The following is a 55,585-nucleotide window of genomic DNA, read 5'->3' as shown; positions in this document are numbered from 1 at the left end:
GACAGCACAATGCCGGTGCAGCCGATATCGATGGCGCGCTTGGCATCCTCGACGGTCATGATGCCCTTGAGGCAGAACTGGCCGCCCAGGTCTCTACCATCTCGGCGCCATCGTCCCAGTTCATGGCAGGATCGAGCATCTCGGTGAAATAGCGGCTGATCGACATGGTGCCACTGCCCATGTCGACATGGCTGTCGAGTTGCGGCAGCTTGAATTTCTCATGCGTGAAGAAGTTGAGCGCCCAGCCCGGCTTGACGGCGAATTGCGCGACGCCGGCGAGATTGAGCCGCAACGGGATTGAGAAACCGGTGCGCTTGTCGCGCTCGCGGTTGCCGCCGGTGATGCTGTCGACCGTCAGCATCATCACCTGCACGCCGGCTTCCTTGGCGCGCGCCATCATCTCGCGGTTGAGGCCGCGGTCCTTGTGGAAGTAGAACTGGTAGACCTGCGGCGCGCCGCTGATCCGCCGCGCTTCCTCGAGGCTGACGGTACCGAGCGAGGAGACGCCGAACATCGTGCCGTACTTGCCCGCCGCCCGCGCCACTGCGCGCTCGCCCTCGTGATGAAAGAGACGCTGCAGTGCCGTTGGCGAGCAATAGACCGGCATCGCCAGCCGCTGGCCCATGACCGTAACCGACATGTCGACATTGCTGACGCCACGCAGAACGCTCGGCAGCAGATCACAGCTTTCGAACGAGGACGTGTTGCGCCGGTAGGTCACCTCGTCATCCGCCGCGCCATCGATATAATTGAAGATCGGGCCGGGCAGGCGGCGCTTCGCGAGGCGGCGGAAGTCGTGGAAGTTATGGCAGTCCGTAAGGCGCATGTTCGGGACCAACATTTCGACTTAACAGGCGTCTACTGCGTAAGTCATATTCGCGGAAATTAGAGCGTTCAGGCGCTCCAACCTGCAGTAACCTTAAAGTTTGATTTGCTCATCGGAACGATGTGCTCAAGCGATTTTACGTTGAGAGCGTAGACCAGGCCGTAAAAGGAGGCCCGGACATCCTCGTGGACAATGCCGCAGTCAGCGAAAAAGGGAAGCAACCGATTAAGTTCGACTTCGGCCGATTGGGCGTCGTAGCTCTCCAGTAACACAGCACCAGTCAACGGCGGTAGAACGTCATCCCCTCCGATGGTAAACGGCACTGGGGGAATATCAGGGCTTTCCACAATGAGATGTGTGGCCACAAAAGGTCCCGCGTCTTTCACAACATGCTCAATCAGGGCCTCGCATTGTTTGGCGGAGCCTTCAAAATCGCGACCAAGAGGCAGAGTTACGAGGGTACTTCCCATACCGCCGCCAAAGCTAACGATACGGTTACAGCATTTTCTGAGAAACCCACGAAACGATGGTCTCATCGAGCTTGACCATTCAGTGGGGTTTTCGAGAAGTTTCAGATAGGGTTGGCTCTCAAGGACAGATAGGTTATCGACTTCGTAGAGCGTCAAATATTCAGGTAATTCACCAGAAGTTCGAACGTAGCGCCGCGCGCTTCGCATCCCGGGTACGCTCAGCCTTTCAGGCACATGTTCACGGCTGTGCCACATATTGTATTCCTCACTGCGGCTCGCATCCGCACCATTCCAGAGCGCAAGAATGCCCTCACCCTCGAAGTCCATTGGGGTTCTCCTGATTGGGATATTGTTTTCGCCGCGGCACTACTGAATTCCGCGAGTAGATGCGGTCTACCGATCTGTACGGCGATCCAGGGCATCGCGCATGGCATCACCGAGCAAGTTGAAAGCCATGACCGTTAAAAAGATTGCCAAGCCGGGGAAAAAGCTCATCCACCAGGAGTGCCAATTCTGCATGCCTATCGATACCATTCCGCCCCAACTCGGTGTGGGCGGTTGAACGCCAAGACCGAGGAAGCTGAGTGAAGCTTCGGTCATCAGTGCCAAGGAAGCTGCGATAGACATGTAAACAAGCACAGGACCGGTGGCATTGGGCAATACGTGTCGCAGGATAATTTTCGTTGTGGAAAGACCAAGTACCTCGACCGCGCGCACGTAGTCCATATCCCGGATAGTGAGTACTTCACCGCGCACAAGACGCGCAAAGTGAGGTACCTTTGCGATCCCAATGGCAATGATCGCGTTTGTCAGACTTGGTCCCAGTATGGCTATGATTGCAAGAGCCATCACAATGAGAGGAAAGGCAAGCAGGGCATCCATCGAACGCATGATGATCTTTTCAGTCACTCCTCCGATCCATCCTGCGAACAGCCCTATGATGGAACCGATGGACGCCGAGATGAAAGTGGCGACAATGACTACAACGAGAGAGGTTTGTGCGCCGACCATAACCCTGCTCAGTATGTCGCGCCCAATCTCATCAGTTCCAAACGGGTGGTCCCAACTCGGTGGCGTCATAATTGTCATATAGTCGACGGCTGTCGGGGAATAGGGAGTTATCCACTGCGCAAGCGCGGCGATCACAATGAGGATCCCGACAAGCCCGCCGCCGACCTTGCCCGGCCAGGAAGATAATACCTTGCCAAGGATGCCCGGGGCGGTGGTGGCTTGCTCCTGCACTTGATTTGTATCAGCTAATGCTGCCATCATTTGATCCTCGGATTGACAAGCCGGTAGCAAATATCGGTTACAAAATTCGTCGCAACGACGGCGACGACGATGACAACGAGCACTCCCTGAACGACAGGGAAATCGCGCTGAAAAATGCCTTCTACAATCGTCCGCCCGAGGCCAGGCAGGCCGAAAACAGACTCGGTTACAATGGCACCCCCAACCAATGTTCCCATTTGCAGGCCGACCACAGTGATGATTGGAATAAGAGCGTTTCTCAGTGCATGATGGAGAATGATCCGCAAGGGCGACGTGCCTTTCGACTTTGCCGTGCGGATATAGTCAGCTGTAAGAACCTCCAGCATTGACGCACGTGTTTGTCGCATCAATGTCGCTGCGAAAGCCACGGCGATCGTGAGCGATGGAAGGGCCATAAGGCGGAGATTTTCGAGCGGATTTTCGAGAAACGGCACATAGCCCGATGGAGGCACCCATTGCAGATTGAGCGAAAACATCATGATCAAGAGCAATCCGAGCCAGAAGAAGGGTATAGCCATGCCGCTCAAGGCAAGAATGTTAGTAATCCCGTCGATCAGGCCATTACGATAGACAGCCGCCAATATTCCAGCAGGTATGCCGAACAGCATGGCCAAGGTCGTTCCCAGTACCGCTAGTTCTACGGTTACCGGTATACGGCGCATAAGGATATTGGTTACAGGCTCTCCGCTTCGCAAAGAAGTGCCCAAATCTCCCGCCAGAGCGCTGCCTAGCCACTTGACGTAGCGGATAGGCACGGGGTCGTTTAGTCCCATGGTTTCACGGACAGCTGCCAGTTGTTCGGGGGTCGCATCCAGCCCCAGACGAGAGACAGCCGCGTCGCCGGGCAGCAGACTGGTCAAGAGAAAGGCGACAACACTCACGATCAATACGACCGGCAATGTCTGAATCAAAAGGTCCGCAATTTTACGCATCGGTATGACCCTCCGCCTTCATTCGGGATGCATAGATTTCTTGGCGCAGGCAGGCGGAGGCATGGCCATGTCCTGCATTCACTTCCGTCAACACAGGCTGCTTTTCGAGACACTGGGTTGTGACATGTGGACAGCGCGGTGCGAAAACGCAGCCCTGGGTCGGCTGTGTCTTCTCTGAGGACTGCACTTCATACAGCTCCTCTTCTTCATCTAGGGGATGATCTAGCGACGGAATGGCCGAAAGCAACGCCTCCGTGTAGGGATGGCGTGGCTGCGTGAAAATGTCTTGGGTCTTGCCAATTTCGACCAGTCGACCCAGATACAGTACAGCTACTCTGTCGGCTACATAACGCACGACCCCTAGATCATGCGAAATGAATAGCATCGTCAGCCCGAGCTTTTCCCGCAAACCTTGCAGCAAGGTGATGATTTGCGCCTGAATGGAAACGTCGAGTGCTGAAACGGCCTCGTCGGCCACCACGATTTCGGGTTCCATGGCAAGCGCTCTCGCGATGCCGATACGCTGTTTCTGTCCCCCCGACATTTGATGGGGGTAACGGTCCACGAATTCCGGACGCAAACCGATAAGATTCATCATCTCGAAAAGTCGCGCCTCTATAGCGGCTCGATTGTCATGGCGATGACGAAGAAATAGCGCTTCGCGCAGCGCATCGCCCACCGTCATCCGGGGGTTGAGAGATGAGCTTGGGTCCTGGAAAATCATCTGTACTGCGTTGCGCGTGGGACGCAGCTGTCGTCGCGACAATTGCGCAATATCGCGCTTCTCAAGACATATCTGGCCATGGTCAGGTCGAACGAGTCGGACGATGCTGTCAACGGCGGAGTAAAAACCGGCCATGCGGCGGCGCAAAAGTCGGCCACTATGGTGCGCGCATGAGACCGCCGGGAGGGCGTAGCCCGAGCGGGGGTCTCATGCGCGCGTTGCTATTTTTCGAGGGGTATTAGCCGGCCTTTCGGGCGCGGCTTTGGGCGAGACGATAGCTGTCGCCATTCATCTCAAGGATGCTGACGTGGTGGGTGATACGGTCCAGCAGCGCGCCGGTGAGGCGCTCGGAGCCTAAGGTTTCCGTCCATTCGTCAAAGGGAAGATTGCTGGTGATCAGGGTCGCGCCGCGTTCGTAGCGTTGCGAGATCAGCTCGAACAGCAATTCCGCGCCGGTCTTGGAGAGCGGCACGAAGCCCAGCTCGTCGATGATGAGAAGCTGGTAGGCAGCCATCTGCTTCTGGAAGCGCAGCAGCCTTCGCTCGTCACGTGCCTCCATCATCTCGCTGACCAAGGCGGCCGCTGTCGTGAAGCCGACAGACAGGCCCTTCTGGCATGCGGCCAGACCGAGACCGAGAGCCACGTGGGTTTTGCCCGTGCCGCTGGGCCCAAGCGCGATCACGTTCTCACGACGCTCGATCCATTCACATCGTGCCAGTTCCAGCACCTGCATCTTGTTGAGTTTGGGGATGGCGGCGAAGTCGAAACTGTCGAGGCTTTTGACGACCGGGAACCGTGCCGCCTTGATACGGCGCTCGACCTTGCGGCGATCACGTTCGATCATCTCCCGTTCGGAAAGCCGGGTGAGGTATCCGACATGATCGACACCCTCGGTGGCACATAGCCGGGCCAGCTTCTGATACTCGCGCTGGAAACTCGGCAGCTTCAGGGTCTTGAGATAGTGTGCAAGCAGGATCCCAGGGGGCGTATCTGGTGATTCGGTGCTCATGCCGCTTCTCCGGCATCCGATGACAAGAGGCGCATGTACGCTTTCGCCGATGTCGTCTCGACCGTCGCTCTTGGCAGGTATGGATAGATGGACAGGTCCAGTCGCGGCGGCCGGCGCTCCACCCGGCACAAGATCAGATGCTTGACGGCGTCAAAGCCGATCGCGCCGAGCTGGAGAGCCTGCGTCACTGCCGCATGCAGGTCCGCAAGGTCAAAGCGCTCCAGTAAGCGCAGGACCTGCACATATTCCCGCCGGCCATGTTTGGCCATACGGCCCTCCATCAGGCGGCGCAGCGTGGCGAACTCTTGCGGCAGATCCCAGCCCTGGAGAGGGGCCGCCTGATCCAGAGAATTGATCTTTTGCTCGATCAGCGGCAGGTAATGCACAGGATCGAAGATGACGTCTTCCCGTTCCCAGCACCGAGAATGGCGGGCGATGATCGCGCCACGGCAGCCGATCACCACCTCATCGACATAGCCGCGTACCCAGACATCCTGATGCCCATAGGCAACCGGCACGGAATAGTCGTTGGTCTTGTAGCGAACGAGCGACTGGGCCGTGACTCTGGCACTCGTCTGGTCGCAGGCATCGAATGGCGACGCGGGCAATCGGCGCATGGCAGCAAGATCGCGCTGCAGCCGTTCTCCGATCGTTTCACTCTCACCCCGCAGCCTGTCGCGCTGGCGCTTGCGGCATTGCTCTTCCAGCCAGACGTTGAATGCTTCCCAGGTCGCAAACTGCGGGATCGGAACCATGAAGTTGCGCCGGGCATAGCCAACGAGACCCTCGACATTGCCCTTGTCATTGCCTTTCCCCGGTCGGCCATAGCGATCCCGGATCAGGTAGTGGGACAGGAAACCGCTGAACAGCGTTGCCCGCTTGCGCGTACCATCGGGTAGGATCTTGGCGACGAGGCAGCGATCATTGTCGTAGACAATCGACTGCGGTACGGCCCCGAAGAAGGAAAACGCATGGACGTGGCCATCGACCCAGGCCTCGGCCACCGCCGCCGGATAGGCCCTGACGTAGCAGCCGTCGCTGTGCGGTAGATCGAGCACGAAGAAATGCGCCTTCTGCTCCACGCCGCCGATCACCACCATGGCCTCGCCGAAATCAGCCTGCCCATGGCCCGGCGGATGCGACAGAGGCACGAACACCTCCTGGCGACGCTGATCCCGCTCGCGCATATAATCCTTGATGATCGTATAGCCGCCGGTGAACCCGCGCTCGTCTCGAAGCCGGTCAAACACCCGCTTGGCCGTATGGCGCTGCTTGAGCGGCACCTTAACGTCCTCTTCAAGCCAGTGATCGATCGTCGAAACGAACGCATCCAGCTTCGGCCGCCGGATCGGTGATTGCCGCTGATAGCCGGGCGGTGTCGAATACGACAGCATCTTGGAAACGCTGTCGCGCGATATGTTGAAATGCTTTGCAGCCTGACGCCGGCTCATGCCTTCCGAGCAAGCCAGACGGACCTTCAGATATAGTTCCACGGTATAGATCCCCAGCCCTCCTGCAATCGTCGCAGAAGGTAAATAGGTGGCCGACTTTTACGCCGCCCGCGGCTGGAGTATTCCGCCGCTACCGTGGTCTAATTTTGCACCGCCGCTCTCAGCGGTGAGATAGCAATCGGTTGCGCAGTGGATGGAGCAAAAGTATCTAATCGAATAAGCTGATCTGAAAACCTGGTTTCCTCACAACCATCATCACAACCATCAAACTGTGCAGCGATGACAAATCGATTTCCGTGACGAAGTAAATAACTGGGTCGTCGGTTCGTATCCGCTGAACTGCAAGATTATGTAGTGGCGGAGCTGGCGGCTCGCATCCCTTTCAAGGTGACCAAGCTTGATCCCTTGCGGTGCGGTTAGGAACCCTATATATAGAGATCAAATGGATTGGGGTTCGTTCCCGGTCGGCGTCGTGGCCTCGGTTTACCGGGGCCTTTCGCTTTCAAGGAAAGACTTTCAGGCCATACCACGAGCTTTGATCCTGAGGGCCTCTCCAGATCTTCGGCTGGATGATGTCGAATGCCCGGTTCGGCTGTTGCGGGCGCAAAATTCGCAGGCCTATTGGGCGTGCGATCAAATCTGCCAATTGAAGGCCAGCGCTGTTCGCTTGTTTAGAGACGAAGTTGATCTCGAAATCAGGCATGGATGCTCCGGCCGCCTGTAAATAGTGCTGACCGGTGGTAATCCTCCGAAACTCAAGTTCAAGTTCCAAATCTTCCTTTCCGCGTCCGGGTTTCTCGCGCGGACTGCGAGACTCGCAGACAATGTGGCACTCGCCTTCATCGTTTCGTGAGCGTAGAAACTCGTTCGCCTTCTCTAGGCAGAAGAGGAGCGCAAGCTGGTATGGGTTCTCGGGATTCGCGTATCGCCGCCTCAACGCATCCTTCCTAATAACAGCGGAAATCACCGTCATTGGAGCCGCCTCGAGGACGCTCGAAAGATCTTCCATAAAAGCATTTCGAATATCGTCATATTGCAAGAAGCTGAACGGAAATCGCCGTTTCACGATGTCGCTTTCATGCAGTACGTAGCTGTCGTGGCCGAACCATCTGAACTTGAAATCATGAAGATCCCGACTGGCAAGAGCGGAATACCGAGATTTCTCGAAGATGCAGAATGACAGGACAAAAATAGGATAGTTGACGTCGATGGAGGTCAGGCTGTGGTCGCCGCTCTCATCGACGTAGATGATAAAATCAGAGTAGCTCATCGCTTCGATTTAGCAGAGTCGCAACGTGGAGCACATAGACGAGACGAAAAGCAAAAGCCTGAAACCGATTTGGGCATCAAACGAGTACATGTGGTTGCGATGACTAAATCGATGACTACGCGAGTGGCAAGGCCAGCTGAGAGGCGACCGTGTCAGTTATCTGCTCCAGCGAAGACAGGGTGACCCCGAGCAGCCGGATGCCTCTTCTCGCCGGAAAGATCGGCTGAAGAACGAAACGGACAATCTCCTCCAGGTCCGAGATCGAAGACAGCGGTGCCGGCACCGTCTTGCTGCGGGTGATCTGCTGGAAATCCGAATACTTGACCTTCAAGGTGACCGTCTTGGCGCTGATACCATTCGTCTCGCAATAACCCCAGACCTTCTCGATCAATGGCTGGATACCCTCGCGTGCCGGATCGTAGGCATGAACATCTTCGGCAAAGGTGTCCTCGGCACCGACGGATTTGCGGATCCGATCCGGCTTGACCTCGCGATTGTCGATGCCCCTGGCAATGCCATAGAAATAAGGTCCAGACTTGCCGAAGTGCTCGATCAGGAAATCGAGGTCCTTGCCGAATAGATCGGCGCCGGTTTCGATTCCGAGACGGTGCATTGCCGTGGCCGGACCCACCCCATGAAACTTCTTCACCGGCAGACCCTGCACAAAGGCGGGACCATTCTTCGGCGTGATCACCGCCTGGCCGTTCGGCTTGTTGAGGTCGCTCGCCATCTTGGCCAGGAATTTATTGTAGCTGATGCCCGCCGAGGCATTCAGACCGGTGGCGGCCTTGATCTTCGCCCGGATTTCCGTGGCGATCTCGGTCGCGATCTCCATGCCCTTGAGATTTTCCGTTACGTCGAGATAGGCTTCGTCGAGCGACAGCGGTTCGATCATCGGCGTGTATTCCGCGAAGATCTCGCGGATCTGCATGGAGACGGCACGGTAGACGTCGAAACGCGGCCGGACGAAGATCAGGTCGGGGCATTTGCGCTTGGCGGTGACCGACGGCATGGCCGAGTGGACGCCGAACTTGCGTGCCTCGTAACTGGCCGCAGCCACGACGCCGCGAGCGACCGAGCCGCCGACGGCGACCGGCTTTCCCCGGAGTTCCGGATTGTCGCGCTGCTCGACCGACGCGTAGAAAGCATCCATGTCCACATGGATGACCTTGCGCGGCCGATGTGCGTTCGTTCTGGTCCATGGCTCAGCCTTCGTCCGGCAAGGATACCGTCTCCACCAGACACGGGAAATAGGCGCCGCATCGGTCGCCTTCAGCCGTATGCATTCTCTCGCAGCCCACCGTCATCCGTCGGCGGAGTTCCGCGAAGGTGACGCCGGCGCCAAAGACCTTTACCAGCCGTTTCCGCTCATGGTTGCCGCGACGCCGGCACAGCCGGCAATCGAGTTCGATAATCGGATCCCGCACCTGGCGGAGGGTCGGGAGACCATCGACTATCACCTGCCGTCTCGGCATCCAACAAAGTCCTCTTCAGTCATCGGCCTGAATCCACTTATTGAATCGACGATTCCACCCATCAAGCCCCGAGTAGCCGCCGCATATGCGGATTGGCCCAGTCGGCCCGAAGCTGCGATTTTGGCCAACTCAAAGAACAGATGGCGAACGTGCAATCACGCTGAAGTGGGCTGCGAACCTTGACCTTCCAAGGCGCGGTAGACAGTCATCCTGGAAATGTTCAGGTCACGAGCAACGGCGGCTTTCGTTGCGCCAGCAGCGATCCGCCTGCGGATTTCCGCGTCATCGACATTCTTCTTCCTGCCCTTATAGCTGCCGTCAGCTTTTGCCGCGTCGATGCCCGCCCGTTGCCTGTCTTTGATGAACTTGAGTTCCAAGTCGGCGACCATGCCGAGTGTGGTGATGACCATTCGACCCATGCTTCCGGCTGTCGTAACTTCGGGCTCAAGAATGCGGAGCGACGCGCCCTTTTCATCAAGCTCATGAACGAGATTGAGAACGTCGCGTGTGGAACGGCCGAGCCGATCAAGTCGCAGAACCACCAGCTCGTCGCCCGCATGCAGAAACTGCATAATGGTTTCCAGCTCGGATCGCCCCTTCCGGGACGCTCCCGATCCGGTTTCTGATCGGATGATTTCGCAACCTGCGACCTTCAGACGCTCGTTCTGAATACCGAGATCCTGATCTGAGGTGCTGACGCGAGCGTATCCGATGCGGGCGATGGCAATTCTGTAACATTAGGGTGGTTCCGAATGTGTAACTCGATCTTGCGCGCGGCAATGTCGGCCAAGCCCTCGCCGCATACCAGGGTGCAGGCAGGGTGCTCGGCGCGCGCCTGAAGTCTGAAGCCGTCGAGAGGCTGATCGCCGACTGGAACCACGACTATGATCAGACGAAGACGACGCTGATCGTCGCCCATCTTCGACGCGATGTGCGCATGCTCAATGTCATGGCACGCGAAAAGTTGGTCGAACGCGGGATCGTCGGAGAGGGCCACACCTTCAAAACCGCCGACGGCACCCGCCGTTTCGACGCCGGCGACCAGATCGTCTTCCTGAAGAACGACGGCTCGCTCGCAGTCAAGAATGGCATGATCGGTCATGTGGTAGAGGCGGCGGCGAACCGCATCACCGTCGCCGTGGGTGAGGGCGATCAGCGTCGGCAAGTGATGGTCGAGAGCCACATCTACAGCAACCTCGATCACGGCTACGCCACCACGATCCACAAAGCCCAAGGCGCGACCGTCGACAGGGTGAAGGTGCTGGCTTCACTCTCTCTGGATCGCCACCTTACCTATGTCGCGATGACGCGCCATCGGGAGGATCTGCAGGTCTATTTCGGGCGCCGCTCGTTCGAGATGAACGGCGGGCTGAGCAAGGTTCTCTCCCGGAAGAATGCCAAGGAAGCAACCCTCGATTACGAGCGCGGCACGCTTTACCGCGAGGCGCTTCGCTTTGCCGAAAACCGAGGCCTGCACATCGTTCACGTGGCGCGAACATTGCTGCGCGACCGGCTCGACTGGACACTGCGGCAGAAAAGCAAGCTGGCCGATCTCACCAACCGCCTTCGCGCTCTCGGCGAACGGCTTGGCTTGCGGCAATCGCCGGCAACCCAATCAGTCAAGGAGTTGAAACCCATGGTCGCCGGCATCACCCGGTTCGAGAATCCCGTCGCAGAAACGGTCAGCGAGAGGCTCGACGCTGATCCGGCCTTGAAGAAGCAATGGGAGGAGGTTTCGATCCGGTTCGCTTACGTCTTCGCCGATCCCGAAACCGCCTTCCGGGCAATGAATTTCGACGCCGTGCTGGCGGATAGAGACGCGGCGCGACAGGTGCTTCAGAAGCTTGAGGCCGAGCCGGCGTCGATCGGTCCGCTCAGGGGCAAGACCGACATTCTTGCCAGCAAGACGGAGCGCGAGGCGCGACGCGTCGCCGAGGTCAATGTGCCCGCCCTGAAGCGCGACCTCGAACGCTATCTCCACATGCGCGAAAGCGCCACACAGCGCATGGCGGCTGACGAACAGGCGCTGCGCCAGCGCGTCTCGATCGACATCCCGGCCCTGTCGCCTGATGCACGCGCGGTGCTCGAGCGCGTGCGCGATGCGATCGACCGCAACGATCTTCCCGCCGCCCTTGCATATGCGCTGAGCAACCGCGAGACGAAGCTGGAGATCGACGGGTTCAACAAGGCCGTCACCGAACGCTTCGGCGAGCGCACCTTGCTCACCAACGCTGCGCGTGAGCCATCGGGCAAACTCTTCGACAAACTCTCCGAAGGCCTCTCCCACCAAGAGAAGGAACGTCTCAAGGAAGCCTGGCCGGTCATGCGCACGGCCCAGCAGCTCGCCGCCCATGAGCGTACGACCGAGACCCTGCGGCAGGTCGAGGAATTGCGTCTCGCGCAACGCCGGACTCCGGTTGTGAAGCAATGAAGCGGCGCCGTGCGATCATGCTGTTGAGCACGTCAATGGTTGCTATCGCGGGCCTCATCACGGCTGCGGTCGTCGGTGGCTATCGGCTGAACCTGACGCCGAGCGAGCCGCTCGGGCTCTGGCGCATCGAGAAACTCAATCGTCCGGTCGAGGCAGGAGATCTCGTCTTCATCTGCTCGCCCCCGACTGCGCCGTTCGAGGAAGCGCGACTGCGAGGATATCTCCGGCGGGGCTTGTGCGCCGGTGGGTTTGCGCCGCTGATCAAGACGGTCGCCGCGCTTCCCGGACAGCATGTCGAAATTACGGATCACGTCGCGATCGACGGCGGTTCCCTTGCCGCATCCGCCGTCCGGAAGACGGACGGAGAGGGCAGGACGATCACGCCATATCCAGGTGGCATCGTGCCATCAGGACATCTCTATCTCCATTCCTCTTTTGCGAGCTCCTATGATTCCCGATATTTTGGGCCGGTTCCGGACCGCGGCCTCCTCGGCGTCGCCCGGCCGATCCTCACCTTCGATCCTTGATCACATTTCTGGCCTTTGGCGATCTGCGTTGCTCATCGTCGCCTCCGTCGTCTGCGGCTCACTCGGCTGGAGCGGCAATGTGCTCGCTCTTCCGACCGCGATGTTCTTCCCGGCGCTCTGGGCGATGTCGCGGTCGCGCGTGGTCGCGGCCCTCGTGTCGGCCGGCTATTTTCTGGTCGCTTCGCGTGGTTTGCCGCTGGGCGTCGCCAACTTCTATGCCGCCGATCTCTGGCCCGGCCTTCTGCTTTGGCTAGCGGCCTCACTCTCCTTCGTCGCCGTGCATGCGGCGCTCTGGACAAGGCATCCGGGAAGGGCGAGGGCAGTGCGTTATCTGGCGGCGGCGGTGCTGACGGGGCTGCCGCCCTTCGGCATCACTGGATGGGCGAATCCGCTGACCGCAGCCGGGGTACTGTTTCCCGGGTGGGGATGGTGGGGATTGCTCGCAACTGCAGCCGGCCTGCTCGTCATGGTGATGAGATATCGGCCGGCAGCTGTCCTTGGCCTCGCTGGCTTCTGGCTCTGGTCCGCCGCAATGTGGACAGAGCCGAAGCTACCGGAAGGATGGATGGGCGTCGACCTTGAATTGGGACGAAGCCTTGGCCGGGACGGGTCGCTCGAGCATCACCGTGGCCTGATCGCCACAGCGCGCATATCCGCAAGTAAGGGCGCGCACGTTGTCGTCTTTCCGGAGAGCGCGCTCGGCTTCTGGACGCCGACGGTCGCTCGCCTTTGGCGGGAGGGGTTGAACGGGCTCGACGTCACGGTCGTCGCCGGCGCCGCCGTCATCGATGCGCAAGGCTACGACAATGTCATGGTGGCGGTTGGTTCCGGCGCCGCTGGCATCCTCTACAAGGAGCGCATGCCGGTTCCGGTTTCCATGTGGCAGCCATGGTTGCGTTGGACAGGGCAGGGCGGCGGCGCCCAGGCGCACCTGTTCGCGAACCCGGTCGCGGAGGTTGGAGCAACGAGGATCGCGCCGCTCATCTGCTATGAGCAACTCATCCTCTGGCCGGTGCTGCAATCGATGCTGCATTCACCCGCCGTCATCGTCGCTACCGGCAATGGCTGGTGGACCAGGGGCACCTCGATCATCGCGATCCAGAAGGCGAGCGTTGCCGCATGGGCTAAGCTCTTCGACTTGCCCGTCGTCATGGCCTTCAACACATAACGGAGACAATCAGATGGTCGATGCCGCCCTCATCAAACAATGCGCCGATCCCGGCCTGAAACCCGCGATTGTCGAACAGTTCATTGAGCGGGCGGGGTCGCAGGATCCGCTCGCGATCACGGTCCGATCCGGAAACCGCGTGGTGCTGGTGCCGAAGCCGGGAACGCCGGACGAGGCGATGGAACTGGTCCGCCAGCATATTGGGCGCAACGTCATTCGGGTCGGCATCACGCAATATCCAGCCGGTCTCGGCATCCTGGAGGCCGGAGCGCTGAGACCTGACCTTGTCGATCCTTGTGAAAATATCCGCATGGGCACCGCGCTCTTCGCCAAAGTCTATCGTATCGTTACCAAATGGTACGGCAATCCCACCGGGAGTGAGGCTCTTCCCGTGGTTCTCGACGATGCGATCATCGCCTGGCAGACGGGGTATTTCGAGGGAACGGCGGTGTTTCGGGCACCGGATCCTGGTGCGTTGGAGATACCTCAACCTGGTCAGGAGGAGCCTGCGAGCGACGCTATCGAGCAGTCAGCAGATCCTGCTGCGGTGGACGTGAGCGATCCTGTCACGGACGGAGTCCGGAGCGACGATCCGAACAAGGCCGGTATCCGTGTTGATCTTTCTGGAATTGGTGCGGACAGACCCTGACGCTCGCGACATTCCTCGAACGACCTACTTGATCATGTGCATGTTTGCACTGGCGAATTCAGCGTCCGCCCTCTATAAGGGCGGATAGGGCAGTACGCGCTGCCCCGAGGTGTGGAAACCTCTATCTGGCGGTTGGTGCTGGCCGTTGCAGCACCAGAATCCTCTGACCGATTGGCCGGGGGCCTGTGACGTATGTCCAGGTGCTCCGGTACTAAAGGTCGCAGGACTGTCCAGGTACAGTTTCCAACCCCCGGCTTGGGATCAGGGATTAACGTTTGCGGGGGCGCACCGCGGACAAGCCGGAGACCGGATCGAATGACATCGGACGCGCCGACATCGGAAGATAAACTCGAAATGCGTCCCGTGTACGGGCTGACGCAAGGTCTGCCCAAGGCTGACCTGGAGAGTTTGACGGTGGATGCTATCCGGACCCATCGGCGTCTGGTCGGCAATGCAGATCGGCTGTTCCAGGCTCTGCCCGACACCTACAAATCCGGTAAGGAGGCGGGCGGCGCGCAGCACCTCACTTACATCCAGGCCTGCACGGAGATGCACGCGCAGATGTATGTGGTGAACACGCTGGTCACCATCCTCGGCTATATCCCAAAAGTGTCGGTGAACTGAGGCTCAGATCAGCTTTCGGCGAATGGCGACGGCGGTCAGGTGGGTCAGCGTGTGCACGTCGAAACGTTTCTTTGTTTCGGCGATCTTGACGCGCACGCTATTGTACTTGACGCCCTCGAGGTCCGCCGCTTCCTCCATCGTTTTGCCGACAGCGATCCAGCTCAGATAGGCGGCGCCTTTGGGATCGAGACCAATCGGCTCTTCGACGCTCGGGGTCGGATCAGCGAGATTGATTCGGGCATGAAGCTGCGCGACCGCGGATGCAGCCTCGACTGGGTCGATCTCGCGGTCCAGGTCGACTGCCGGCTTTTCCGAGGCAAGCGTGAACATCGCCATGGAACCGTGTGCGGCCTTGATGGGCACCGTGATGCCGGAGCGAATCCCGAAATCGGCTGCATGCGCAAAAAACGAGCGTTCCGCTTTCGTTAGCCGCGGGGTGTCCTGCTTAGCGCTCCAGGTGAAAGCTTGTTTCAGGGACTTGGCACGTCGAATGACGGGGTCGATCGCAAGGTAGCCTCGCGCGAAATAGTCGGACTGAAACTCACGACGATAGTTCGAGATTGCGAGCGAACGCCCTGGCTGGATGTTCAGATAGGCATAGCCTGCAAAACCGATGTGTTCGGTAAAGGTTGCCAGCGCGTCCTTCAAAACGCTTTCGTCGCCAGGAATGGCGGCGAGGTCGGTCAGCTTGTCCAGCCAGTGTCGCATTCGAAATTCCTTGTAGATCGTCAGGTGGAACAGATCATACGATCCCATTACGAGTAGATGAATCTAAACGGCAATCTAAAGTTGCATAATCTATCTTATGGAACTCGCTGGATATGGGATTGCTTGATTCATTGTGACCCGCGCGCCGCCACTGACATCTTTAGCCGTCCCAGCTACTAGTCGCTCACGGTTAAGCGTTCTCTGTCTCTGAGGGCGTCGCCACCCTAGTTACCGGTCAGTTGACGCGAAGAATATGCAGTATGCCATTCCAATACCGCCGATTGTCGGGCGGAGGCCGCGGCTCCCTTCCACGCTCGGTGGACAAAGCCCTCAACAATCCGCGATTCCATAAACGATGCGCTTTTGCCTCCTCCGCTCCAGACGACTTGAACTGCATTGCCAATGGACTTTTTTTGGGATCATCTACCTTTGATGCCCAGGTAATTGGCATCATGCTAATCTGGTATGTTCTGCGCCTTTCAGTCCTAGGATTTCGCGCGCTTCCTGAGGCGTTGCGATTTCATAATCCAGATCTTCAAGACATTGACGCACCTTGCGCACCTGCTGCGCATTACTTTCGGCGAGTTTACCTCGACTGATGAAGAGGGAGTCCTCAAGGCCCACACGAACATGGCCTCCCAATTGCGCCGCCGCTGTGGCAAGAGGTATCTGTGCCGCGCCGGCGGCGAGCACCGACCACCGATAGCTATCGCCGAAAAGCTTGTCCGCTGTCTTCTTCATGAAGAGCAGATTCTCGAGATCGGCACCGATCCCGCCGAGGATTCCAAGAACGAACTGGATGAAGACCGGCGCCTTGAACAGGCCCTGCTCTATGCAGAACTTCAGATTGTAGAGATGGCCGACATCGTAGCACTCGTGTTCGAAACGAACATCATGCGGTGCCAGCGGGCGCGCGGCACTGCCGATATCCGCGAAGGTATTGCGAAAGATGAAACCGTCGGAGCCGGTAACATAGTCCTTCTCCCATCCGAATTTCCAACTCTGGTACCGTTTCGCCAGCGGATGGAAGGAGAAATTCATAGAACCCATGTTCATCGAACACATCTCGGGCGAGAAGGTCAGCGCGGGTAGAATCCGTTCCTCAATCGTATGCTGAAGGCTGCCACCGGTGGAAATGTTGACGACCGCTTGGGTCGACTGCCGGATCTGTGGCAGAAAGGCGCGGAACCGTGCGGGGTCGATGGTCACACCGCCATCCTCGCGCCTACGCGCGTGAAGATGCAGGATCGCGGCGCCGGCCTCGGCGGCTTCAATGGCCTGTGTCGCAATGTCATCAGGCGTATAGGGCAAGGCGTCCGACATGGTCGGCGTGTGAATCGCCCCTGTGATGGCGCAGGTGATGATGGTCTTGGATCGGGCCATGACGGTCTCCTGAATTTGCAAGGGTCAAGGAAGGATCGCTACCGCCCGGGTCCAGCCGGCAGAGCCGCGTGCGACCTTGACCGGAAAGCAGATGACGTCAAATCCGATGGCGGGGAGCGCATCGAGATTGGTGAGTTTTTCGAGATGGCAGTAGGCCCGTTCGCGGCCAGCCTTGTGGCCTTCCCAGATGATCGAGGCATCGCCGATATCGGCGTATCGCTTCGCCGTCGCGGAAAACGGGGCATCCCAGCTCCACCCATCGGTCCCGGTCAGGCAGACCCCCATTTTCAACAGATACAGGGTCGCATCGCGCCCGATGCCGCAGCCCCGGTCGATATAGTCTGGCCTGCCGAAGGCTGCCCCGGCGGCGGTGTTCACCAGAACGATCTGCAAGGCGCCAATGTGCAGCCGATCCGCGCTAGCTCGGTATCGATGTCCTTGGGGGTCACGATATAGCCATCCGGGAAATGCCGGAAGTCCAGTTTCACGCCCGGCTGGTAGCACCAGTCCAGCGGCACTTCATCGATGGTCCACGCCCGGTCGCCATGGTTCATCGTCGGATGGTAGTGCCAAGGTGCGTCCAGATGCGTACCGTTGTGGGTGCTGAGCGTCACAGTCTCTACAGCCCAGCCCTTTCCCTCCGGCAACTGATCCCTCGCCAGACCGGGGAACTGGGCGCATAGCATCTGGGCGCCGCGGTCATGGTCGACATAGTCGATCACCGGCACCTGAAACGGCGGATCAGCCGGCGTGGTCGCGTCGATCGGAATTGAAAGGTCGATGATACGTCGCATGGTTCCTCCCCAGATGGCTGTATGTCGGCGGCCGGACTTCGAGCCGAGAGAAGGAGTAGGCTGCGCGACCACCTTCCCGGAGGGCCCATTGGTCCTGTTGCGACATCGCCGGCTCCGGCTATTTCGCTGGAATCACCGGCAACATCACATAGGCATCCCCCGTGCGTATCGTGGTGGTTCCGTTAAAGGTCCCGTCCGGCCGGTCCCTATCGTCATCATGCAGGAAGACCGAACAGCCGCGTTGCGAGACACCGTAGATCTGGGGCATCGGTTCCGGCAGGCCGTTATCGTAGTCTCTCCCGCCGATGCTGAGCGCGATCACATAGCCCTTGGGCACCACGACGGAAGAGGGCCAGATTTCGACATCCAGGTCATAGAATTCTCCGGGCTCCAGGGGCTGGAGCTCGTCATGAGCATGTACCGGCCGGTAAGGTTCGCAGCGGTGAGGATCCAGTTTGCGATGTGACGCCCTGAGCCAGCCCAGCGAAACGGGTGCGTTCGGGTCCACGGCGCCGACGAACAGAACCTCTTTTCCCGAAGGATCGAACACCCGGAGTGTCAGGAAGAGATCGGCGTCGGTCGTGGTTGAAGCAGCCACCAAATGTGCCATCATTGGGCCGGTGATTTCGGTTTCGCGTTCCAACGGAACGCTGCGGAAGGTCAGAACCTCGTCATTCGCTCGGAACGGCACCTCCTGGGTCGCGGCCGGGGGGGTGGTCGACAGGGACATGTCGCGGGAGTTTAGATAGAACTTCGTCCATTCAGTCCTGGCCAGCGGCCATTCATGCTCCTCGCGCTCGACGAACCTATCGAGGTGGCGTACCTGAAGCAGTACCGGCGGACGGCGATCCCATCCATTGTCCGCGCCTTTCAAAAAATGATCGAAAAATTGCTTCTGCAGCCTGACACCATAGTCGGTATAGAACTCGGTCCAGTGTTCCAGCCCATGTAGTTCCAGCCATTTCCTATCGGACCCGGCGCGGACAAATCCCTCAACATTGCCGCGCAGGTGCAGACCCTGCCCTCCCCAGTTGCCGCAAGACAGCACAGGCACTTCGATCTCCTCCAGCTTGGCGATGCGATCCTGGAAGAACTGATCGGTAATCAATTGATGTGCCAGATAGTCCGCTCGGATGTCAGTGCGATTGGACGCGCGCTCGTCATCCGAAAGGTCGACATTGCCCGCGATGGAGCGCCCCGTTACCGGGTTCTTCCGGCCCCTGCTACCCAGCCCGAACTGTGCGTTGGTGACCTGCATCGGATACCAGCGGACAAAGAAGGTGGACATGATGCCACCGTGGCGCACCGCATCACGATAATAGTCGGATGCCCCCTCAAACGGGCAGATCGCAGCCAGATGCGGTGGCTTCAGGCCCGCGACCTGCCACTGGTTCATCGCGTAGTAGGAGACCCCCGCCAAGCCGATCTTGCCGGTGCTCCATGACTGTTCCGCCGCCCATTCGATGCAATCGTAATAGTCCTGCGTTTCTTGCGCTGAAAAGGGATCGACATAGCCCGGCGACATGCCCGACCCGCGGGAATCCACCCGCACGCAGACATATCCGAACGGCACCCACCTTTCCGGATCCGCCGTCTCCCAGTTCGCAAATTCGGTGGTGGTTCCGCGCGTGATTTCGGGATGATGACGGGTCAACATGGCCCATTGCGCGGGATAGCCCTCGGCAAAGGAAAGACCCTTGGCATAGGGACCATGGGACATCAAAACCGGGTAACGGCCCTCCGTTTCGGGGCGGTATACGTCGCAGTAGAGTACAGATCCATCCCGCATGGCAATTGGGACATCCCATTCGACGACCAGCCCGTTGCGACGCTCGCAGCGTGGCGCAACTGTATCAGAAATCAATTTCATTGCGATGTCCTCCCCAACAACGCTAAGACCCTAAGAGACAGAATATACTAACTGTACGTACGTCCAGTTTGTTATTAGTAAGACAGGGAGCTCGTACATGTCAACAGAAGTTAGACCTCAACGCGGTGCGCAGCAGAAGCGGACGGCCATTGTTGATGCGGCGGAAGCTCTATTCGCCGAAAGTGGCTTCGATGCCGTGTCGGTCCGCAACATCGCCGAGGCGGCCGCAGTCAAGCTGAGCGTGGTGACCTATCACTTTCCCAACAAGGAACATCTGTTCGAAACGGTAATATGCCGGCGGAGCCAATCCCTGTCCGAGCTGCGTCGCAAAAGGCTTGCGCACGGCCGGAATTCAGACACTTTCGACCTTGTTGCCTTGGTCGAATGCTACACATCGCCGTTGCTCGACCTGATCGCCAGCGAGGACGAAGGCTGGAGGCATTATTCGCACCTGATTGCTCAGATCTCACAATCCCGACGTTTCGCAGACCTCATCTCGCATCAATACGATGAGACCGCACACATTTTCATCGACGCGCTGCTTGACCTTTACCCAGCGGCGAATCGGGAGATGGCGATCCGGGCTTTGGTCTATCTGGTATCAGTGATGCTCGGCGTGTTCTCGTCCAGCGGACGCGTAGAGACTTTGTCAAAAGGTCAGTATAGTTCAGACCCTGCCGCAGCGTTTTTAAGCATGAAATCCTTTATCGTCGGCGGCGTAGAAAAGCTACTAGCAATGTGAATATTTTTCCCTGAACTTACTGAAATAACCGCTTAGCATCCGTGCTTAAGTGTCTTTATAACCAATACTTCAAGCGTGAAGGAATTTGTTCCTCCGTGTAGAACTCGTCCAATTCTCCACTTTAGGTTTATATGATGTTAACTGAACGGGCCCGGCGGCCGGACCCGTTCAGTTGCCTCACGCCGTCGACCACGGACGGTTGTCGCTGAACCAGATGCTGCCGGCGGCCACGATCACGACGACAATGCCGGCTATCAGATGTGCACCCCTGGCGGCAGTCACGGCTGAGAAGCCGAGTGCCCGGGGGGCAACCAGCGCCCAAATGCCAAGTACGAGGTTGAGCCATTCCTCCACCTCATGGAAAGCGTAGAGTGCAGCGGCGGCGACAAGAGCGACGGCCGCGCCGACCACCCATGCGTTCCAGGCGGCATAGGTCTCTGCGGTGAAGCCGAGCAGCCAGGGCGAGATCAGAAGGCCAAAACCGGCAACGATATTGACGATATCGAAAGCCGTCCGGTAATTCGAATTCAGGGACTTCAGCATCGTTCATTTCTCCTCATCGGTTGGTTGCATCATCAATGGACCGCCTCGGTCGGCAAGGCGGCGGATGCGGCGGCAGCCTTCGAACAGCCGTCGACGCAAAGCTCGGACGTCGTGGACGGGGCCGGCAGGAGACGCGCTTCGGCCCTTTGGGGGAGCAGGAACGGCGCCAGTTCGTTCTCCTTGAACGCTCCTTCTGCGATCTCCTGCAATGCGAGATCGCTCGCATTCCGGTGTGGCAAAGCAAGTCTCGGTTCGGCGCCACGGTTAAGCGCACGAGTTCGCGCTGCCGCAGCAAGCACCAGCACGAACCGGTTCGGAAGAGCCTTCTCACAATCAAAGATGACATACGGATCCATGGCTCACCTCATGCGGCGTGGCGATCGTTCATTGTATGAACTGGCCCGTTTTCAACGCCTCGCCCAAGCGCGAGCATCGCCTGCTCGACCTCGTAAAGGCGCGACGGCCGGCCGTTCTCCGGCATGCCTTCGTTGGTCGCCTGATCCGCCAGATATTCCGTCCAGGCCCAGTTCATCAGGATCGAACGCTTCGCGTCGAGCGATAGCGCCGGATCGCGAACGACGTCCATCGGGGCGAACCAGCTGGCCGGGCCGGACGCATCGTCGCGGTCTGCCGCGCCATCCATGGCCTGCCCGTACCTTTCCTGAAGTCGAGCAAGACCCAGCCGATCCAAGGTCGCATCAGCAAAGGCATGGGATGGGCGAGCCGATTGGCGACCATTCCTCTTCTTGGCCGAGGCAACAGCCTTGTCTGCCGGCCGTTCCACGACGTAGGTCAGCCCTTGTCGCCTGGCATAGCGGATGGCGGATTACAGTGTGGGGAATTCGAGTTCCACCTGCGCAAGTGTGTCACTGCCGCCGGTATAGCCCATCAAGGGTTCGACAAACGGCGCGGAGCGACGCTCGAAAACGAGCCGCCAGCCCTTTGTTCGCGCATTCCCTGAGGTGGTCACAGAACGCGACGGCTTGAAGATGCGCGCCACCGCGTCGTCGGGAAACGGCGAGCGTCCGAAGGAAAGGTTGCGCCGGTTGTCATTTAAGGCGCGGGCAGCGGCAGTCGAGGTTTCTATTTCTGGTTTTGTGTCTCTTGCAGTCTCCATTCTTCATCCCTCCCGGTTGGCGAAGGATACTGGCGGCCGCCAGTAGGCCGGCCCCCAGGGTTAGTTGAACCGATCAGCTCTTGATGGCGATGCGCTTGACCTGCGACTGCGCCTTCTCGGTCTTGGGCAGGATCACTGTCAGCACGCCATTCTTGAAATGCGCGTCGACCTTGTCTTCCGCGATCTCAACGCCGAGCGGGATGCGGCGCTCGAAGCGGCCATAGTATCGCTCGGAGAACTGACGATCCCTGTCCTCGTTCTCTGAGCGCTTCTCGCCCTTCAGCGTCAGCGCGCCGTCGTTGAGCAGGACTTCGATGTCCTTTTCGTCAAGGCCTGGCACTTCGGACGTCACCTTGATCTCCTTGTCGGTGTCGGAGATCTCAACGCTCGGCCAGCCGGTACCGAAGGCAGAACCGCTACCGAAGGTGGGCAGGCCCGAGCCGAAGCCGCGGAAAACATCATCGAACAGTCGGTTCACTGTAAGCATCCGAGGAGCGCCGCCTTGAGCGGTTGAGATGAATCTGTCGTTTTGTCGCTATGGACAGGCATAAGGACAGTTTTCGGACACCGGTGAGCCGGCTTGAAATCATCGACACAAGGCGTCGGCGGCGCTTTACCGCCGAGGCCAAGTTCAAAATTCTCGAGGAAGGCTTTTCTGGCGATGGTCGCCAGGTCTCCGCGACGGCAGAGAAGCACGGGGTTTCGCGCTCACAATTGTACCGTTGGCGTCAGTTGGCGCAGTCCGGCAGCCTTTGCCGCAATCGGATCGAAGGCTTCGTGCCCGCAGTGATCACACCGGACGTGCCAGCTCCCGTTTCGGCCGCATCGGCTTCGGTAGTGGGTAGCGGTCGCATGGAGGTGCTGAGCACGAACGGTCGACGTGTCATTGTCGATCGAGAGGTCGACGTCGATGCGCTGCTGCGCATCCTGCGCGCGCTGGAGACGTTGCGATGATTCCGATCCCGACAGGCGTCCGGGTTTGGCTGGCGACGGGCTATACGGATATGCGATGTGGGTTCCCGTCGCTAGCGTTACGGGTGCAGGAAGTGCTGAAGCACGACCCGCTGGGCGGTCATCTGTTCTGCTTCAGGGGTAAACGCGGTGACCTGATCAAGGTCGTTTGGCACGATGGCCAGGGGGCCTGCCTGTTCACGAAAAAATTGGAACGAGGCAAGTTCATCTGGCCTTCTGCCGACGGTGGCGCGGTGCCGATCTCGACGGCGCAGCTTTCCTATCTGCTGTCAGGAATTGACTGGCGCGCGCCGCAGGAGACCTGGCGCCCCAGCCGGGTCTGACTGCATTCTTGCATTGAAAATGTTGAGAAATCTGATTCAATGTCGCTATGACATTGCCGCCGCTTACCCTGCCATCGGACCTTGCAAGTGCTCATGCGGCGCTGCTGGCCGAACGTGCTGCGCGACTGCAAGCTGAGGCGGAAGCGGCCAACGCAAAGGCCCGGCTATCGAGCATCGAGGCGCTAAACGCACATCTGCAATTGCTGCTTGGCAAACTTGAGCGCGAGAAGCACGGCCCGCGCCGTGAGCGCACGCAGCGGCTGATCGATCAGTTGGAATTGCAGCTCGAAGAGCTCGTGGCGTCGGCCGCCGAGGATGAACTGGGCGCCCAAGAGGCCGCGGCCAAAACGCAGTCCGTACGCGCCTTTGCCCGCAAGCGTCCGGTGCGCAAGCCGTGGCCTGAAGACGTCGAGCGCGAACGCATCGTTGTCGAAGCGCCGACGGCATGCGCCTGCTGTGGCGGCTCGCGGCTGTCGAAGCTGGGCGAGGATGTGACTGAAACGTTGGAGGAGATCCCACGCCGCTTCAAGGTTATCGAGACGGTGCGCGAGAAGTTTACCTGCCGCGATTGCGAGGCGATCAGTCAGGCTCCCGCACCGTTCCATGCCACTCCGCGCGGCTTTATCGGTCCTCAGTTGCTGGCGACGATCGTCTTCGACAAGTTCGGGCAGCACATCCCGCTGAACCGCCAGAGCACGCGGTTCAAATGTGAGGGTATCGATCTGTCGACCCAGACCCTGGCCGATCAGGTCGGTCACGCTACCTTCGCCCTCAAGCCGATATTTGATCTGATCGAGGCACATGTGTTCCAGGCCGAGCGGCTTCACGGTGACGACACGACGATCCCAATCCTGGCCAAGGGCCAATGCACGACCGGGCGAATATGGGTTTACGTGCGCGACGATCAGCCATTCGCCGGCCCTGCGCCGCCGGCGGCGGTCTTCTACGCCTCCTGCAATCGGCGCGGCGAGCACCCGCAAAGGCATCTGGCCGACTTCAGCGGCATTCTTCAGGCGGATTGCTACAACGGCTTCAATCCGCTGTTCGATCTGACGAAGAGGCAGATGCCGGCAACGCCCGCGTTCTGCTTCGCCCATGCGCGGCGGAAGTTCTTCGAACTGGCCGATGTCGCTCGCAATGCTCGGCGCGGCAAAGGTACCAAGCCGATCTCGCCGGTAGCCCTCGAGGCGGTGAAGCGCATCGATGCTCTGTTTGCCATCGAGCGCGACATCAACGGTCTGAGCGCGGCCGAGCGGCTTGCGGTCCGGCAGGAGAAGAGCAAGCCGCTACTTGGCGATATGGAGGAATGGTTACGCACCGAGCGGGCCAGCCTATCACGCTCATCGCCGGCGGCCGGACCGATCGACTATATGCTGTCGCGCTGGGCTGACTTTGCCCGCTATGCCGACGACGGCAGGATCTGCATGACGAACAATTGCGCGGAAAGAGCGTTGCGCGGCGTGGCTTGCGGAAGAAAGGCTTGGCTCTTCGCCGGTTCCGACCGCGGCGCAGATCGCGCTGCCATCATGCTCACCCTGATCATGACCGCACGGCTGAACGACGTAGACCCGAAGGCTTGGCTCGCCGATGTCCTTGCTCGCATCGCCGACCTGCCGGCCTCGCGTTTGCCGGAACTGCTTCCCTGGGAGTGGAAGCGGATACGCCAGGGCAAAAACTCCGCCCTCATGCTGGCAGCTTGACGATGGCCTCTTCTCTCGTCCGTCTGAAGGTCACCCTTGATCATGTCGAACCGACCGTGATGCGGCGCATTGTCGTGCCGTGGCGCATCCGGCTCAGCCGGCTGCATGAGGTATTGCAGGCTGCGATGGGGTGGACCAACACCCACCTCTACGAATTCCAGATCCGTGACGTTGGCTTTGGTTTGCCCGACCAGGAATGGGGGGATGGCCCACTCGATGCCCGCAAGATCTCGCTCCTGTCGGCAATCCAGGACACCGGTGCGAAATCCTTCAAATACCACTATGACTTCGGCGACGGCTGGACGCACAGCATCAAGATCGAGCGCACGTTCCCTGTCGTCGCGCTTGCAGATCCAATGCTGATCGAGGCAACGGGGCGCTGCCCGCCTGAAGACGTTGGCGGTCCGTGGGGATACCAGGAGTTCCGCGAGGCGCTCGCCGACCCCGCTCATGAACGGCACGCCGAACTTGTCGAATGGTCGGGCGCCAAAGACTTCGACCCAAACAATGCAGCCTTCGCTGATCTCAACAGAGCCGTGGAAAACCTGGCTGCGAAATGGGCGCGTCGATCACGCCGGAAAGCCTAACCGCAGCAACCTCATCACTATAGCCCGATTTGCCTAACTCGCGCGTGCTCATGCCGCGTGGCTGCTCGGATGCTTACGATCGTCAGCGCTTCCCTTGCCCTACGAAAGCGCACGCGCTCAGCGGCGACATCCTGTGCCATCAAGGCGAGTTCCGTGGCACGAGCCAGCAGCGGCGTAAGGTCAAACCCGTAGGCCTGTTCGATCTCGCCATCCCGGTTGCGGTGCGCGTAGCGTTTACCGTTCGGGCTGTCGCGCCGCAGGATAAGGCCGGCATCGACAAGCGCGGCGAGTTGCCGGCGTAGCGTCGTCTCGGTGATTCCATGAGCCCGCACTGACAACTGGGCGTTGGATCTTGCGGCCATGACAAGACAGCGGCCTGGAAACATCTCCTATGATGCCGCCCTTGACGATCCGGGGATGGGCAGGCTGCTCATCGCGGAACGCTGGACCGACCAGGCGGCGCTGAGCGCTCATCTCAATACGGAGGAGACCAAAGCGTTCGTTGCGCGATGGCAGGGACGCATGCGGGGCGATGTGAGGAAGTTTGATGCCTCGAATGAAAGGAGCTTGCAAGATTGAAGAGCTTCGCTGCTTTAGCTGATTACCTAATGGCTGAGCTTGATCGTGTCGAGTTCACGTATTGCTTCTTGATCAAGAGTTACTGAACCCGCGGCGCAGTTTTCCTCAAGGTGAGAAACGTTACTCGTTCCTGGAATAAGCAAGGTATTTGCAGATTGCTGCAGCAACCAGGCTAGGCCGATTTGCGAGGGCGTCGCCCCCAACCGATTTGCCACGGCGATTACTTGGGGTTGCTCGATCACTTTCGGCATCCCCGGCACCGCACCGCCCAAGGGGAAAAGAGGAACCCACGCTACGTTAGTCTCTGCACAAAATCTGAAGACGTCCTCAAACTCTCGGTCCACAAGGCTGTAGGCATTTTGAACGCAGGTGATATCGGCCGAAGAGGCCCGGCGCACGATGTCCAAGCCAACGGCACTCAAACCAAAGGCAGCGACTCGCGGCCCATAGCTTCAACACACATCGCTATGCCCATACCGCCACCGATGCATAGCGTGGCCAGCCCTTTCGACGTGCCCGATCGACGTAGCTCGTACAGTAGTGTTACAAGCACCCGTGCTCCAGATGCACCGATTGGATGGCCCAGCGCGATAGCGCCGCCATTGACGTTGACCTTTACCGGATCCCATCCCATGGCGTCGTTTACGGCACACGCTTGGGCGGCAAATGCTTCGTTCGCCTCGATACGGTCGAGCTCATCAATGCGCCAGCCGGCATTTATTAAAGCGTTCCTGGAAGCTGGGATAGGGCCAGTTCCCATAAGAGCTGGTTCCACTCCAGCCGTGGCCCAACCAGCGATGCGAGCGAGGGGGGTAAGATTACGTCGTGCCGCTTCGTCTTCCGACATTAGAAGGAGCGCCGCTGCCCCATCATTTAGTCCGGACGCATTGCCTGCCGTCACAGTCCCGTCTTTCTGAAACGCGGGGCGCAATTTTTCCAGTGCCTCCCGCGTTGTCTCCGGCCGCAAATGATCGTCAGTGTCGACAATGCTACTTCCCTTGCGGGTCTCGATCGTCACGGGAGCGATCTCCTCCCTGAAGTGCCCGGCGCCCTGAGCTGCTGCTGCTTTTCGCTGGCTTTCGAGCGCAAAATCATCCTGTCTTATGCGGCTGATTACGAATTGCTTAGCAACGTTTTCTGCGGTCACCCCCATGTGGTACGCTCCAAACGCATCAGTGAGCCCGTCGGAAATCATGGTATCGATGAGGCTGACATTGCCCATTTTCACACCCGTTCGAATTGCTTGACAATGTGGTGCAAGCGACATCGACTCTTGTCCGCCTGCCACAATGATGGCCGCACCGCCGCTCATTATCTCGTTGGCACCCAGCGCGACGGCGCGAAGTCCTGACCCACAGACCTGGTTTACCGAGAGCGCAGTGGCAGTTTTCGGAACGCCCGCGAGCACCGATGCCTGTCGCGCCGGATTCTGTCCCGCGCCCGCGGTTAGCACTTGGCCCAAAATCACTTCGTTAACGCTGCCTGGATCGATGCCAGCCCTTTCAAGCGCGGCGGCAATTGCGACTGCACCAAGCTCGTGAGCAGGGACTGTGCCCAACGGCCCCAAGAAGCTTCCAACCGGCGTTCTAGCCGCTCCGACGATGACAACTGATTTCATATCGATACCCTCCTGAGGGCGACTGTCGCGCGTTGTTGTGTCTGCATATGTTTGGTGAGCCGGCACGGCTTTTTTGACGCTAGGAGTGCGAACGTGGCGGCCTGACATGTGTCGCCAAGACGTCGCTTGCGACGCGAACCGCATCCGACGCCGCCGGCCAACCGCAATAGCATCCGGCGTGCAACAGGAGTTCCCGTAACTCCTCATCGGTGACGCCGTTGTTTAGCGCTCCGCAAAGGTGTGTTTCCAACTCGCGTGGCCTGTTCAATGCAATCAGCATGGCGACTGTGATCAGACTGCGCGTTTTCAGATCCAGCCCTTGCCGCGACCAAGTCGCGCCCCAACCAAGCGCTGTAACCGCCTGTTGCAGCGCCTGACGCAATTCATCTTGCTCAGCCGAAGCTAGCGACTTGTCGACGTACTCGTCGCCAAGAACTTCACGCCGAATGGGCATTCCAACCTTATAAAGTTCCTCGTACATCATTGATATCTCACTCATCTATGGCTTCTGTCAGTTTAGAAGGCTCGCCATCGTCACCGCGCGCAGCTGGTCCATAGAGATCCCATCAGCCAACTCCACGACCTTCAGTCCGCCGGGGACGACATCGAGAACACCCAGATCTGTGATAATGCGGTCAACAACGGCTTTGCCGGTCAGCGGCAAAGTACAAGATCTCAGGACTTTGGATCTTCCTGCCTTATCGGTATGGTCCATGACCACCACGACACGTTCTACGCCCGCCACAAGATCCATGGCCCCGCCCATCCCCTTCACGAGTTTGCCTGGGACCATCCAGTTGGCGAGGTCTCCTTCTTCAGACACCTCCATGGCGCCGAGAATAGCCATGTCGATTTTGCCTCCACGGATCATCGCAAAGGATGTCGCGCTGTCGAAGTAGGCAGTCTGCGATTGTTCAGTGATGGTCTGCTTACCGGCGTTGATGAGGTCGGGATCTTCTTCGCCTATAATAGGGAAGGGGCCCATTCCCAACATCCCGTTTTCTGATTGCAGCGTGACAGCTATCCCGGCTGGGATGTGATTTGATATCAGCGTCGGAATACCGATCCCGAGGTTCACATACCATCCGTCCTGAAGTTCCTGTGCTGCGCGCGCAGCCATCCGGTTTCGATCCCAAGGCATCAGGCGAGCTCCTTCGGGCGAACGGTGAGCTGTTCGATACGCTTCTCGTGTACCCCTGAGACAATTCGATGAACATATATGCCGGGAAGGTGGATGTGATCCGGGTCGAGACTGCCTAGCGGCACGATTTCCTCGACCTCAGCGACGCATACCTTGCCGCAAGTCGCAGCCGGCACATTGAAGTTTCGCGCGGTCTTGCGGAAGACCAGATTTCCGGAATGGTCGGCTTTCCACGCCTTCACAATCGAGAGGTCGGCGACGATACTGTTCTCGAGAATGTGCACACGTCCATTGAATTCCTTGTGCTCCTTGCCTTCAGCAACGATGGTGCCGACACCCGTCGCCGTGTAGAAGCCAGGAATGCCTGCGCCGCCTGCGCGCATTCGCTCGGCCAATGTGCCTTGCGGATTGAATTCCAGTTCCAGTTCGCCTGCGAGATACTGGCGCATGAATTCGGCGTTTTCTCCGACATAGGACGAAATCATCCTGCTGATCTGTCTTGTGTGAAGGAGAACGCCGAGGCCGAAGCCATCGACACCACAATTGTTCGACGCGACGGTTAAATTCTTTGCTCCACTTCGACGTAAGGCTTCGATCAGGAGTTCAGGAATGCCGCATAGCCCGAAGCCACCAGCGGCAATGGTCATGCCGTCGAATAGCAGTCCGTCGAGAGCCGCATCCGCATCAGGATAGGTTTTCTTCATTGGTTCCTCTTTAAAACGCGACACTGTCGGCGCCTTTCAGGCCGAGGATTTCTCGCGCTTCGTCGGGCGAGGCGATTTCGCACCCAAGGTCTTCGATAATCCTGCGGATCTTCGCGACCTGCTGCGCATTGCTCTCGGCGAGCTTCCCGCGGCTGACGAATAGGCTGTCTTCAAGGCCCACGCGAACATTTCCCTTCATTTGGCTGGCGGTTGTAGCGAGGCTCATCTGTGCGGCGCCCGCGCCGAGCACAGACCAGTGATAGTCATCGCCAAAGAGCCTGTCGGCGGTGCGCTTCATGAAGATGAGATTGTCAATTTCCGGGCCTATGCCGCCCAGGATGCCAAAAATGAACTGGATAAAGATCGGCGCCTTGAATAGGCCGATGTCCATGCAGAAGCGCAGGTTGTAGAGATGGCCAACATCGTAGCATTCGTGCTCGAACTTGATGCCATGAGGTGCGAGTGTCTTCGCTGCATTCTCGATGTCGGCAAAGGTGTTGCGGAAGATGTATGTATCCGACTGGGTGACATAATCCCGCTCCCAGTCGAATTTCCAGGTATCATAACGTTTTGCGAGCGGATGAAATGAGAAGTTCATGCTTCCCATGTTCATCGAGCACATTTCCGGCGAGAACCTGAGAGCGGGCGCGATGCGCTCTTCGATCGTGTTCTTCAGGCTGCCGCCGGTCGATATATTTATGACGGCATTTGTTGCTTGCTTTATCTGTGGCAGAAAAGCGGCAAAGACATTGGGTTCGATAGTCACGCCGCCGTCTTCAGGACGCCGCGCATGGAGATGCAGGATCGCGGCGCCCGCTTCCGCTGCCCCGATCGCTTGAATTGCGATATCGTCTGCGGTGTAGGGCAGAGCATCCGACATGGTCGGCGTATGGATTGCTCCGGTAATGGCGCAAGTGATGATCGTGCGTTGCTTGTTGGTCATTTCGCCTCCGGCTCGTCGAGAATAGCGACTGCCCGGATGAAACCGGCCGAGGCGCCTTTGATCTTGAATGGGAAGCAGGAGACCTGGTACCCGCTGGATGGTAGCAGATCCAAGTTTGCCAGCTTCTCCATGTGGCAGTATCCCGTCGTCATGGAGGCGCGATGGCCTTCCCAGATGATCGACGGATCGTGGGTTTCGGCCCAGGTTTTCGCTGTATGCGAAAATGGTGCGTCCCAGGACCAGGCATCTGTTCCGGTTACGCGTACCCCCCGTTCCAGCAGCCATTCCGTCGCCGCTCGTCCGAGGCCGCAGCCGCGGGCAAGATAGTCGCCATGGCCGTAGCGGCCGCCAGCCGCGGTGTTGACCAAGACGATGTCGAGAGCTCGCAGTTCATGCCCGATACGGCGCAATTCACCCTCTACATCTTGGGGCGTGGCGACATATCCGTCGGGAAAGTGGCGGAAGTCGAGCTTCACGCCGGGTGCGAAGCACCATTCCAGGGGTACTTCATCGATAGCAATGGCTCGGGCTCCGCCATTCATCGTCGAATGGTGGTGGTATGGGGCATCGAGATGCGTGCCGTTGTGCGTCCAGAGCGTCAGTTTCTCTATCGCCCAGCCCTCTTGGCCCGGCAGGTCTTCGACCGTCAGACCAGGAAAAAAAGAGGTTATCTGGTCTGCTGTCTGGCTGTGCCGGAAATATTCAATCTGCGGCAGCATGAACGCTGGATCGGACGGAAGTCCGGCCTCGAGCGTTACGGAGAGATCAATGAGTTGAGGCATAAGGAATGGGTCTCATGGTGTAAGGGTGAGAATACCGGTGGCAATGCCGGGAAAAGCTATCAACAGGCCTACAGCAAGCAGCATCGACAGCGCGAAGGGAAACGCGCCGGCAAATACCTCGCCCAGGCCAACTGACGGATCGTTTATCGTCGCTTTGATGACGAAGACGGATATGCCGAACGGTGGTGTCAGGAGGCCGATTTCGACCGCCACGACAGTCAGGATGCCAAACCAGATCAGGTCGACGTCAAGCTGCGCTAGAATCGGCAGCATGATCGGCACCATGATGAGCATGATCGATGAGCTGTCGAGAATCATGCCCAGTAGGATCACCGCAAGCAGGTAAAGCAGAAGCACAGGAAGAAATCCCATGTCAGACCCTGCGATGAGAGCCCCGAATTCCTGCGGGACCTGTGAAAACGCCAGCATTCGAGAGTACATCTGCGCAGCGATGATCAGGAAGCAGATGGTCGACGTGATGATGCCGGTTTCCAGGAGCACGACTCGCAGTCGACGCAGAGTCAACTTGCGCTTGGCGAGACCCAGAATAAACGCACCGGCGCAGCCGATGGCGCCTGCTTCAACGGGCGTGAACAGCCCGCCGTATATTCCGCCCAGGACACAGACAATCAAGAGAAGGATGGGCAAAGATTTTTGGGCAATGCTGCGAGCGGTCTCCTTCTTTGCGGCGGAGCGATCCGGCTTTCCGGTGAAGCCCGGAGTCAAGATGGTCATCGCCACGATCAGCAGGCAGAAGATGGCTGCCAGCAGCAGGCCAGGTACAACTCCGGCCAGAAAGAGGTCGCCGACCGATTGTTCTGTCAAAACCGCATAAAGGATGAGCAAGAGGCTAGGGGGTATTAGCATTCCCAGCACCGATGAGCCAGCGACCACGCCTGCGGCGAAACGGCGGGTATAGCCGTGACGCACCATCTCCGGCACTGCGACCTTGGTGAAGACTGCGGCCGAGGCGATGGAAATGCCAGTGATAGCGGCGAAGATGGCGTTGGCGCCAACGGTGCCCATGGCAAGCCCGCCGGTCAGGCGACCAAGGACGGCGTTGGCGACATCATAGGCGTCTTGGCCCAGATCGCTTTCGGCCACCAGGAAGCCCATGAGCACGAACAGTGGAATGATCCCGAAATAATAGCTGGCGATGGAATCGTTAACCGCCATGCCCAGCATCTTACCGGCCAGAACCGGAGAGCCTTTGATGGCCCAGACGCCGCAGAAGGATGTCGCGATCAGAGCGATCGGGACGTAGAGCCCCGCCAGAACCAGCACGACCATGACCGCTATGCAAATGAGCCCGATGTCGAAAGGCGTCATTGTCCACCCCCGACCTGTCCCGAGATTTGTCGGACAAGCTGCATCAGCATGACGACACAGGACACGATGACAGCGATCCGCACCGGCCATAGCGGAGCGGTGAACGTGCCGGTCGCTCCGATGAAGAGGTTGTCGGTGATGGCCTTTTCAGCCAGCGGCCAAGTGAATCGGAGGATGAGAACAACCACGACCAGCGCCAGCAGATTGAATATGACCTCCATCCAACGGTGCAGGCTTGGGTTGCATCTGGCAAGCATGTCCGGAATTGCATCCGAACGAGTAAGTCGATGCTCGCGCATGGCGTATGGCAGTTGCAGGAATACGATTCCAACGATAGAGAGCGCTACGATTTCCGGCACGCCCATAATTGGCTGATTGGCGAAATTCCGGAATGCGACGTCGGCGCTGACCAGGAGCACCAATCCTCCGATTAACACTGACCCAATAAGATTCAGGCTGTCGATCACGGCATCGAGTCCGCGTGAGACTGCGTTCAAGGAACTGGCCATGCCCGTTACTCCTTGTCCCAGTCGCGAAGCGGCTTCACGCCGGCGCTGCGCATGCGTTCCATATAGAGCGTCAGAACTTCCGAGCCGGGAAGCCCGCTGCTGTCGGCCTTCTTCGCCCATTCCTTCGCGATGTTCTTCATGCCCGCCGCCCAGGCTTTGCGCATATCCTCAGGAGCGACGGTGATGGTTGCACCTTCCGCCGCCATTTTCGCCAAAGCTGCGTCCGTGCCTTGTTCGAGCGACCTCAGATACCATTCACCGGCTACCTTGGCGCCCTCACGCAGTGCCTCCTGTACCTCTGTAGGTTGACTTTGGAACCATTCCGCATTGGCGCCAATCGTACCTGCATATTGGGCGCCGAAGCCGACGCGCGTGATGTATGGCGCGACTTCGTGCAGTTTGGCAGGCAATGCGGCGGTGGCAAACAGGATGACGCCTTCGTATACGCCAGTCTTGATGTCGTTGTAATAAAGCGAGACCTGGCCGGAGACGCCAACTGCACTGGTGCCGTCGAGCCAGCTGACCGCGGCGCCGGCTGTGGCAATTTTTCGTCCCTTGAGGTCCTCGATCGACTTCACCGGAAACGTCGTCAACAGAAGATAGTCATCGACTGCCAGTGGTCCACCCAAAGGCACAATGTTGTGCTGGGTGAATGCAGCTTGCAGTCGCGGGTCCGTGAGCACCAGCTCGTTCATCAACTCGTTGACTGTCCGGGGGTCTGGACTGACGAAGGGCGTGTAATAGGTGACGTTTTGGAGCGGCATCTTTGCCGGGTCAAACAGGCTCTGGATGATACCGATTTCGGCTAGGCCGTCCTCAACCGTTTCAAGCTCTTCGCCAACCCCGGCAATCGAGCCGCCGAACTGGTTGGTGAGGCTGATCTGGTGCCCGGTTCCTTCCAGCGCCTTTTCTACCGCAGGCTCAAAGGCTACCGGAAACATTTTCACCCACCGGAACACCTCGGGATGTCCCGCGACAACTGTGGCGCTGATGGTGTCGGCCCATGCAGGGCTCGTGGCCATAGCGGCCAGGAATGCAACAACGAGTCGCATATTTGATCCTCCCTCAAAAGTGCCGGCTTGTTGATGTGACGGCACAGCCGACCTCCCGTCGGCTCGTAAAAACTATCCTGACTGATCGATTAGTCAATGCAATTTTTGCAGGACGATGATAGCTTCAGAAGCGGATAGCCGTTTGTACGAGGAGGACCATCGGGATGCCCACAGCTCAAGCCATTGCTCTTGAAGAACATTTTGCCCATCCAGAGTTTGTGGCCCGGTATGGTGTCGCCGGACCGGTAGCCGCTTTGACCGGACCCTTGGAAAACAGGCTGCCCGATATGGATGCAGCGGGAATTGAGATTCAGGTGCTGTCCCACGCCCCAGGCGCGGCACAGTCTTTGCCCGCAGACGAGGCCCTCAGCTGGTCAGAGAAGATTAACGATTATCTTGCTGTGGCCATTGATGGAAACCGGCGGTTCGCTGGGTTCGCCTCGCTACCGATGACGGCCCCAGACGCCGCTGCCCGTGAAATGGCGCGCACCGTGGAAACATTGGGTTTTCGTGGTGCGATGCTGCACGGTTTGACGAATGGTGTCTTTCCGGATGACGAGAGCCATTTCCCGCTTTACGCGGAAGCTGAACGCCTCGGCGTGCCGATCTATCTTCATCCATCCTTTCCCCATCCGGCCGTGACGCGTGCTTATTATGCCGATTGGACGGAGCGATTTCCGATGTTCGGCATGGCCGCTGCGGGTTTCACCGCTGAGACGATGGTGATAGCCATTCGCATGATGCTGGGGCGAATTCCGGAATTGTTCCCCAACTTGCAATTCATTCTCGGTCATATGGGGGAGGCAATTCCGTTTCTGCTGGAGCGAATTGATGAATCGCTTGCCCGCGATAACGGTGGCCAACGCTTTTTCCGTGAGCGTTTCCTGCGCCATTTCTACGTTACGACGAGCGGTAATTTCTCAAACGCGGCGCTAATCTGCGCACTGACTGAGATGGGAGCAGATCGCATCATGTTCTCGGTGGATTGGCCCTATGTCGCCAACCGTCCTGGTCGAGATTGGATCGATGCGGCGCCCTTGGACGAGCAACAGCGTCTGTTGATCCTCAATGGAAACGCCCGCCGTCTTCTGCGTCTTCCATACACTGCGAGAGCCATCGGTCCGTTACCGTTCTCAGAGGCTGAAGGTTGGTAGTAGAACATGCGTTGACCGAGAAGGTAAGCGGCAGGTAAAGTCTGACTGATCAGTTAAACAGCACAGTTAGGCAATCCATGAAAGCATCCAGTTCTCGTTCCATCAGCGCGCCTGCTCCAGACAATCGCGAAGCAATCATGTTGGCGGCCGAACGCGTGTTTGCAAAGGACGGGTATGACGGCAGCAGCATGCGTGACATCGCCAAGGAGGCGAACGTTTCGCAAGCGCTCTTGCACTACCATTTCGGGACCAAGGAAAAATTGTTTGATGAGATCTTTTCCTTTCGTGCAACCGAGATCAACCAGGAGCGCGGTCGGCATCTCGATCGTCTGTTCGCGGACGGTGCCATTCCAAGCCTGCCGCAATTGATTGATGCCTTGTTTCGACCCACTGTTGAGCTCGGCCATGACCCCGAACGCTTCGGTAACTTCTTTTCAAGAATACTGGCCGCATCCGCCAATTCGGATGATCCACATACCAAGGCCCTGATTGCTGAGCACTACGATAGCACAGCCCTTCGCTTCATCAGCGCGTTTCAAAAGGTGCTGCCAGGGATTTCGCGGGAGGATGCTGTCTGGGCATATATGTTCTCGATCGGCGTGGGCATGACCATGATGGCGCGCACCGGCCGTACGGCAAGATTGTCGAACGGGGCCTGCGATGACAACGACGTCTAGCTTTTGCTGCGGAAGATCAGTCTTTTCGTTTGCGGGGGATTGCTCAATATGGCCCCGACCGGAAGGACGTAACCCGTCCTTCCATACCGCCGCCTTTTCTCATAGCTCTTGACTGTCATGCACTGCACTGTATAGTGCATCTGATCGCGCTTGCCTCTCATTCCAGACGACTGCGAAGCGGCAATGACGTGATGGCCGATCGCCAGAACTCTCAGCATTATGAAGGTCACGGTGTTCTGTGCAGATGCCCAATAATCTGCTGATTCAGAGGAAGAGCCAATGTTGACGACACCTGTTCCGACCATCATTTCGAGATGGTCGTCGAAGAGTCCGGCTGACTTATTCGATGTTGATAATCCCGCTACCGGTGAGATCATTGCCCATGTCCAGGGAAGTGGAGTGGCTGAGGTTGATAAGGCAGTCTCCGCCGCGCACGCCGCGTTCTCAGGACATTGGAGGGAACGATCCGCGCGCGAACGCGGTGCGCTGCTCATTGCGGCAGGCAAGCATCTGGAAATTCATGCTCAGGAACTTGCCGAACTTGTCTCGCGGGAAAATGGAAAGCCGGTGCGTGATGCGTTGCAATTCGACGTCGCCAGTCTAACGGGATCGTTTGCCTTTTTTGGTGCTCTGGCAGGCAAAAGCGGGGGTGAATATCTCGATCTTGGCTTTGTGACCTCGGCCACGGTCCGCGAACCATTCGGCGTGGTCGCAGGCATTATTCCCTTCAACTGGCCGCCTATTCACACTGGCGCAAAGGTTGCGCCGGCGCTTGCAGCAGGAAACACGATTGTCGTCAAGCCCGGGGATCAAGCGCCACTTACGATCATGCGCATCGTGGATCTCCTAAACGAAGCACTGCCGGAGGACGTCGTTCATTGCGTGACCGGTATAGGGCCGGCAGTCGGGCAAGCCCTGACGCAACATCCACTGGTGCGCAAGATATCCTTCACCGGTGCGCCTTCAACGGGCACAGCCGTTTTGAAGACGGCGGCAGAGCGCCACGTGCCCGTTCTGTGTGAACTCGGAGGGAAGAACCCGTTTATCGTTATGGCCGATGCTGATCTGGACCAAGCGGTGCGCGATGCTATCGACGGAGCTTTCTTCAACAAGGGCGAGGCGTGCACAGCCGCATCGCGCATTCTGGTTCATAAAGACATTCATGATGCGTTCGTCGAGCGTTTCTGTGCGGCGACCGAAAGGCTGACGACTGGAGACGGCGCACTCGAAACGACGCACGTCGGCCCCGTAGTTTCGAGGGCGCAAAAGGAAAAAGTCGAGAACTACATTCGCATCGGTCAATCGGAAGGCGCCACAATTGCTGCGCAAGGCAAGCTGCCTGACGATCCGAGACTGAAGGAAGGCTATTTCGTTCCACCGACTGTCTTCACAAATGTAACTGCAAACATGCGGGTTGCTCAGGAGGAGATATTCGGCCCCGTCACTTGCGTCATGAAGTTCTCTAACGAAGCCGAGGCAATCGATATCGCCAATGGGACGCAGTTCGCTTTGGTCGCCGGCATCTATTCGAGAGACCAGGAACTCGCCAATCGTATGGCTCGGCGGGTCGAGGCGGGAATCGTTTTCGTCAACAACTACAACCGTATTGTCATCGGCACGCCATTCGGCGGCACGAAATCCAGCGGCTACGGACGCGAGCACTGCGCGGCCACGCTCAACGAATTCACCTATTCAAAAGCAATTCGGACCCCGACCGGAAGGGTTCCCGTGCCGGAATGGAAGGCAGTCACGGACATCTTCGGCCACTGAGGTCGTGGATGGGGGAGCGCGGCATGATTGCCGCTCTCCAATTCATCCGACGATCAAACAAAACGCTTGACTGCACTGCATGATGCAGTGCATTTATATACTGCATCATGCAGTGCATCGGCCGTAAGCGATCGCTCTTAGCAATGCTCATTCTGTGCCGTATGCATCAAAGAAAAAATGGGAACACGATGAATTCAACAGGGAACGGTGTTCCGGATTTTATCTCACTCCGGAATGTCTCGAAATCTTTTGAGACAATGTCAGGTGACATCGTCACTGCCTTGCGAGACGTCTCGCTTCAGATTCCAAAAGGCTCGTTTGTCACCCTTTTAGGGCCCAGCGGATGTGGAAAAAGCACACTCCTACGGCTAATCGGCGGCCTTATCAGAAAGACCAGCGGCGACGTTTTGCTTGCCGGGCGAGCCGTCGAAAGGCCGACGAACCAGATTGGTATGGTCTTTCAGTCGCCGGTGCTGCTGCCTTGGCGAACCGTGCTGGAGAACGTTATGCTTGCGGCCGATCTCGGCAAAGTGAGCAAGGCAGAGGCCCGTGAGACTGCGTTGAGATATATCCACCTGGTAGGTCTCGAAGGTTTCGAAAAGAAATATCCGGGCGAGCTTTCTGGTGGCATGCAGCAGCGTGTCGCAATCTGTCGTGCGCTCGTACACAATCCCTCCGTGTTGCTGATGGATGAACCGTTCGCCGCACTGGATGCCATGACCCGGGATCATCTTCAGGTCGAGCTCCAGAGCCTCTGGATGGCCGGTGACAAAACAGTCATCTTTGTCACCCATTCGATCTCGGAGGCCGTGTTCCTCGCCGACTATATGGTCGTTCTGGCCGCTCGTCCCGGGCGCGTTGTCGAAATCATCAAGGTGGATCTGCATCGACCAAGAACCCTCGACATGGTCAACTCCTTAGAGTTCGGCCGCTATGTGAGTCATGTCCGCGGCTATTTCGAGGCCGAGGAGCGTGCGGCATGACAGACCAGGCATCATTCGCGACGGCGTCGGCCGAGACCCCACGCAAACGGAAATCATCGAGCGGCTTCGATCAGGTTACGATGCTAGCGATTGTATTGTTCTTACTTTTCCTTGCCAGTTGGGAATGGGTTCTCATTCCAGTGACCGGTGTCAGCCCAGCTCTGCTTCCCCGCCCTAGTCAGATTGCGGTTTCCCTTTATCAAGGCGCCACGCAGGGGTATCTCCTACCCAATACCCTCATCACCTTGCAGGAGGTACTGATAGGCTTTGTTGTCGGATCCGCGCTCGGCTTTATTCTTGCCGTCCCTGTTGCGGAATCGCGGGCGGTGGAACGGATTTTGTCGCCCTATGTTGTTGCCCTCCAGGCCATTCCGAAGGTTGCGATAGCCCCGCTTTTTGTCGTCTGGTTCGGTTATGGCCTTTCCTCGAAGGTATTCATCGTCGGGCTGATCACCTTCTTCCCGGTCTTTATCAACACGGTGGCTGGTCTCCGCTCTGTCGCTCATGAACAGCGCGAGTTGTTCATGATCTATAACGCGACACGCTGGCAGCGATTTCGATATCTGACACTACCGAATTCAGGCAGTTTCGTGGTTGCGGGTCTAAATGTGGGCGTCACGCTCAGTGTCATCGGCGCAGTGGTCGCCGAATTTGTTGGGGCGCAAGAAGGTCTTGGCTCGCTTATCGTCCGCGCAGGATTTGCCATGGACACTGCAGGCGTCTTCGCGGCGGTCCTATGCCTTACGGTCATCGCGGCAATCCTCAGCGCCACCGTGCAGGTATTGGGTCGGAAAATCGTCTTCTGGGCGAACGACCAGCGCCACTGATCTACCTCATCTTCAAAACCAATCAGGGGAACGACAATGGACGTTAAACGCCGTCTAGCAGGACTTTTTGTATCAACAGCTGTCCTTTTCACAGTTGGCAGCGGAACTGGCAGTGCTGAAGAGCAGCGCAAAGTGCCTTTCGTCATCGGCAATCCGCTGATGATCCAGGCGGTCTACGAACTGTATGTGCCGCTTGCCATGGGCTGGTGGCGCGATGCCGGCTACGACATCCAGGTGCAGTATATGCCCGGTTCGAGCGCAGCGGTCCAAGGCATCATTGGTAAAAGTGCCAGTGTCGGAATGATGAACACGACACCTTGGATGGTCGCCGACACAAAAGAGTTTTCCGACATACGCATGGCGGCCGTGATGACGAACAGTCTCTGGCGGGTCATCACCGAAACGTCGAGCGACATTACGAAGCCCCAGGACCTGAAGGGAAAGAAAGTCGGCCTCGCGGTCGGCGGGTCGGGTGGCTCCATGTATCTCGATTCACTGCTCGCCAATAACGGAATGGATCCCAATCGCGATGTTCAGAAGATCGTCATCGGTATGGGAGCACAGGCCCAGGAGATGCTGCGATCCGGCAGAGTTGACGCAAGTCTCGCCTTCACGCCGGAAATCGCCACTTACCAGGCGCTTGGCGGTAAAGTAAACTTTATCTACGACGACGCATGGTTGCGCTTTCCGGACTATGGCTTTGTCGCGACAGAGGGCGCCCTCAAGACTGACACGAAAATGGTCGAGACGCTCGCGCGCGGCGTGGCAATGGCGCAGGTTTTTGCCGAGGCCAACCCCGAGTGCGTCGCGAAAATATACCGTAAGAACTGGGCCCCTGACCGAAGCACGACCCTTGCGCAGGACACCTTGATCCTCAAGAGCATGCTTGAAGAGCGACGTCTGCCTTTCGAGGCCGCAGGCGGGAAACTGCACGGAAAACCAGCCGTGGCGGGACTTGGGGAGCTTCAGGAATTTCTTCACAAGAACGGTCTGATCGAGACACCCGTCGATCCGGCGCGGTTCGTCGCGGATGATCCTGAGTTCTACAGTCGCATCAATGACTTTTCCAAAGATGACGTCGTCGCCCAGGCGACGAAGTGTGAAGGCTACTGATAAATTTGTAACGAGGAGCATATTCGATGATCGAGATCGACCATATTTGCCTGGGTGCGCGAAACTTCTGGGAGTCGACCCACCGCCTGACTCAGGAAACCGGATTGGGCAATGCCGAGGGGGGATGGTTTCCCGAGTACCGACTTGCCAACCGGATCATACCGACGGGCGACGATACTTACATTGAGGTGGAAGGTGTGATTGATGCTCACGCGGTCGAGGCGGGGCACCCAGTTGCAACATTTTTTCACGAGGCGACGCGGGACGGCGATTGCTTTATCGGATGGTGCGCCCGTGTCGATTCTCGGACGGAACTGGATGCGATCGCGCGGCGTCTTGGAAGCGACGTTTTCGAAGGCACCATGCGCATGCGGGCGGACGGGTCGATGGGGTACTCGGCTCGCACGCCTGACACGTCCCGCGCCTGGAAAGCGGGATTGCCGAATTTCTTCTATATCGAAGACAGATCAGAGCACGCAGGTCGGCTTCAGGCCAAACATGGGACCACGACCGCTCGCGGCATCGCATGGATGGAACTTGGGGGCAGCGCTGAGGAAATGAGCGACTATCTTGACATAGACGCTACAAGCCTTGGCCTACGCTTCAATGGTGGTAAGCCGGGACTACATGCGATGGGCATTCGCACCGACAATGGTGAGGCCGTCATTCGCCGGCGCGTGATGCCGGGAACAACAGGAAAACTTTAATTAGGAGGAGCCGTCCGGTTTTAGATTACGCCGCCGCCGGTTATGATGCGGCGGCTTTTCCGTTTGTGCCATAGCGTGCGAGGAACGTGGCAACTGCTTCCTCAACGACTTGATGACGCCGGGCCTTCGAGGGTGCGCCACCGACACCAATCACGCGATACCAAAGCAGCGGCTCATTGACGAGCCCAACGAACTGCCGGGCCGCAAGATCGGGATCTTCCACCTTGATGAGGCCTCGGTCTTTCAGCGCGCTGATATAGTCGATCAAGGCCCGAAGTGCCGGCATTTTTCCAAGCCGTACGAAATTCTCGGCGAGATCCGGGAAGCGATTGCTCTCGCTGATGACCATGCGAACAAACGCGACGGCCTGATCCGGCGCCCAGAAATCCGCGATAAGCAATCCCACTTTCCTGAGCCCAAGACCTGGATCTTGGAGGGCGGCTTCATCGGCCATAATGCCGACAACCGGCATATCCTTCCATACGCGCTCCACGGCGGCGTTAAAGAGCGCGTCTTTGCTTTCGAACTGATTGTAGACCGTGCGTCGTGCCGCGCCTGATTCTTGCGCCACAAGGTCCATGCTGGCTCCCTCATAGCCGTGAGCAAGAAAAACGCGCGTCGCCGCATCCAGGATCGCCTCCCGTTTGGAAAGTCCCTGATCTCTTGAGTTTTTTGGAGGGGCGCCAGGTGCAGACAAGACGACAGAGCTTTTCATCAGTTGGCCTAATCCTATACAGGGCAGGGTTGCAGTTTGTAAAATCATGTAGTCCTTTGCACTGCCGAGTGCAAGTTGTGTCGCTTGGCTAATGGCTGAAATCTAGAAACGAGAACCGAGTCTGGCCTGACCGCATGGTGACGCATCAGCTCATTTCATTTCAACCTTGCTGAACTAGGTCTGGTTCATGGCAAATAGCCAACCCCAAAGCTAGGTTTCACTTAGGCATTGCATCAATGTCATTTGGCACCGATTCCGGACAGATCGACACGAATACCCGCCTTGTTGGGATCGTCACTACGGGCCTCATCCTCGGAAGGCTCGCTCGCATCCGACCCGGCAGAATCTGCTGACTTCTTGATAGCGTCGCTCGTGGGCTCGTCCCTACCAGGTTCAGGGGCTTTCACCTCACCAGGGTCCGGCGCGCGGAATACGGCCATCCCCTCGAAATACCCCGTCTGCCAGGCGATGATCGCGTCGTCGAGCACTTGCGGAAGAACCTCTTTCTCACTGGGACTACCGTACCATTTCATGACTATCCGATAGACTTTGGCGAAGAGCGCGGTGCCCATGCGGATATTTTCACAAGGATCGACAAGGTCAGGTCTCAGCGCTCCGGCCTCCAGGATGCCGAGACCGGCTGGATATTGCGTGATGCCGACCCGAATGACGTTGCGCCCAATATGCTGGCGGACCAGTTCCATCGCCTCGTCCGGCGTTCCCGGCTTCGGCACCAGCACCACGCGGTTTCCGGATCGGACCGTGATCGCGAGCGGATCCTGCGACCCCGCCCGCTCAATGAACTGTTCGACAATCGCGGGTTTCAGGCCGGGATCGGCGCATTGTTTGATGAGGGCGGCATCGACCATCTGATTGTCTCCGTTATGTGTTGAAGGCCATGACGACGGGCAAGTCGAAGAGCTTAGCCCATGCGGCAACGCTCGCCTTCTGGATCGCGATGATCGAGGTGCCCCTGGTCCACCAGCCATTGCCGGTAGCGACGATGACGGCGGGTGAATGCAGCATCGATTGCAGCACCGGCCAGAGGATGAGTTGCTCATAGCAGATGAGCGGCGCGATCCTCGTTGCTCCAACCTCCGCGACCGGGTTCGCGAACAGGTGCGCCTGGGCGCCGCCGCCCTGCCCTGTCCAACGCAACCATGGCTGCCACATGGAAACCGGAACCGGCATGCGCTCCTTGTAGAGGATGCCAGCGGCGCCGGAACCAACCGCCACCATGACATTGTCGTAGCCTTGCGCATCGATGACGGCGGCGCCGGCGACGACCGTGACGTCGAGCCCGTTCAACCCCTCCCGCCAAAGGCGAGCGACCGTCGGCGTCCAGAAGCCGAGCGCGCTCTCCGGAAAGACGACAACGTGCGCGCCCTTACTTGCGGATATGCGCGCTGTGGCGATCAGGCCACGGTGATGCTCGAGCGACCCGTCCCGGCCAAGGCTTCGTCCCAATTCAAGGTCGACGCCCATCCATCCTTCCGGTAGCTTCGGCTCTGTCCACATTGCGGCGGACCAGAGCCAGAAGCCAGCGAGGCCAAGGACAGCTGCCGGCCGATATCTCATCACCATGACGAGCAGGCCGGCTGCAGTTGCGAGCAATCCCCACCATCCCCACCCGGGAAACAGTACCCCGGCTGCGGTCAGCGGATTCGCCCATCCAGTGATGCCGAAGGGCGGCAGCCCCGTCAGCACCGCCGCCGCCAGATAACGCACTGCCCTCGCCCTTCCCGGATGCCTTGTCCAGAGCGCCGCATGCACGGCGACGAAGGAGAGTGAGGCCGCTAGCCAAAGCAGAAGGCCGGGCCAGAGATCGGCGGCATAGAAGTTGGCGACGCCCAGCGGCAAACCACGCGAAGCGACCAGAAAATAGCCGGCCGACACGAGGGCCGCGACCACGCGCGACCGCGACATCGCCCAGAGCGCCGGGAAGAACATCGCGGTCGGAAGAGCGAGCACATTGCCGCTCCAGCCGAGTGAGCCGCAGACGACGGAGGCGACGATGAGCAACGCAGATCGCCAAAGGCCAGAAATGTGATCAAGGATCGAAGGTGAGGATCGGCCGGGCGACGCCGAGGAGGCCGCGGTCCGGAACCGGCCCAAAATATCGGGAATCATAGGAGCTCGCAAAAGAGGAATGGAGATAGAGATGTCCTGATGGCACGATGCCACCTGGATATGGCGTGATCGTCCTGCCCTCTCCGTCCGTCTTCCGGACGGCGGATGCGGCAAGGGAACCGCCGTCGATCGCGACGTGATCCGTAATTTCGACATGCTGTCCGGGAAGCGCGGCGACCGTCTTGATCAGCGGCGCAAACCCACCGGCGCACAAGCCCCGCCGGAGATATCCTCGCAGTCGCGCTTCCTCGAACGGCGCAGTCGGGGGCGAGCAGATGAAGACGAGATCTCCTGCCTCGACCGGACGATTGAGTTTCTCGATGCGCCAGAGCCCGAGCGGCTCGCTCGGCGTCAGGTTCAGCCGATAGCCACCGACGACCGCAGCCGTGATGAGGCCCGCGATAGCAACCATTGACGTGCTCAACAGCATGATCGCACGGCGCCGCTTCATTGCTTCACAACCGGAGTCCGGCGTTGCGCGAGACGCAATTCCTCGACCTGCCGCAGGGTCTCGGTCGTACGCTCATGGGCGGCGAGCTGCTGGGCCGTGCGCATGACCGGCCAGGCTTCCTTGAGACGTTCCTTCTCTTGGTGGGAGAGGCCTTCGGAGAGTTTGTCGAAGAGTTTGCCCGATGGCTCACGCGCAGCGTTGGTGAGCAAGGTGCGCTCGCCGAAGCGTTCGGTGACGGCCTTGTTGAACCCGTCGATCTCCAGCTTCGTCTCGCGGTTGCTCAGCGCATATGCAAGGGCGGCGGGAAGATCGTTGCGGTCGATCGCATCGCGCACGCGCTCGAGCACCGCGCGTGCATCAGGCGACAGGGCCGGGATGTCGATCGAGACGCGCTGGCGCAGCGCCTGTTCGTCAGCCGCCATGCGCTGTGTGGCGCTTTCGCGCATGTGGAGATAGCGTTCGAGGTCGCGCTTCAGGGCGGGCACATTGACCTCGGCGACGCGTCGCGCCTCGCGCTCCGTCTTGCTGGCAAGAATGTCGGTCTTGCCCCTGAGCGGACCGATCGACGCCGGCTCGGCCTCAAGCTTCTGAAGCACCTGTCGCGCCGCGTCTCTATCCGCCAGCACGGCGTCGAAATTCATTGCCCGGAAGGCGGTTTCGGGATCGGCGAAGACGTAAGCGAACCGGATCGAAACCTCCTCCCATTGCTTCTTCAAGGCCGGATCAGCGTCGAGCCTCTCGCTGACCGTTTCTGCGACGGGATTCTCGAACCGGGTGATGCCGGCGACCATGGGTTTCAACTCCTTGACTGATTGGGTTGCCGGCGATTGCCGCAAGCCAAGCCGTTCGCCGAGAGCGCGAAGGCGGTTGGTGAGATCGGCCAGCTTGCTTTTCTGCCGCAGTGTCCAGTCGAGCCGGTCGCGCAGCAATGTTCGCGCCACGTGAACGATGTGCAGGCCTCGGTTTTCGGCAAAGCGAAGCGCCTCGCGGTAAAGCGTGCCGCGCTCGTAATCGAGGGTTGCTTCCTTGGCATTCTTCCGGGAGAGAACCTTGCTCAGCCCGCCGTTCATCTCGAACGAGCGGCGCCCGAAATAGACCTGCAGATCCTCCCGATGGCGCGTCATCGCGACATAGGTAAGGTGGCGATCCAGAGAGAGTGAAGCCAGCACCTTCACCCTGTCGACGGTCGCGCCTTGGGCTTTGTGGATCGTGGTGGCGTAGCCGTGATCGAGGTTGCTGTAGATGTGGCTCTCGACCATCACTTGCCGACGCTGATCGCCCTCACCCACGGCGACGGTGATGCGGTTCGCCGCCGCCTCTACCACATGACCGATCATGCCATTCTTGACTGCGAGCGAGCCGTCGTTCTTCAGGAAGACGATCTGGTCGCCGGCGTCGAAACGGCGGGTGCCGTCGGCGGTTTTGAAGGTGTGGCCCTCTCCGACGATCCCGCGTTCGACCAACTTTTCGCGTGCCATGACATTGAGCATGCGCACATCGCGTCGAAGATGGGCGACGATCAGCGTCGTCTTCGTCTGATCATAGTCGTGGTTCCAGTCGGCGATCAGCCTCTCGACGGCTTCAGACTTCAGGCGCGCGCCGAGCACCCTGCCTGCACCCTGGTATGCGGCGAGGGCTTGGCCGACATTGCCGCGCGCAAGATCGAGCGACGCCTTGCGCATCCAGTCCTGGCGCTGGCGATAGATGGTTTCGAGTTCGGCGTAGCCGATGCGATCGACGATGGCGCGGAAGGCAGCACCCGCCTCGATCGGTTGAAGCTGTTCGGGATCCCCGATAAGCACGATCTTCGCACCTGCCTTGACCACGGCGTCGATGAACCCGCCCATCTGTTTTGAGGCAACCATGCCGGCCTCGTCCATGACGAAGATGGTCTTGTTGTTCAGAACGTCACGGCCGCGGTTCCACCGTAGCTCCCATGAGGCAAGCGTGCGGCTCTGGATCCCCGCTTCCTTTTCCAGACCTTCCGCTGCCTTGCCCGCAAGCGCACCGCCAACGACGCGATATCCGGCCATTTCCCACGCCTCGCGGGCAGCCTTCATCATCGTGGTCTTGCCAGCACCTGCGCGACCGACCACGGCTGCGATACGCGCTGAACCGGCGACATGCTGGATGGCAGTCCGCTGTTCATCCGACAGATGCGAATGACGGGCGAAGGTGGCCTCCAGCACCGTGGCCGAGACGTCATGCGACACCCTTGCCGCAAGCCAGATTGAGCGACGCGCCATCTCCGCCTCGAGCCGGATCAACTCGCGCGTCGTGTAACGGGCCGGCACTCTTTCCCCGGTCGCGAAGTCGATTGTGTCGGGCTGAAGCCGCAGCACCTCCGGGCTCTCGATGATCCGAGCCAGGAGCTGCTGGAACACGGTCGCATCGTCGACATAACGGTTCAAAAGCTTTGCAACATCTCGGGCGTTGAAGACGCTTTTCTCCCGCGTGATCAGATCGAGCACGATCCCAGGGTTTCGAAGAATGCGGCGGGTGTTTTCCGCGCGCCGCGCATCGTTCAGCTCGATCCGTTCCAACTCCGGCCGAACGCCCTGTCTCTCCGCCTTCCGCTCAATCGCCTTGGCGCCGACGCCCAGATGGATGGTCGGCTCCAGATCGATGCCCTGCTTCTCATAGGATCGGCCATCGACGCGCAGCGAGATCCCGTTCAGCGCCAGGTGATGATTGAGACGCTCGAACCAGGCGTCACGAAAAGCGTTGAAATCATCCGTCCCGCCGGCCCAGAGCTCGTAGACGATCTTGCCCGCCTTGTTTCGCAGCGGTTGCCCGTCTTCGCCTGTTACCGCGACCTTCTTCGTGCCGAAACCATCCTCGGTCAGCGGACGCAGGGTCGTCATCAGGTGGATATGCGGATTGCCGGGATTGTCGTGGTAGACCCAGTCCGCCACCATGCCCTTCGACAGGATGTGCCGCTCCACGAAATCCCGCACCAGAGCAATGTTCTGCTCTGCCGTCAGCTCCAGCGGCAAAGCAATGGTCAGGTCCTTGGCAAGCTGGGCATCGGAGCGCTTTTCGAAAGACTCGACCTTGTTCCAGAAGGTTTCCGAAGCACCGGCAATCGAACGATCGGCTGTCAGCAGCCGCACCCATTTCGGGGCATCCGCCGGGAGAGCAAACTCCTCGTGCAGAAGCCCTTCTTTCCGGGTGTAGTCGATGGTGCGGGCCTCCCGCTCGTACTCCATCCTGGCAGAATGCCGGTAGGCAGCCGACAGCACTGCACTGCGGCCGTCACCACGGCTGACAATGCTGACGGAGAAGTGGGCGATGGCCACGGAGGTGAGTCTCCTGGTTCGAACCTCGTTCGTCGGGAACTGGCCAGGCCGTTCAGGCCTCAACGCAAGGCGTCGCGCCAGCGACGTATAATTGCGCCCTTGGACCGCTCCTTCGGAACGGCGGGATCATCCTCCAAAGTGTCGGCCTTGCCGACGTGCAAATCTGCACATTTCCTTGAGCATGCATCCGGAGGAGTCTTGGCGTCGCGAATGCAACGCCAAGACAGCCAGGGAGTGCCACCGGAATGAAGAAACCGTCGTCGAAGATCAGGGAAGAAATCGCGAAGCTCCAGGATCAACTCAAAGCAGCCGAGACACGCGAGGCGGAGCGCATCGGCAGGATCGCGCTCAAAGCCGGTCTCGGCGAAATCGAGATCGACGAGGCCACACTTCAGGCGGCGTTCGAGGACATCGCCGGACGGTTTCGCGGAGGCAAGGGACAGACGACCGGAAAGAAGAATGCCGGCGACGGCAGGACCGGCGGGGAGACATCCGCGGCGGTCGCGCCTGGCGCGGATGCGGGCAGCGCTGGCGAGGCTTGAGCGCATGCGGCGAACGACATCGACCGATGCCCGCAAGAAAGACACGCGCGAAAAAATCGAGCTCGGCGGTCTGATCGTGAAGGCCGGCCTGCGCTACGAAAAAAGGGCGCTGCTGCTGGGGCTGCTGATCGATGCCGCGGGGCGCATCCGCGGCGACGAAGTCGAGCGCTCGCGGTTGACTGCAATCGGCGCCGAGGCGTTCGGTCGCGGTAATGAATGAATAGGCTCCTTCTCACAATCCTGCCAGCGGCATTCATGATCGCAGCCATGTTGGCGATATCAGGAATCGAGACCTGGCTATCGGGTTTCGGAGCATCGCCTCGGGCGAAGCTGTTGCTCGGACGGATCGGCCTCGCCCTGCCCTACGCGGCGGCGGCGGCGATCGGCGTCATTGCCCTGTTCGCGACGGCGGGCGCGGCAAACATCAAGGCAGCCGGTTTGAGCGTACTGGCAGGCGCTTCAATCGTCTGCATCGCGGCGATCGCACGCGAAGGGTGGCGGCTCTTTGCTCTTGCCGATCGGATGCCTCACGGCCAGTCGGTTTTCGCTTATACCGATCCGTCGGCGATGCTCGGGGCATTCGCAGCCGTCCTTACCGGGATCTTCGCGCTACGCGTCGCGATCAGGGGGAACGCCGCCTTTGCCAAAGCAACGCCGCGGCGGATCGCGGGGAAGCGAGCCGTGCACGGCGAGGCCGACTGGATGAAGATGGGAGACGCCGCCAGGCTGTTTCCCGATGCCGGCGGCATCGTGATCGGTGAACGCTACCGCGTCGACAAGGACAGCGTGGCGGCGATGCCGTTTCGCGCCGGTGAGACGCAGAGCTGGGGCGCCGGCGGGAAATCTCCGCTGTTGTGTTTCGACGGCTCGTTCGGTTCGTCGCACGGTATCGTCTTCGCCGGTTCGGGCGGCTTCAAGACGACATCCGTGACGATCCCGACCGCACTCAAATGGGGTGGCGGCCTCGTCGTGCTCGACCCATCGAGCGAAGTTGCACCGATGGTCGTCGATCACCGGCGCAAGGCGGGCCGAAACGTCATCGTGCTCGATCCTGCCACGCCCGCGATCGGCTTCAACGCGCTAGACTGGATCGGCCGCCACGGCAACACGAAGGAAGAGGACATCGTCGCGGTGGCGACGTGGATAATGACCGACAATGCGCGTGCCGCATCGGCCCGCGACGACTTCTTCCGCGCATCCGCCATGCAGCTCCTGACGGCGCTGATCGCCGACGTTTGTCTCTCCGGGCATACGGACGAGAAAGACCAGACGCTGCGCCGCGTCCGGGCCAATCTCTCGGAGCCGGAGCCGAAGCTGCGCGAACGCCTGACGCGGATCTACGAGCAGTCCGAGTCCGAATTCGTGAAGGAGAACGTTGCCGTCTTCGTCAACATGACGCCGGAGACGTTTTCCGGCGTCTACGCCAATGCCGTCAAGGAAACACACTGGCTCTCCTATCCGAACTATGCGGCGCTCGTGTCGGGCGACAGTTTCTCGACCGACGATCTCGCTGGAGGCGAAGCGGACCTGTTCATCGCGCTCGATCTGAAGGTGCTGGAAGCCCATCCGGGACTGGCACGCGTCGTCATCGGCTCGCTGCTGAACGCCATCTACAACCGGAATGGCGCGGTCAAGGGGCGCACGCTCTTCCTGCTCGACGAGGTCGCCCGCCTCGGCTATCTGCGCATCCTTGAAACGGCCCGCGACGCTGGCCGGAAATACGGCATCACGCTCACCATGATCTTCCAGTCGATCGGCCAGATGCGCGAGGCCTATGGCGGCCGTGACGCGACCAGCAAATGGTTCGAGTCCGCATCGTGGATCTCGTTCGCTGCGATCAATGATCCGGACACGGCCGACTACATCTCGAAGCGCTGCGGCGACACCACGGTCGAGGTCGACCAGACAAACCGCTCCACCGGCATGAAGGGTTCGTCGCGCTCGCGCTCAAAACAGCTCAGCCGCCGGCCGCTGATCATGCCGCACGAAGTCCTGCGCATGCGCAGCGACGAGCAGATCGTGTTCACGGCAGGCAATCCACCGCTCAGATGCGGTCGCGCGATCTGGTTCCGGCGCGAGGACATGAAAGCCTGTGTCGGGCAGAACAGGTTTCATCGTGAAGGGCAAAAAGGGAATGACAGCAGCGCCTGAACCCGCGCAACCAGGTGCCGGCGGCGAGCCGGTCCGCGAGAGGATCGAAACCCGCATGGGACGAAACCGCTTGGCGGGTTCGGTGCGCTTCAGCGCATAGAGCCGTGCGGCAAAGCCGCCTCGCCCACGCCCCTCTACCTCCGGAGGGGAAAACCATCAGCGAGATGAATCAATCACGCAGGATCGATTCATGGAAGTCGTTGGACGCTGCTTCAAAACGAAGCGAGAATCCAATCATGGAAAACGAGGGGACAGGCCAGATTCATCTTCACCGTATCGACGCGGCCCGGAACATGCGTCGCTTCTATACGCTTGCGATCCAGCCGACGCTGTTCGGCGGCGCCTCCGTCATCCGCAACTGGGGCCGGATCGGATCTAGCGGCCAGACGATGATGGAAACCTTCGACGGCCAAGAGGATGCAGACAGGGCGCTATCGCGCCTGGAGCGCACGAAACGAAAGCGGGGCTATCGCGACGCCCACCGCGCCAAATAACAGACCTTGAACAGCCCGAGCCTGCTTGTTTCCTGTGGTTTTCTCGCATCTGCCAACACTTCCAGCATTCGCGCCTCTATCGGCGCCGCGTCTTCATCGTCATAGCTGAAGGACAACCACCAGCAGAGGAGACTGTCCTTCATGACTACCACCAACGAAATCGCCGACAAGATCGCATTTGAGCAGAACCTGACCAAGACACAGGCCAAGGCCATCGTCGAAAGCGTGTTCAGCCAGATCGCAGAGGCGGCAAAGAGCGGCGCGGAAACTTCCATCCCATCCTTCGGCAAGTTCAAGATCAAGGACACGCCGGAACGCGAGGGCCGCAATCCCGCAACCGGTGCGACGATCAAGATCGCCGCTTCGAAGAAGCTGACGTTCACGCCCGGCAAGGCGGTCAAGGACGCACTGAACGGCTGAGGCGAGTGGGCTGCTGAGATCGGCAGCCCTATGGAAGTCTCCTAGAAAGGAGGCTCCCCGCTGATACGGCCGTCCTGTTCGGCCTCAACGGCCGCAAGCTCGGCCTGCGCCAGTTCCAGCTCCACCGCAATCTGGCAGCGCTCGCTCGCGTCCAGAACGGCCCTGAGCTCAGCTTTCAGTTCCTCGATTTGCATTTCGAGAGAAATCGTCATCGTCGTCTCCTTGACGCTTGTGAAAGACGACGCCGCGCGTCATCGCGGAGCGGAGGAGTCCAGGATCGCGGAACGCGACCGCCGGAGGCGGCGAGCGGGGGAGCCGAAATGCGCCAGCATTTTGGGGGTACCGCTCGTGCTGGACGCCTTCGGTCCGCCATGGCATTCTCGGACGAACTGAGCAGACCCCCCAGCTCTCCGGATGGCACCCGAAAGGCCGGAAGCGGGCTCGATGCCCGCGACCGGCTTCCTCAGGCGACATAAGAAGAAGAGCCCCGCCCGGTGGCGGAGCTCCTGGGCGTGGCGATCAAGCCTCCCGCTTCGGGCGGTTCCAGATGAGGGCGTATTCGCCTTCCTTCTCGCTCGGCCACAGGGCCGCGGTGATCGGGGCGTTGAAGCTCGGGTCGTCCAGCTTGACCGAGATATATTCCTCGCCGTCGTTGGAGACCGCCTTCCAGCCTGCGCCGACCTCGACACCGTTGCCGGCGGTGATACGGAAGTCCGGGGCGTCGCGCGAGACGCGCTCGATGGGGTTGAGGCGGACCCGCATGCTGACCGTGAGCGTGCGCACGTTGCCGATGATCGAGTTGTTGCCGTTGGTGGTGAATTCGCCGATGACTGCCATTGTCGTGATCCTTTCCGGTTTGCTCGAGCCGCGCCCACCGCGGCCTCGATGGCGGTGTAAGGACCGATGGCGATCGACGCCGCACCCCGGGGGGCCGGAACGTGAGTGGAGGACGGCCGGGAGCGGCTTTCTTGGTTACCGCGAGGAATGCGAACGCAGTTCGCAGGGGAAGAAAGTTGCGGACGGCCGTTGCGGGATGGCGATCGAGACGAAGTCGTCCTTCGGTCACACCAGATCCATCGAGGTCTGCGTGGGTGTGGCCCGCTTCAATCGAGCAAGGAACACCGATCATGGCCCGGAGTTCATCGGCGATCCCCGACGGCGACCGCGGTGATGGCACCGCTCTCTCACGATGGCTCCCGTCCGCACGGCTCGCCGTGTCCGTCGATCCCTCACCGACGCCCCATCCGCATCATGTCCATGACGAATGCGCTGGTCGGCGCCGATCTTATGGCGGCTCTTCCATCGCGCGCGTATCCTCGGACAAGCGGGCAACCCGGGTTTCACGGCACCTCCCTGGAGGGCGGTCGAGAGGAAGGAATGGGAGCGCTTCGAAACCAACAGGCTCGCGGCATGCCTATATCGACCACACCAGATCCGCCGTCGCGCGGCGGGGCTCGTTCCGCGTGCCTGCCGACTTCGCCCGCCCGATCAGAAGGGCCTACACGTGACGATCGCCGACACTGCACCGCGCCGTTAGACGTCGCTCGGCGAAATGAGCTTCGGCCCTCTCGTCGGGAGTGTCGGCCCGGGAATCTTCCAAGGCCTCCTGCACCTTCGCCCGAAACCAGCCATCATGGCCGGCCGCGTCAGGGTACGGTGTCGACGTCTGTCTGTCTGAACTCATCTGCCGTCGCCAGAATGGGTACGTTATAATATTTGGCGCATGCATAATGCAGGCAGTCACCGAGATTGAGGCCCCGGCGGCCCGCGCGATAGCGATGCGCGGCGGAAAGAGCGATCCGGGTAGTCGCGTCCGCAGGCGGGAGATCGCGGATTTCGATTCCGCGCTCATCGAGGAACTCGATGACGATCGGTTCTACCTCCGCCACGGCGAGGCCGAACTTGTCGGAGCGGGCAAGGCCGAGCACCGCTTCAAGCACGGCAACCGGGGATGTGAAGGCGACCTTCGCGGACGCGATCGCATTGGAGACACGCTCCGCTTCCGGCTCGTCGGAGAGGAGCGCTATGATGGCGCAGGCATCGACGAACATCAGCTTTCCCACAGTTCGTCGTAGGCTTCGTGCGGAAGCGGCTGTCTCTGAGCCTCATCGAGTTTGACGCCATGTTGTTCGCGGAGCCGGGCAGCGGTTTGCAGCGGCGTCTCCTCGTGACGGCGGCGTTCGATCGCCTCTTTCATGGCAATCACGATCGCATCAGTAATGCTGACGCCAGCCATATGCGCGAACTTGCGCGTGAGCGCGTCCGCTTCAGGATTGTTGACGTTGATCGGCATGGGTCACTCCATGTAGATAAATTCAAGAAATAATGTAGATCGGCTCGCCCATATCTGCAAGGTTTCTCCAACAGATGAATCGAAGCTCGCACGGCCGGATGAGGAAGGCCGGTCGCCCTCCCCATCGATGTTCGGAGCGTCACCATCAGGCAGCCTTCCGCTCCGCATTCGGCTGGAGGTCATGAAGATAGGCGACAGCGCGTTGCGCATGTGCGGCCGCCTGGAAGATTGCCCGGCGGTCACCGTCGAGCAGCTTCAACCACGAGGCCACATAGCTCGCGTGATCGGGCCGCGGCTCCAGCTCGGGCACGATTCCGAGATCGGCGCAGAGGAAACATGCCCCTATGTCGGCACAAAGCTCTTCGCGCGCGCGATCCGTGCGATCCTTGTGATAGCGGCTCAAATCCCGATTCAGCCGGTGGCTTGCGCCGACCCAGTGGGTGACCTCATGTCCGAGGACGGCGTAATAACTGTCGGCATCCCGGAACGTCTCGAAACCCGGCATCTGAATGCTATCGCTGGATGGCTGATAGAAGGCCTGTGACCCACCATGCCGGATCACCGCGCCCGTGTTGGCGAAAAAGCGGTCCGCGTACTCGATGCGCCCGAGCGGCTCTGCGCCCGGTTCCGGGCGGTGATAGTAGTGATCCGGAAGCCCCTCGATTTGATCACAATTGAACACCGTGTACGCCTTGAGGAACGGTATGTCGCGCTCGACTTCACCGCCGCCGGCATCCTTCTCGGTCTTCGTGAAGCGGCTGGCGTAGACGACGGTCGCGCCGCTCTCGCCCTTGCGAACATGGGCGCCGAGTTCGTTCGCCTGGCGCAGCGTCATCCAAGTCGCCGACATGAACCCGCTGGCGATACTCTCGGACCAGAGCAGGAGGACATTCAGCCCCGTATATGGCTGGCCGTTATGGCGCAGCGGCCGGGTGATCCGGCCGGACATGTTGCCGGCACTCCAGGGCTGCACCCACGGGCGCACGCCCTTCTCCAGATCGGCAACAATGCGCTCCGTGATCCGCGCATAGATGTCAATCCTCGCGCTTGCTGATTTCCTGCTCATCCTTCTGACCTCCGTGTGAGGCCGCGCCCATCGCGGCCCCGTCGCGGAGGGTCGATGGCAGGAGCGGTCGGGCGGCATGCGCACCGGAACGGCCGGAACGAAGAGAAGGACGGCGTAGCCGTTGCGCCTGCCGCCGGCTCCTGCAGGACCGACAGAAGGGACGGGCCGCGATGGCGCCTGTCTCTCGCCCCGATTTCTTTCTCTCGCTCACCTCTCCTGATGCGACTTCGCCGCGACGTCGAAACGCGAAAAGCCGCCCCCCGTGAGGAGACGGCTTCTTCCTGGATACGATGAAGGCGGAGCCGAAGCTCCGCCAGGTCGGCCTCAATCGAAGGCCGACATCTGCGCCGCGGCCGCCTTGCGGTCGAGGGACTGGCCCGGATTGTCGACAGGCCGGTCGAAGGGCTTCCATGCTTCGCCAACGATCTGCTCGTAGGCGGCGACGGCACTTTCGGCGGCCATCCGCAGCGCGTGCGCCTGAACGCCCATGTCGGCCGCGAACTCGCGCTTGCGCTGGGCGGCGCTGTCATAGCCGACGGGACCGTCGAGATCCTCGTCGCGCGCATCGG

The 55,585-nt window shown here is 59.5% G+C and carries 57 protein-coding genes and 6 pseudogenes (2 of these 63 only partly in view); 23 read left to right on the top strand and 40 right to left on the bottom strand.

Features of this window, described 5'->3' with window-relative positions:
- The 10 genes and pseudogenes from K0P03_RS33310 to K0P03_RS33260 form a co-directional block, all read right to left on the bottom strand.
- A pseudogene (locus tag K0P03_RS33310) lies at window positions 1-826 on the bottom strand (alpha-hydroxy acid oxidase) (it extends 319 nt beyond the left edge of the window).
- A gap of 68 nt (window positions 827-894) precedes the next feature.
- Window positions 895-1,623 carry a hypothetical protein gene (locus K0P03_RS33305; RefSeq protein WP_272791957.1) on the bottom strand — a complete coding sequence of 243 codons (729 nt, stop codon included), beginning with the start codon at window positions 1,621-1,623 and terminating at the stop codon, window positions 895-897.
- A gap of 66 nt (window positions 1,624-1,689) precedes the next feature.
- Window positions 1,690-2,568 carry an ABC transporter permease gene (locus tag K0P03_RS33300; RefSeq protein ID WP_272791956.1) on the bottom strand — a complete coding sequence of 293 codons (879 nt, stop codon included), beginning with the start codon at window positions 2,566-2,568 and terminating at the stop codon, window positions 1,690-1,692.
- On the bottom strand, window positions 2,565-3,500 hold the full coding sequence (locus K0P03_RS33295) for an ABC transporter permease (RefSeq protein ID WP_272791955.1): 936 nt from the start codon (window positions 3,498-3,500) through the stop codon (window positions 2,565-2,567). Before K0P03_RS33295 ends, K0P03_RS33300 begins: the two co-directional genes overlap by 4 nt.
- Entirely contained in the window at window positions 3,493-4,359 is an 867-nt protein-coding gene (locus K0P03_RS33290) for an oligopeptide/dipeptide ABC transporter ATP-binding protein (protein ID WP_272791954.1), read from the bottom strand. The genes K0P03_RS33295 and K0P03_RS33290 overlap by 8 nt, the downstream gene beginning before the upstream one ends.
- Before the next feature lie 103 nt (window positions 4,360-4,462).
- Entirely contained in the window at window positions 4,463-5,233 is a 771-nt protein-coding gene (istB, locus tag K0P03_RS33285; protein WP_272791953.1) for an IS21-like element helper ATPase IstB, read from the bottom strand.
- Entirely contained in the window at window positions 5,230-6,726 is a 1,497-nt protein-coding gene (gene istA / locus K0P03_RS33280) for an IS21 family transposase (protein ID WP_272791952.1), read from the bottom strand. Before istA ends, istB begins: the two co-directional genes overlap by 4 nt.
- Before the next feature lie 460 nt (window positions 6,727-7,186).
- Entirely contained in the window at window positions 7,187-7,954 is a 768-nt protein-coding gene (locus K0P03_RS33275) for a DUF3800 domain-containing protein (protein ID WP_272791951.1), read from the bottom strand.
- A 115-nt stretch (window positions 7,955-8,069) separates the two neighbouring features.
- Window positions 8,070-9,206 (bottom strand): DNA polymerase IV, encoded by a 1,137-nt coding sequence (gene dinB, locus K0P03_RS33270; protein ID WP_443020639.1) that lies wholly within the window; start codon window positions 9,204-9,206, stop codon window positions 8,070-8,072.
- 378 nt (window positions 9,207-9,584) lie between these two features.
- Window positions 9,585-10,085 carry a recombinase family protein gene (locus K0P03_RS33260; protein WP_272791993.1) on the bottom strand — a complete coding sequence of 167 codons (501 nt, stop codon included), beginning with the start codon at window positions 10,083-10,085 and terminating at the stop codon, window positions 9,585-9,587.
- A gap of 104 nt (window positions 10,086-10,189) precedes the next feature.
- Here K0P03_RS33260 and K0P03_RS33255 point away from each other — a divergent pair.
- The 5 genes and pseudogenes from K0P03_RS33255 to K0P03_RS33235 form a co-directional block, all read left to right on the top strand.
- Window positions 10,190-11,860, top strand: a pseudogene (locus K0P03_RS33255) (BID domain-containing protein); the annotation flags it as partial.
- 35 nt (window positions 11,861-11,895) lie between these two features.
- A complete protein-coding gene (traF, locus tag K0P03_RS33250) occupies window positions 11,896-12,387 on the top strand; it encodes a conjugative transfer signal peptidase TraF (protein WP_272791914.1) in 492 nt (163 codons plus the stop codon).
- A gap of 28 nt (window positions 12,388-12,415) precedes the next feature.
- On the top strand, window positions 12,416-13,555 hold the full coding sequence (locus tag K0P03_RS33245) for a conjugal transfer protein TraB (protein ID WP_272791915.1): 1,140 nt from the start codon (window positions 12,416-12,418) through the stop codon (window positions 13,553-13,555).
- A 13-nt stretch (window positions 13,556-13,568) separates the two neighbouring features.
- Complete coding sequence (locus K0P03_RS33240) at window positions 13,569-14,204, top strand: TraH family protein (RefSeq protein WP_272791948.1); 636 nt, start codon at window positions 13,569-13,571, stop codon at window positions 14,202-14,204.
- 315 nt (window positions 14,205-14,519) lie between these two features.
- Entirely contained in the window at window positions 14,520-14,828 is a 309-nt protein-coding gene (locus tag K0P03_RS33235; protein WP_272791947.1) for a transcriptional repressor TraM, read from the top strand.
- A 3-nt stretch (window positions 14,829-14,831) separates the two neighbouring features.
- On the opposite strand, the gene traR is transcribed toward K0P03_RS33235, so the two are convergent.
- The 4 genes and pseudogenes from traR to K0P03_RS33215 all read right to left on the bottom strand — a co-directional run bounded on the left by traR (window position 14,832) and on the right by K0P03_RS33215 (window position 19,583).
- On the bottom strand, window positions 14,832-15,536 hold the full coding sequence (gene traR, locus K0P03_RS33230) for an autoinducer-binding transcriptional regulator TraR (protein ID WP_272791946.1): 705 nt from the start codon (window positions 15,534-15,536) through the stop codon (window positions 14,832-14,834).
- A gap of 450 nt (window positions 15,537-15,986) precedes the next feature.
- Window positions 15,987-16,919, bottom strand: a complete 933-nt coding sequence (locus tag K0P03_RS33225) for a 3-keto-5-aminohexanoate cleavage protein (RefSeq protein WP_272791945.1) — start codon at window positions 16,917-16,919, stop codon at window positions 15,987-15,989.
- 24 nt (window positions 16,920-16,943) lie between these two features.
- Window positions 16,944-17,713 (bottom strand): annotated as a pseudogene (locus K0P03_RS33220) (cyclase family protein).
- Between the two features lie 118 nt (window positions 17,714-17,831).
- Complete coding sequence (locus K0P03_RS33215; protein ID WP_272791944.1) at window positions 17,832-19,583, bottom strand: CocE/NonD family hydrolase; 1,752 nt, start codon at window positions 19,581-19,583, stop codon at window positions 17,832-17,834.
- Between the two features lie 97 nt (window positions 19,584-19,680).
- Here K0P03_RS33215 and K0P03_RS33210 point away from each other — a divergent pair, with 97 nt between their 5' ends.
- Window positions 19,681-20,325: a TetR/AcrR family transcriptional regulator gene (locus K0P03_RS33210; protein WP_272791943.1), complete on the top strand. Its 645-nt coding sequence runs from the start codon at window positions 19,681-19,683 to the stop codon at window positions 20,323-20,325.
- A 177-nt stretch (window positions 20,326-20,502) separates the two neighbouring features.
- Here the strand turns inward: K0P03_RS33210 and K0P03_RS33205 are convergent, their stop codons facing one another.
- From K0P03_RS33205 to K0P03_RS33185, 4 genes and pseudogenes are all read right to left on the bottom strand, one after another.
- Window positions 20,503-20,868 carry an SPW repeat protein gene (locus K0P03_RS33205; protein ID WP_272791942.1) on the bottom strand — a complete coding sequence of 122 codons (366 nt, stop codon included), beginning with the start codon at window positions 20,866-20,868 and terminating at the stop codon, window positions 20,503-20,505.
- Window positions 20,869-20,900: 32 nt separating this feature from the next.
- The gene (rpoZ, locus tag K0P03_RS33200) at window positions 20,901-21,224 is read right to left on the bottom strand and encodes a DNA-directed RNA polymerase subunit omega (protein ID WP_272791941.1); all 324 of its coding nucleotides are present in this window, start codon (window positions 21,222-21,224) and stop codon (window positions 20,901-20,903) included.
- An 8-nt stretch (window positions 21,225-21,232) separates the two neighbouring features.
- Window positions 21,233-21,985 (bottom strand): annotated as a pseudogene (locus K0P03_RS35730) (NADH dehydrogenase ubiquinone Fe-S protein 4).
- A 73-nt stretch (window positions 21,986-22,058) separates the two neighbouring features.
- Window positions 22,059-22,463 (bottom strand): annotated as a pseudogene (locus K0P03_RS33185) (Hsp20/alpha crystallin family protein); the annotation flags it as partial.
- Between the two features lie 59 nt (window positions 22,464-22,522).
- Between K0P03_RS33185 and tnpA the strand changes: the two are divergent.
- Genes tnpA through K0P03_RS33165 form a run of 4 tightly spaced genes read left to right on the top strand, consistent with a single transcriptional unit; the run spans window position 22,523 to window position 25,567 of the window.
- The gene (gene tnpA, locus K0P03_RS33180) at window positions 22,523-22,939 is read left to right on the top strand and encodes an IS66-like element accessory protein TnpA (protein ID WP_272791938.1); all 417 of its coding nucleotides are present in this window, start codon (window positions 22,523-22,525) and stop codon (window positions 22,937-22,939) included.
- The gene (tnpB, locus tag K0P03_RS33175) at window positions 22,936-23,280 is read left to right on the top strand and encodes an IS66 family insertion sequence element accessory protein TnpB (protein ID WP_050747117.1); all 345 of its coding nucleotides are present in this window, start codon (window positions 22,936-22,938) and stop codon (window positions 23,278-23,280) included. Before tnpA ends, tnpB begins: the two co-directional genes overlap by 4 nt.
- A gap of 47 nt (window positions 23,281-23,327) precedes the next feature.
- Entirely contained in the window at window positions 23,328-24,980 is a 1,653-nt protein-coding gene (gene tnpC / locus K0P03_RS33170; protein WP_272791937.1) for an IS66 family transposase, read from the top strand.
- Window positions 24,981-24,982: 2 nt separating this feature from the next.
- Entirely contained in the window at window positions 24,983-25,567 is a 585-nt protein-coding gene (locus K0P03_RS33165) for a plasmid pRiA4b ORF-3 family protein (RefSeq protein WP_050747119.1), read from the top strand.
- 77 nt (window positions 25,568-25,644) lie between these two features.
- Here K0P03_RS33165 and K0P03_RS33160 read toward each other — a convergent pair.
- Window positions 25,645-25,917 (bottom strand): annotated as a pseudogene (locus K0P03_RS33160) (helix-turn-helix domain-containing protein); the annotation flags it as partial.
- A 10-nt stretch (window positions 25,918-25,927) separates the two neighbouring features.
- On the opposite strand from K0P03_RS33160, the gene K0P03_RS33155 reads away from it, so the two are divergent.
- Window positions 25,928-26,146 carry a putative quinol monooxygenase gene (locus K0P03_RS33155; RefSeq protein WP_272791936.1) on the top strand — a complete coding sequence of 73 codons (219 nt, stop codon included), beginning with the start codon at window positions 25,928-25,930 and terminating at the stop codon, window positions 26,144-26,146.
- Window positions 26,147-26,172: 26 nt separating this feature from the next.
- Here the strand turns inward: K0P03_RS33155 and K0P03_RS33150 are convergent, their stop codons facing one another.
- From K0P03_RS33150 to K0P03_RS33105, 10 genes are all read right to left on the bottom strand, one after another.
- Window positions 26,173-26,544, bottom strand: coding sequence for an aldo/keto reductase (locus K0P03_RS33150; protein WP_272791992.1), 372 nt, complete (start codon window positions 26,542-26,544; stop codon window positions 26,173-26,175).
- A 20-nt stretch (window positions 26,545-26,564) separates the two neighbouring features.
- A complete protein-coding gene (locus K0P03_RS33145) occupies window positions 26,565-27,764 on the bottom strand; it encodes an acetyl-CoA C-acetyltransferase (protein ID WP_272791935.1) in 1,200 nt (399 codons plus the stop codon).
- Window positions 27,765-27,843: 79 nt separating this feature from the next.
- Window positions 27,844-28,263: a carboxymuconolactone decarboxylase family protein gene (locus K0P03_RS33140; protein WP_272791934.1), complete on the bottom strand. Its 420-nt coding sequence runs from the start codon at window positions 28,261-28,263 to the stop codon at window positions 27,844-27,846.
- Window positions 28,264-28,275: 12 nt separating this feature from the next.
- Window positions 28,276-28,905 (bottom strand): 3-oxoacid CoA-transferase subunit B, encoded by a 630-nt coding sequence (locus tag K0P03_RS33135; RefSeq protein WP_272791933.1) that lies wholly within the window; start codon window positions 28,903-28,905, stop codon window positions 28,276-28,278.
- Entirely contained in the window at window positions 28,905-29,609 is a 705-nt protein-coding gene (locus tag K0P03_RS33130) for a CoA transferase subunit A (RefSeq protein ID WP_272791932.1), read from the bottom strand. The genes K0P03_RS33135 and K0P03_RS33130 overlap by 1 nt, the downstream gene beginning before the upstream one ends.
- 10 nt (window positions 29,610-29,619) lie before the next feature.
- Window positions 29,620-30,552 carry a 3-keto-5-aminohexanoate cleavage protein gene (locus K0P03_RS33125; protein WP_272791931.1) on the bottom strand — a complete coding sequence of 311 codons (933 nt, stop codon included), beginning with the start codon at window positions 30,550-30,552 and terminating at the stop codon, window positions 29,620-29,622.
- On the bottom strand, window positions 30,549-31,334 hold the full coding sequence (locus tag K0P03_RS33120; RefSeq protein ID WP_272791929.1) for a cyclase family protein: 786 nt from the start codon (window positions 31,332-31,334) through the stop codon (window positions 30,549-30,551). Before K0P03_RS33120 ends, K0P03_RS33125 begins: the two co-directional genes overlap by 4 nt.
- 12 nt (window positions 31,335-31,346) lie before the next feature.
- A complete protein-coding gene (locus tag K0P03_RS33115; RefSeq protein WP_272791928.1) occupies window positions 31,347-32,663 on the bottom strand; it encodes a TRAP transporter large permease in 1,317 nt (438 codons plus the stop codon).
- On the bottom strand, window positions 32,660-33,172 hold the full coding sequence (locus K0P03_RS33110; RefSeq protein ID WP_272791926.1) for a TRAP transporter small permease subunit: 513 nt from the start codon (window positions 33,170-33,172) through the stop codon (window positions 32,660-32,662). Before K0P03_RS33110 ends, K0P03_RS33115 begins: the two co-directional genes overlap by 4 nt.
- A gap of 5 nt (window positions 33,173-33,177) precedes the next feature.
- On the bottom strand, window positions 33,178-34,224 hold the full coding sequence (locus K0P03_RS33105; RefSeq protein WP_272791925.1) for a C4-dicarboxylate TRAP transporter substrate-binding protein: 1,047 nt from the start codon (window positions 34,222-34,224) through the stop codon (window positions 33,178-33,180).
- A 164-nt stretch (window positions 34,225-34,388) separates the two neighbouring features.
- On the opposite strand from K0P03_RS33105, the gene K0P03_RS33100 reads away from it, so the two are divergent.
- The 7 genes from K0P03_RS33100 (at window position 34,389) to K0P03_RS33070 (ending at window position 41,455) form a co-directional block, all read left to right on the top strand.
- A complete protein-coding gene (locus K0P03_RS33100; protein WP_272791924.1) occupies window positions 34,389-35,378 on the top strand; it encodes an amidohydrolase family protein in 990 nt (329 codons plus the stop codon).
- 77 nt (window positions 35,379-35,455) lie between these two features.
- Entirely contained in the window at window positions 35,456-36,055 is a 600-nt protein-coding gene (locus K0P03_RS33095) for a TetR/AcrR family transcriptional regulator (protein WP_272791923.1), read from the top strand.
- A gap of 279 nt (window positions 36,056-36,334) precedes the next feature.
- Complete coding sequence (locus tag K0P03_RS33090) at window positions 36,335-37,825, top strand: aldehyde dehydrogenase family protein (RefSeq protein ID WP_272791922.1); 1,491 nt, start codon at window positions 36,335-36,337, stop codon at window positions 37,823-37,825.
- A gap of 188 nt (window positions 37,826-38,013) precedes the next feature.
- The gene (locus K0P03_RS33085; protein WP_272791921.1) at window positions 38,014-38,808 is read left to right on the top strand and encodes an ABC transporter ATP-binding protein; all 795 of its coding nucleotides are present in this window, start codon (window positions 38,014-38,016) and stop codon (window positions 38,806-38,808) included.
- Window positions 38,805-39,635, top strand: a complete 831-nt coding sequence (locus tag K0P03_RS33080; protein WP_272791920.1) for an ABC transporter permease — start codon at window positions 38,805-38,807, stop codon at window positions 39,633-39,635. Before K0P03_RS33085 ends, K0P03_RS33080 begins: the two co-directional genes overlap by 4 nt.
- Window positions 39,636-39,671: 36 nt before the next feature.
- Window positions 39,672-40,748 (top strand): ABC transporter substrate-binding protein, encoded by a 1,077-nt coding sequence (locus tag K0P03_RS33075; protein WP_272791919.1) that lies wholly within the window; start codon window positions 39,672-39,674, stop codon window positions 40,746-40,748.
- 26 nt (window positions 40,749-40,774) lie between these two features.
- Complete coding sequence (locus tag K0P03_RS33070) at window positions 40,775-41,455, top strand: VOC family protein (protein WP_272791918.1); 681 nt, start codon at window positions 40,775-40,777, stop codon at window positions 41,453-41,455.
- Between the two features lie 40 nt (window positions 41,456-41,495).
- On the opposite strand, the gene K0P03_RS33065 is transcribed toward K0P03_RS33070, so the two are convergent.
- From K0P03_RS33065 to traA, 5 genes are all read right to left on the bottom strand, one after another.
- Window positions 41,496-42,170 (bottom strand): TetR/AcrR family transcriptional regulator, encoded by a 675-nt coding sequence (locus tag K0P03_RS33065; RefSeq protein WP_272791917.1) that lies wholly within the window; start codon window positions 42,168-42,170, stop codon window positions 41,496-41,498.
- A gap of 239 nt (window positions 42,171-42,409) precedes the next feature.
- On the bottom strand, window positions 42,410-43,039 hold the full coding sequence (locus tag K0P03_RS33060) for a TraH family protein (RefSeq protein WP_272791916.1): 630 nt from the start codon (window positions 43,037-43,039) through the stop codon (window positions 42,410-42,412).
- A gap of 13 nt (window positions 43,040-43,052) precedes the next feature.
- Window positions 43,053-44,192: a conjugal transfer protein TraB gene (locus tag K0P03_RS33055; RefSeq protein WP_272791915.1), complete on the bottom strand. Its 1,140-nt coding sequence runs from the start codon at window positions 44,190-44,192 to the stop codon at window positions 43,053-43,055.
- Window positions 44,193-44,220: 28 nt separating this feature from the next.
- The gene (traF, locus tag K0P03_RS33050; RefSeq protein ID WP_272791914.1) at window positions 44,221-44,712 is read right to left on the bottom strand and encodes a conjugative transfer signal peptidase TraF; all 492 of its coding nucleotides are present in this window, start codon (window positions 44,710-44,712) and stop codon (window positions 44,221-44,223) included.
- A gap of 35 nt (window positions 44,713-44,747) precedes the next feature.
- Window positions 44,748-48,050, bottom strand: coding sequence for a Ti-type conjugative transfer relaxase TraA (gene traA, locus K0P03_RS33045; protein WP_272791913.1), 3,303 nt, complete (start codon window positions 48,048-48,050; stop codon window positions 44,748-44,750).
- Between the two features lie 245 nt (window positions 48,051-48,295).
- Here traA and traC point away from each other — a divergent pair, with 245 nt between their 5' ends.
- The 5 genes from traC (at window position 48,296) to K0P03_RS33020 (ending at window position 51,657) form a co-directional block, all read left to right on the top strand.
- Complete coding sequence (traC, locus tag K0P03_RS33040) at window positions 48,296-48,592, top strand: conjugal transfer protein TraC (RefSeq protein WP_272791912.1); 297 nt, start codon at window positions 48,296-48,298, stop codon at window positions 48,590-48,592.
- 4 nt (window positions 48,593-48,596) lie between these two features.
- Window positions 48,597-48,812, top strand: a complete 216-nt coding sequence (gene traD / locus K0P03_RS33035) for a type IV conjugative transfer system coupling protein TraD (RefSeq protein ID WP_272791911.1) — start codon at window positions 48,597-48,599, stop codon at window positions 48,810-48,812.
- Window positions 48,809-50,743 (top strand): Ti-type conjugative transfer system protein TraG, encoded by a 1,935-nt coding sequence (traG, locus tag K0P03_RS33030; protein WP_272791910.1) that lies wholly within the window; start codon window positions 48,809-48,811, stop codon window positions 50,741-50,743. Before traD ends, traG begins: the two co-directional genes overlap by 4 nt.
- Window positions 50,744-50,979: 236 nt before the next feature.
- Complete coding sequence (locus K0P03_RS33025; protein ID WP_114048293.1) at window positions 50,980-51,237, top strand: WGR domain-containing protein; 258 nt, start codon at window positions 50,980-50,982, stop codon at window positions 51,235-51,237.
- Between the two features lie 141 nt (window positions 51,238-51,378).
- Window positions 51,379-51,657: an HU family DNA-binding protein gene (locus tag K0P03_RS33020; protein WP_272791909.1), complete on the top strand. Its 279-nt coding sequence runs from the start codon at window positions 51,379-51,381 to the stop codon at window positions 51,655-51,657.
- Between the two features lie 41 nt (window positions 51,658-51,698).
- Here K0P03_RS33020 and K0P03_RS33015 read toward each other — a convergent pair whose 3' ends face one another.
- The 6 genes from K0P03_RS33015 to K0P03_RS32985 form a co-directional block, all read right to left on the bottom strand.
- Complete coding sequence (locus tag K0P03_RS33015) at window positions 51,699-51,869, bottom strand: hypothetical protein (RefSeq protein WP_272791908.1); 171 nt, start codon at window positions 51,867-51,869, stop codon at window positions 51,699-51,701.
- A 307-nt stretch (window positions 51,870-52,176) separates the two neighbouring features.
- Window positions 52,177-52,494 carry a DUF736 domain-containing protein gene (locus K0P03_RS33010; protein WP_210057624.1) on the bottom strand — a complete coding sequence of 106 codons (318 nt, stop codon included), beginning with the start codon at window positions 52,492-52,494 and terminating at the stop codon, window positions 52,177-52,179.
- An 809-nt stretch (window positions 52,495-53,303) separates the two neighbouring features.
- Complete coding sequence (locus tag K0P03_RS33000) at window positions 53,304-53,708, bottom strand: type II toxin-antitoxin system VapC family toxin (protein WP_064334948.1); 405 nt, start codon at window positions 53,706-53,708, stop codon at window positions 53,304-53,306.
- Window positions 53,708-53,950, bottom strand: a complete 243-nt coding sequence (locus tag K0P03_RS32995) for a type II toxin-antitoxin system VapB family antitoxin (RefSeq protein WP_272791906.1) — start codon at window positions 53,948-53,950, stop codon at window positions 53,708-53,710. The genes K0P03_RS33000 and K0P03_RS32995 overlap by 1 nt, the downstream gene beginning before the upstream one ends.
- 145 nt (window positions 53,951-54,095) lie before the next feature.
- On the bottom strand, window positions 54,096-55,016 hold the full coding sequence (locus tag K0P03_RS32990; RefSeq protein ID WP_272791990.1) for an ArdC family protein: 921 nt from the start codon (window positions 55,014-55,016) through the stop codon (window positions 54,096-54,098).
- 324 nt (window positions 55,017-55,340) lie between these two features.
- On the bottom strand, window positions 55,341-55,585 hold the 3' end of the coding sequence (locus K0P03_RS32985; RefSeq protein ID WP_272791905.1) for a hypothetical protein. The gene runs 343 nt beyond the window's last position; 245 of the gene's 588 nt are visible here — the last part of the coding sequence; the start codon falls outside the window, past its right edge; it ends in the stop codon at window positions 55,341-55,343.

It is taken from the genome of Shinella sp. HY16 (assembly GCF_028534175.1).
Lineage (GTDB): Bacteria > Pseudomonadota > Alphaproteobacteria > Rhizobiales > Rhizobiaceae > Shinella.
This window is presented reverse-complemented; position numbering and strand designations above follow the sequence as displayed.

Bases quoted from the DNA above. Each gene is read 5' to 3' on its own strand.
- K0P03_RS33120 (WP_272791929.1), bottom strand. From the start codon at position 31,334: ATGCCTCAACTCATTGATCTCTCCGTAACGCTCGAGGCCGGACTTCCG.
- K0P03_RS33100 (WP_272791924.1), top strand. From the start codon at position 34,389: ATGCCCACAGCTCAAGCCATTGCTCTTGAAGAACATTTTGCCCATCCA.
- K0P03_RS33140 (WP_272791934.1), bottom strand. From the start codon at position 28,263: ATGAGTGAGATATCAATGATGTACGAGGAACTTTATAAGGTTGGAATG.
- K0P03_RS33090 (WP_272791922.1), top strand. From the start codon at position 36,335: ATGTTGACGACACCTGTTCCGACCATCATTTCGAGATGGTCGTCGAAG.
- K0P03_RS33305 (WP_272791957.1), bottom strand. From the start codon at position 1,623: ATGGACTTCGAGGGTGAGGGCATTCTTGCGCTCTGGAATGGTGCGGAT.
- K0P03_RS33290 (WP_272791954.1), bottom strand. From the start codon at position 4,359: ATGGCCGGTTTTTACTCCGCCGTTGACAGCATCGTCCGACTCGTTCGA.
- K0P03_RS33105 (WP_272791925.1), bottom strand. From the start codon at position 34,224: ATGCGACTCGTTGTTGCATTCCTGGCCGCTATGGCCACGAGCCCTGCA.
- traG (WP_272791910.1), top strand. From the start codon at position 48,809: ATGAATAGGCTCCTTCTCACAATCCTGCCAGCGGCATTCATGATCGCA.
- K0P03_RS33070 (WP_272791918.1), top strand. From the start codon at position 40,775: ATGATCGAGATCGACCATATTTGCCTGGGTGCGCGAAACTTCTGGGAG.
- K0P03_RS33110 (WP_272791926.1), bottom strand. From the start codon at position 33,172: ATGGCCAGTTCCTTGAACGCAGTCTCACGCGGACTCGATGCCGTGATC.
- K0P03_RS33205 (WP_272791942.1), bottom strand. From the start codon at position 20,868: ATGCTGAAGTCCCTGAATTCGAATTACCGGACGGCTTTCGATATCGTC.
- traR (WP_272791946.1), bottom strand. From the start codon at position 15,536: ATGCGACACTGGCTGGACAAGCTGACCGACCTCGCCGCCATTCCTGGC.
- K0P03_RS33225 (WP_272791945.1), bottom strand. From the start codon at position 16,919: ATGGCCCGATCCAAGACCATCATCACCTGCGCCATCACAGGGGCGATT.
- K0P03_RS33300 (WP_272791956.1), bottom strand. From the start codon at position 2,568: ATGATGGCAGCATTAGCTGATACAAATCAAGTGCAGGAGCAAGCCACC.
- K0P03_RS33015 (WP_272791908.1), bottom strand. From the start codon at position 51,869: ATGACGATTTCTCTCGAAATGCAAATCGAGGAACTGAAAGCTGAGCTC.
- K0P03_RS32995 (WP_272791906.1), bottom strand. From the start codon at position 53,950: ATGCCGATCAACGTCAACAATCCTGAAGCGGACGCGCTCACGCGCAAG.
- K0P03_RS33075 (WP_272791919.1), top strand. From the start codon at position 39,672: ATGGACGTTAAACGCCGTCTAGCAGGACTTTTTGTATCAACAGCTGTC.
- K0P03_RS33135 (WP_272791933.1), bottom strand. From the start codon at position 28,905: ATGCCTTGGGATCGAAACCGGATGGCTGCGCGCGCAGCACAGGAACTT.
- K0P03_RS33065 (WP_272791917.1), bottom strand. From the start codon at position 42,170: ATGAAAAGCTCTGTCGTCTTGTCTGCACCTGGCGCCCCTCCAAAAAAC.
- traF (WP_272791914.1), top strand. From the start codon at position 11,896: ATGGTTGCTATCGCGGGCCTCATCACGGCTGCGGTCGTCGGTGGCTAT.
- K0P03_RS33125 (WP_272791931.1), bottom strand. From the start codon at position 30,552: ATGACCAACAAGCAACGCACGATCATCACTTGCGCCATTACCGGAGCA.
- tnpB (WP_050747117.1), top strand. From the start codon at position 22,936: ATGATTCCGATCCCGACAGGCGTCCGGGTTTGGCTGGCGACGGGCTAT.
- tnpC (WP_272791937.1), top strand. From the start codon at position 23,328: ATGACATTGCCGCCGCTTACCCTGCCATCGGACCTTGCAAGTGCTCAT.
- K0P03_RS32990 (WP_272791990.1), bottom strand. From the start codon at position 55,016: ATGAGCAGGAAATCAGCAAGCGCGAGGATTGACATCTATGCGCGGATC.
- K0P03_RS33215 (WP_272791944.1), bottom strand. From the start codon at position 19,583: ATGAAATTGATTTCTGATACAGTTGCGCCACGCTGCGAGCGTCGCAAC.
- K0P03_RS33165 (WP_050747119.1), top strand. From the start codon at position 24,983: ATGGCCTCTTCTCTCGTCCGTCTGAAGGTCACCCTTGATCATGTCGAA.
- K0P03_RS33095 (WP_272791923.1), top strand. From the start codon at position 35,456: ATGAAAGCATCCAGTTCTCGTTCCATCAGCGCGCCTGCTCCAGACAAT.
- K0P03_RS33085 (WP_272791921.1), top strand. From the start codon at position 38,014: ATGAATTCAACAGGGAACGGTGTTCCGGATTTTATCTCACTCCGGAAT.
- K0P03_RS33275 (WP_272791951.1), bottom strand. From the start codon at position 7,954: ATGAGCTACTCTGATTTTATCATCTACGTCGATGAGAGCGGCGACCAC.
- tnpA (WP_272791938.1), top strand. From the start codon at position 22,523: ATGGACAGGCATAAGGACAGTTTTCGGACACCGGTGAGCCGGCTTGAA.
- K0P03_RS33130 (WP_272791932.1), bottom strand. From the start codon at position 29,609: ATGAAGAAAACCTATCCTGATGCGGATGCGGCTCTCGACGGACTGCTA.
- K0P03_RS33010 (WP_210057624.1), bottom strand. From the start codon at position 52,494: ATGGCAGTCATCGGCGAATTCACCACCAACGGCAACAACTCGATCATC.
- K0P03_RS33115 (WP_272791928.1), bottom strand. From the start codon at position 32,663: ATGACGCCTTTCGACATCGGGCTCATTTGCATAGCGGTCATGGTCGTG.
- istB (WP_272791953.1), bottom strand. From the start codon at position 5,233: ATGAGCACCGAATCACCAGATACGCCCCCTGGGATCCTGCTTGCACAC.
- K0P03_RS33145 (WP_272791935.1), bottom strand. From the start codon at position 27,764: ATGAAATCAGTTGTCATCGTCGGAGCGGCTAGAACGCCGGTTGGAAGC.
- traD (WP_272791911.1), top strand. From the start codon at position 48,597: ATGCGGCGAACGACATCGACCGATGCCCGCAAGAAAGACACGCGCGAA.
- K0P03_RS33020 (WP_272791909.1), top strand. From the start codon at position 51,379: ATGACTACCACCAACGAAATCGCCGACAAGATCGCATTTGAGCAGAAC.
- traF (WP_272791914.1), bottom strand. From the start codon at position 44,712: ATGGTTGCTATCGCGGGCCTCATCACGGCTGCGGTCGTCGGTGGCTAT.
- K0P03_RS33210 (WP_272791943.1), top strand. From the start codon at position 19,681: ATGTCAACAGAAGTTAGACCTCAACGCGGTGCGCAGCAGAAGCGGACG.
- K0P03_RS33000 (WP_064334948.1), bottom strand. From the start codon at position 53,708: ATGTTCGTCGATGCCTGCGCCATCATAGCGCTCCTCTCCGACGAGCCG.
- K0P03_RS33060 (WP_272791916.1), bottom strand. From the start codon at position 43,039: ATGGTCGATGCCGCCCTCATCAAACAATGCGCCGATCCCGGCCTGAAA.
- K0P03_RS33235 (WP_272791947.1), top strand. From the start codon at position 14,520: ATGACATCGGACGCGCCGACATCGGAAGATAAACTCGAAATGCGTCCC.
- K0P03_RS33025 (WP_114048293.1), top strand. From the start codon at position 50,980: ATGGAAAACGAGGGGACAGGCCAGATTCATCTTCACCGTATCGACGCG.
- K0P03_RS33240 (WP_272791948.1), top strand. From the start codon at position 13,569: ATGGTCGATGCCGCCCTCATCAAACAATGCGCCGATCCCGGCCTGAAA.
- K0P03_RS33155 (WP_272791936.1), top strand. From the start codon at position 25,928: ATGACAAGACAGCGGCCTGGAAACATCTCCTATGATGCCGCCCTTGAC.
- rpoZ (WP_272791941.1), bottom strand. From the start codon at position 21,224: ATGGATCCGTATGTCATCTTTGATTGTGAGAAGGCTCTTCCGAACCGG.
- traC (WP_272791912.1), top strand. From the start codon at position 48,296: ATGAAGAAACCGTCGTCGAAGATCAGGGAAGAAATCGCGAAGCTCCAG.
- K0P03_RS33080 (WP_272791920.1), top strand. From the start codon at position 38,805: ATGACAGACCAGGCATCATTCGCGACGGCGTCGGCCGAGACCCCACGC.
- K0P03_RS33295 (WP_272791955.1), bottom strand. From the start codon at position 3,500: ATGCGTAAAATTGCGGACCTTTTGATTCAGACATTGCCGGTCGTATTG.